This is a genomic window from Brevundimonas sp. EU05-FHT14B07 (genome assembly GCF_058790795.1).
In genome coordinates this window covers 1-54,935 of sequence record NZ_JBYTCZ010000001.1, presented here as the reverse complement: position 1 = coordinate 54,935, position 54,935 = coordinate 1, and the positions used below count along the sequence as shown (strand labels likewise).

General features: G+C 67.1%; 55 protein-coding genes and 1 tRNA gene. 21 read left to right on the top strand and 35 right to left on the bottom strand.

Features of this window, described 5'->3' with window-relative positions; all coding sequences use genetic code 11:
- Window positions 1-172: 172 nt before the first annotated feature.
- Window positions 173-835: a DNA polymerase III subunit epsilon gene (locus tag AC3WRC_RS00280; protein ID WP_492302372.1), complete on the top strand. Its 663-nt coding sequence runs from the start codon at window positions 173-175 to the stop codon at window positions 833-835.
- 52 nt (window positions 836-887) lie between these two features.
- Here the strand turns inward: AC3WRC_RS00280 and AC3WRC_RS00275 are convergent.
- Window positions 888-962 (bottom strand) — tRNA-Val (locus AC3WRC_RS00275).
- A 134-nt stretch (window positions 963-1,096) separates the two neighbouring features.
- Window positions 1,097-1,453 carry a cell cycle two-component system response regulator CpdR gene (cpdR, locus tag AC3WRC_RS00270; protein WP_017506825.1) on the bottom strand — a complete coding sequence of 119 codons (357 nt, stop codon included), beginning with the start codon at window positions 1,451-1,453 and terminating at the stop codon, window positions 1,097-1,099.
- Window positions 1,454-1,565: 112 nt separating this feature from the next.
- Between cpdR and AC3WRC_RS00265 the strand changes: the two genes are divergently transcribed.
- A complete protein-coding gene (locus tag AC3WRC_RS00265; protein WP_492302371.1) occupies window positions 1,566-2,390 on the top strand; it encodes an N-formylglutamate amidohydrolase in 825 nt (274 codons plus the stop codon).
- A gap of 367 nt (window positions 2,391-2,757) precedes the next feature.
- Window positions 2,758-3,363 carry a hypothetical protein gene (locus AC3WRC_RS00260; RefSeq protein WP_492302370.1) on the top strand — a complete coding sequence of 202 codons (606 nt, stop codon included), beginning with the start codon at window positions 2,758-2,760 and terminating at the stop codon, window positions 3,361-3,363.
- A gap of 4 nt (window positions 3,364-3,367) precedes the next feature.
- On the opposite strand, the gene AC3WRC_RS00255 is transcribed toward AC3WRC_RS00260, so the two are convergent.
- Window positions 3,368-5,836, bottom strand: coding sequence for a S9 family peptidase (locus AC3WRC_RS00255; protein ID WP_492302368.1), 2,469 nt, complete (start codon window positions 5,834-5,836; stop codon window positions 3,368-3,370).
- 202 nt (window positions 5,837-6,038) lie between these two features.
- Here AC3WRC_RS00255 and AC3WRC_RS00250 point away from each other — a divergent pair, with 202 nt between their 5' ends.
- Entirely contained in the window at window positions 6,039-6,809 is a 771-nt protein-coding gene (locus AC3WRC_RS00250) for a hypothetical protein (RefSeq protein ID WP_492302366.1), read from the top strand.
- A gap of 28 nt (window positions 6,810-6,837) precedes the next feature.
- On the opposite strand, the gene AC3WRC_RS00245 is transcribed toward AC3WRC_RS00250, so the two are convergent.
- Both AC3WRC_RS00245 and AC3WRC_RS00240 read right to left on the bottom strand, forming a co-directional pair.
- The gene (locus AC3WRC_RS00245; protein ID WP_492302365.1) at window positions 6,838-7,683 is read right to left on the bottom strand and encodes a ribokinase; all 846 of its coding nucleotides are present in this window, start codon (window positions 7,681-7,683) and stop codon (window positions 6,838-6,840) included.
- Window positions 7,680-8,633, bottom strand: coding sequence for a nucleoside hydrolase (locus AC3WRC_RS00240; RefSeq protein WP_492302364.1), 954 nt, complete (start codon window positions 8,631-8,633; stop codon window positions 7,680-7,682). Before AC3WRC_RS00240 ends, AC3WRC_RS00245 begins: the two co-directional genes overlap by 4 nt.
- A gap of 127 nt (window positions 8,634-8,760) precedes the next feature.
- Here AC3WRC_RS00240 and AC3WRC_RS00235 point away from each other — a divergent pair, with 127 nt between their 5' ends.
- Together AC3WRC_RS00235 and AC3WRC_RS00230 are read left to right on the top strand one after the other, a co-directional pair.
- Window positions 8,761-9,792 (top strand): UbiA family prenyltransferase, encoded by a 1,032-nt coding sequence (locus tag AC3WRC_RS00235; RefSeq protein WP_492302362.1) that lies wholly within the window; start codon window positions 8,761-8,763, stop codon window positions 9,790-9,792.
- Between the two features lie 23 nt (window positions 9,793-9,815).
- A complete protein-coding gene (locus tag AC3WRC_RS00230) occupies window positions 9,816-10,652 on the top strand; it encodes a DUF3298 and DUF4163 domain-containing protein (RefSeq protein ID WP_492302360.1) in 837 nt (278 codons plus the stop codon).
- A gap of 39 nt (window positions 10,653-10,691) precedes the next feature.
- Here the strand turns inward: AC3WRC_RS00230 and AC3WRC_RS00225 are convergent, their stop codons facing one another.
- The 3 genes from AC3WRC_RS00225 to AC3WRC_RS00215 are packed head-to-tail and all read right to left on the bottom strand — an operon-like array spanning window position 10,692 to window position 12,281.
- Window positions 10,692-11,639: an alpha/beta fold hydrolase gene (locus AC3WRC_RS00225; RefSeq protein WP_492302358.1), complete on the bottom strand. Its 948-nt coding sequence runs from the start codon at window positions 11,637-11,639 to the stop codon at window positions 10,692-10,694.
- A 37-nt stretch (window positions 11,640-11,676) separates the two neighbouring features.
- A complete protein-coding gene (locus tag AC3WRC_RS00220; protein WP_174087098.1) occupies window positions 11,677-11,877 on the bottom strand; it encodes a helix-turn-helix transcriptional regulator in 201 nt (66 codons plus the stop codon).
- Entirely contained in the window at window positions 11,874-12,281 is a 408-nt protein-coding gene (locus AC3WRC_RS00215) for a hypothetical protein (protein ID WP_492302356.1), read from the bottom strand. Before AC3WRC_RS00215 ends, AC3WRC_RS00220 begins: the two co-directional genes overlap by 4 nt.
- 127 nt (window positions 12,282-12,408) lie before the next feature.
- On the opposite strand from AC3WRC_RS00215, the gene AC3WRC_RS00210 reads away from it, so the two are divergent.
- Together AC3WRC_RS00210 and AC3WRC_RS00205 are read left to right on the top strand one after the other, a co-directional pair.
- A complete protein-coding gene (locus tag AC3WRC_RS00210; protein WP_492302354.1) occupies window positions 12,409-13,383 on the top strand; it encodes a fatty acid desaturase family protein in 975 nt (324 codons plus the stop codon).
- A complete protein-coding gene (locus AC3WRC_RS00205; protein WP_492302353.1) occupies window positions 13,380-14,030 on the top strand; it encodes a class I SAM-dependent methyltransferase in 651 nt (216 codons plus the stop codon). Before AC3WRC_RS00210 ends, AC3WRC_RS00205 begins: the two co-directional genes overlap by 4 nt.
- Here AC3WRC_RS00205 and AC3WRC_RS00200 read toward each other — a convergent pair.
- Window positions 14,027-14,593: a type 1 glutamine amidotransferase domain-containing protein gene (locus AC3WRC_RS00200; RefSeq protein WP_066626874.1), complete on the bottom strand. Its 567-nt coding sequence runs from the start codon at window positions 14,591-14,593 to the stop codon at window positions 14,027-14,029. The genes AC3WRC_RS00205 and AC3WRC_RS00200 overlap by 4 nt on opposite strands.
- Before the next feature lie 106 nt (window positions 14,594-14,699).
- On the opposite strand from AC3WRC_RS00200, the gene AC3WRC_RS00195 reads away from it, so the two are divergent.
- The 3 genes from AC3WRC_RS00195 (at window position 14,700) to pgm (ending at window position 17,682) form a co-directional block, all read left to right on the top strand.
- Entirely contained in the window at window positions 14,700-15,089 is a 390-nt protein-coding gene (locus AC3WRC_RS00195) for a hypothetical protein (protein WP_313445743.1), read from the top strand.
- A gap of 64 nt (window positions 15,090-15,153) precedes the next feature.
- Window positions 15,154-16,008, top strand: a complete 855-nt coding sequence (gene ypfJ, locus AC3WRC_RS00190; protein WP_313445745.1) for a KPN_02809 family neutral zinc metallopeptidase — start codon at window positions 15,154-15,156, stop codon at window positions 16,006-16,008.
- Between the two features lie 36 nt (window positions 16,009-16,044).
- On the top strand, window positions 16,045-17,682 hold the full coding sequence (pgm, locus tag AC3WRC_RS00185; protein ID WP_055752774.1) for a phosphoglucomutase (alpha-D-glucose-1,6-bisphosphate-dependent): 1,638 nt from the start codon (window positions 16,045-16,047) through the stop codon (window positions 17,680-17,682).
- 13 nt (window positions 17,683-17,695) lie between these two features.
- Here pgm and AC3WRC_RS00180 read toward each other — a convergent pair whose 3' ends face one another.
- Window positions 17,696-18,361, bottom strand: a complete 666-nt coding sequence (locus AC3WRC_RS00180) for a DsbA family oxidoreductase (protein ID WP_492302352.1) — start codon at window positions 18,359-18,361, stop codon at window positions 17,696-17,698.
- A gap of 66 nt (window positions 18,362-18,427) precedes the next feature.
- Window positions 18,428-19,285 (bottom strand): DUF1206 domain-containing protein, encoded by an 858-nt coding sequence (locus AC3WRC_RS00175; RefSeq protein ID WP_492302350.1) that lies wholly within the window; start codon window positions 19,283-19,285, stop codon window positions 18,428-18,430.
- A gap of 129 nt (window positions 19,286-19,414) precedes the next feature.
- On the opposite strand from AC3WRC_RS00175, the gene AC3WRC_RS00170 reads away from it, so the two are divergent.
- Window positions 19,415-19,597, top strand: coding sequence for a hypothetical protein (locus tag AC3WRC_RS00170; RefSeq protein ID WP_066554350.1), 183 nt, complete (start codon window positions 19,415-19,417; stop codon window positions 19,595-19,597).
- A 125-nt stretch (window positions 19,598-19,722) separates the two neighbouring features.
- Window positions 19,723-20,421 carry a Crp/Fnr family transcriptional regulator gene (locus AC3WRC_RS00165; RefSeq protein WP_153923351.1) on the top strand — a complete coding sequence of 233 codons (699 nt, stop codon included), beginning with the start codon at window positions 19,723-19,725 and terminating at the stop codon, window positions 20,419-20,421.
- On the opposite strand, the gene AC3WRC_RS00160 is transcribed toward AC3WRC_RS00165, so the two are convergent.
- From AC3WRC_RS00160 to AC3WRC_RS00150, 3 genes are read right to left on the bottom strand one after another with little or no spacing between them, the layout of a single operon-like run.
- Window positions 20,418-21,875, bottom strand: coding sequence for a sensor histidine kinase (locus AC3WRC_RS00160; RefSeq protein WP_082854200.1), 1,458 nt, complete (start codon window positions 21,873-21,875; stop codon window positions 20,418-20,420). The two genes, AC3WRC_RS00165 and AC3WRC_RS00160, sit on opposite strands and share 4 nt — an antisense overlap.
- Window positions 21,872-22,552 (bottom strand): response regulator transcription factor, encoded by a 681-nt coding sequence (locus tag AC3WRC_RS00155; protein ID WP_017505887.1) that lies wholly within the window; start codon window positions 22,550-22,552, stop codon window positions 21,872-21,874. Before AC3WRC_RS00155 ends, AC3WRC_RS00160 begins: the two co-directional genes overlap by 4 nt.
- A complete protein-coding gene (locus AC3WRC_RS00150) occupies window positions 22,552-22,887 on the bottom strand; it encodes a hypothetical protein (protein ID WP_066554343.1) in 336 nt (111 codons plus the stop codon). Before AC3WRC_RS00150 ends, AC3WRC_RS00155 begins: the two co-directional genes overlap by 1 nt.
- A gap of 228 nt (window positions 22,888-23,115) precedes the next feature.
- Between AC3WRC_RS00150 and AC3WRC_RS00145 the strand changes: the two genes are divergently transcribed.
- The 3 genes from AC3WRC_RS00145 (at window position 23,116) to AC3WRC_RS00135 (ending at window position 25,822) form a co-directional block, all read left to right on the top strand.
- Complete coding sequence (locus tag AC3WRC_RS00145; RefSeq protein WP_055752768.1) at window positions 23,116-23,478, top strand: hypothetical protein; 363 nt, start codon at window positions 23,116-23,118, stop codon at window positions 23,476-23,478.
- 137 nt (window positions 23,479-23,615) lie between these two features.
- A complete protein-coding gene (locus AC3WRC_RS00140; protein ID WP_492302347.1) occupies window positions 23,616-25,256 on the top strand; it encodes a serine hydrolase in 1,641 nt (546 codons plus the stop codon).
- Window positions 25,257-25,345: 89 nt separating this feature from the next.
- Window positions 25,346-25,822, top strand: coding sequence for a hypothetical protein (locus AC3WRC_RS00135; protein WP_492302346.1), 477 nt, complete (start codon window positions 25,346-25,348; stop codon window positions 25,820-25,822).
- Here the strand turns inward: AC3WRC_RS00135 and AC3WRC_RS00130 are convergent.
- The 4 genes from AC3WRC_RS00130 to AC3WRC_RS00115 all read right to left on the bottom strand — a co-directional run bounded on the left by AC3WRC_RS00130 (window position 25,819) and on the right by AC3WRC_RS00115 (window position 29,727).
- On the bottom strand, window positions 25,819-26,562 hold the full coding sequence (locus tag AC3WRC_RS00130; RefSeq protein ID WP_492302344.1) for a DUF4893 domain-containing protein: 744 nt from the start codon (window positions 26,560-26,562) through the stop codon (window positions 25,819-25,821). The two genes, AC3WRC_RS00135 and AC3WRC_RS00130, sit on opposite strands and share 4 nt — an antisense overlap.
- 60 nt (window positions 26,563-26,622) lie before the next feature.
- Window positions 26,623-27,297, bottom strand: a complete 675-nt coding sequence (locus AC3WRC_RS00125) for a DUF4893 domain-containing protein (protein WP_492302343.1) — start codon at window positions 27,295-27,297, stop codon at window positions 26,623-26,625.
- Between the two features lie 40 nt (window positions 27,298-27,337).
- A complete protein-coding gene (locus AC3WRC_RS00120; RefSeq protein WP_492302342.1) occupies window positions 27,338-28,624 on the bottom strand; it encodes a hybrid sensor histidine kinase/response regulator in 1,287 nt (428 codons plus the stop codon).
- A gap of 83 nt (window positions 28,625-28,707) precedes the next feature.
- On the bottom strand, window positions 28,708-29,727 hold the full coding sequence (locus AC3WRC_RS00115; protein ID WP_492302340.1) for a DUF4167 domain-containing protein: 1,020 nt from the start codon (window positions 29,725-29,727) through the stop codon (window positions 28,708-28,710).
- Between the two features lie 353 nt (window positions 29,728-30,080).
- Between AC3WRC_RS00115 and AC3WRC_RS00110 the strand changes: the two genes are divergently transcribed.
- Both AC3WRC_RS00110 and AC3WRC_RS00105 read left to right on the top strand, forming a co-directional pair.
- Entirely contained in the window at window positions 30,081-31,313 is a 1,233-nt protein-coding gene (locus AC3WRC_RS00110) for an NAD-dependent epimerase/dehydratase family protein (protein ID WP_492302339.1), read from the top strand.
- Window positions 31,314-31,321: 8 nt separating this feature from the next.
- Window positions 31,322-32,215, top strand: coding sequence for a Rossmann-fold NAD(P)-binding domain-containing protein (locus tag AC3WRC_RS00105; RefSeq protein ID WP_492302337.1), 894 nt, complete (start codon window positions 31,322-31,324; stop codon window positions 32,213-32,215).
- Between the two features lie 52 nt (window positions 32,216-32,267).
- On the opposite strand, the gene AC3WRC_RS00100 is transcribed toward AC3WRC_RS00105, so the two are convergent.
- From AC3WRC_RS00100 to AC3WRC_RS00070, 7 genes are all read right to left on the bottom strand, one after another.
- Window positions 32,268-32,879, bottom strand: a complete 612-nt coding sequence (locus AC3WRC_RS00100; RefSeq protein ID WP_492302336.1) for a DUF1134 domain-containing protein — start codon at window positions 32,877-32,879, stop codon at window positions 32,268-32,270.
- Window positions 32,880-33,004: 125 nt separating this feature from the next.
- Window positions 33,005-34,345 (bottom strand): APC family permease, encoded by a 1,341-nt coding sequence (locus tag AC3WRC_RS00095; RefSeq protein ID WP_492302334.1) that lies wholly within the window; start codon window positions 34,343-34,345, stop codon window positions 33,005-33,007.
- Window positions 34,346-34,389: 44 nt separating this feature from the next.
- Complete coding sequence (pheT, locus tag AC3WRC_RS00090) at window positions 34,390-36,870, bottom strand: phenylalanine--tRNA ligase subunit beta (RefSeq protein WP_492302333.1); 2,481 nt, start codon at window positions 36,868-36,870, stop codon at window positions 34,390-34,392.
- Window positions 36,867-37,262 (bottom strand): hypothetical protein, encoded by a 396-nt coding sequence (locus tag AC3WRC_RS00085; protein WP_492302332.1) that lies wholly within the window; start codon window positions 37,260-37,262, stop codon window positions 36,867-36,869. The genes pheT and AC3WRC_RS00085 overlap by 4 nt, the downstream gene beginning before the upstream one ends.
- Window positions 37,259-37,672, bottom strand: coding sequence for a hypothetical protein (locus tag AC3WRC_RS00080; protein WP_492302331.1), 414 nt, complete (start codon window positions 37,670-37,672; stop codon window positions 37,259-37,261). Before AC3WRC_RS00080 ends, AC3WRC_RS00085 begins: the two co-directional genes overlap by 4 nt.
- 12 nt (window positions 37,673-37,684) lie before the next feature.
- On the bottom strand, window positions 37,685-38,761 hold the full coding sequence (gene pheS, locus AC3WRC_RS00075; RefSeq protein ID WP_492302330.1) for a phenylalanine--tRNA ligase subunit alpha: 1,077 nt from the start codon (window positions 38,759-38,761) through the stop codon (window positions 37,685-37,687).
- Window positions 38,762-38,802: 41 nt separating this feature from the next.
- Window positions 38,803-39,777 carry a polysaccharide deacetylase family protein gene (locus AC3WRC_RS00070; RefSeq protein ID WP_165115328.1) on the bottom strand — a complete coding sequence of 325 codons (975 nt, stop codon included), beginning with the start codon at window positions 39,775-39,777 and terminating at the stop codon, window positions 38,803-38,805.
- A 168-nt stretch (window positions 39,778-39,945) separates the two neighbouring features.
- On the opposite strand from AC3WRC_RS00070, the gene AC3WRC_RS00065 reads away from it, so the two are divergent.
- The gene (locus AC3WRC_RS00065) at window positions 39,946-41,541 is read left to right on the top strand and encodes an ATP-binding protein (protein WP_492302329.1); all 1,596 of its coding nucleotides are present in this window, start codon (window positions 39,946-39,948) and stop codon (window positions 41,539-41,541) included.
- Between the two features lie 91 nt (window positions 41,542-41,632).
- On the opposite strand, the gene rplT is transcribed toward AC3WRC_RS00065, so the two are convergent.
- The 6 genes from rplT to AC3WRC_RS00035 form a co-directional block, all read right to left on the bottom strand.
- The gene (gene rplT, locus AC3WRC_RS00060) at window positions 41,633-41,986 is read right to left on the bottom strand and encodes a 50S ribosomal protein L20 (RefSeq protein ID WP_017506327.1); all 354 of its coding nucleotides are present in this window, start codon (window positions 41,984-41,986) and stop codon (window positions 41,633-41,635) included.
- A 55-nt stretch (window positions 41,987-42,041) separates the two neighbouring features.
- The gene (rpmI, locus tag AC3WRC_RS00055) at window positions 42,042-42,239 is read right to left on the bottom strand and encodes a 50S ribosomal protein L35 (protein WP_003166435.1); all 198 of its coding nucleotides are present in this window, start codon (window positions 42,237-42,239) and stop codon (window positions 42,042-42,044) included.
- Between the two features lie 162 nt (window positions 42,240-42,401).
- Window positions 42,402-43,688: an MFS transporter gene (locus AC3WRC_RS00050; protein WP_492302328.1), complete on the bottom strand. Its 1,287-nt coding sequence runs from the start codon at window positions 43,686-43,688 to the stop codon at window positions 42,402-42,404.
- Between the two features lie 27 nt (window positions 43,689-43,715).
- The gene (locus tag AC3WRC_RS00045) at window positions 43,716-45,698 is read right to left on the bottom strand and encodes an alpha/beta hydrolase family protein (protein ID WP_492302327.1); all 1,983 of its coding nucleotides are present in this window, start codon (window positions 45,696-45,698) and stop codon (window positions 43,716-43,718) included.
- A gap of 123 nt (window positions 45,699-45,821) precedes the next feature.
- Entirely contained in the window at window positions 45,822-46,343 is a 522-nt protein-coding gene (infC, locus tag AC3WRC_RS00040; protein WP_055752751.1) for a translation initiation factor IF-3, read from the bottom strand.
- Between the two features lie 125 nt (window positions 46,344-46,468).
- Window positions 46,469-47,446 (bottom strand): glycosyltransferase family 9 protein, encoded by a 978-nt coding sequence (locus AC3WRC_RS00035; protein WP_492302325.1) that lies wholly within the window; start codon window positions 47,444-47,446, stop codon window positions 46,469-46,471.
- 71 nt (window positions 47,447-47,517) lie between these two features.
- Between AC3WRC_RS00035 and AC3WRC_RS00030 the strand changes: the two genes are divergently transcribed.
- Window positions 47,518-48,258: an alpha/beta fold hydrolase gene (locus AC3WRC_RS00030; RefSeq protein ID WP_492302323.1), complete on the top strand. Its 741-nt coding sequence runs from the start codon at window positions 47,518-47,520 to the stop codon at window positions 48,256-48,258.
- Between the two features lie 184 nt (window positions 48,259-48,442).
- Here the strand turns inward: AC3WRC_RS00030 and aguB are convergent, their stop codons facing one another.
- From aguB to AC3WRC_RS00010, 4 genes are all read right to left on the bottom strand, one after another.
- On the bottom strand, window positions 48,443-49,306 hold the full coding sequence (gene aguB / locus AC3WRC_RS00025) for an N-carbamoylputrescine amidase (protein ID WP_492302322.1): 864 nt from the start codon (window positions 49,304-49,306) through the stop codon (window positions 48,443-48,445).
- Window positions 49,303-50,322, bottom strand: a complete 1,020-nt coding sequence (locus tag AC3WRC_RS00020; RefSeq protein WP_492302320.1) for an agmatine deiminase family protein — start codon at window positions 50,320-50,322, stop codon at window positions 49,303-49,305. The genes aguB and AC3WRC_RS00020 overlap by 4 nt, the downstream gene beginning before the upstream one ends.
- A gap of 132 nt (window positions 50,323-50,454) precedes the next feature.
- Window positions 50,455-53,046, bottom strand: a complete 2,592-nt coding sequence (locus AC3WRC_RS00015) for a TonB-dependent receptor (RefSeq protein WP_055752747.1) — start codon at window positions 53,044-53,046, stop codon at window positions 50,455-50,457.
- 170 nt (window positions 53,047-53,216) lie between these two features.
- On the bottom strand, window positions 53,217-54,305 hold the full coding sequence (locus AC3WRC_RS00010) for a capsular polysaccharide export protein, LipB/KpsS family (RefSeq protein WP_492302318.1): 1,089 nt from the start codon (window positions 54,303-54,305) through the stop codon (window positions 53,217-53,219).
- 158 nt (window positions 54,306-54,463) lie between these two features.
- Here AC3WRC_RS00010 and AC3WRC_RS00005 point away from each other — a divergent pair, with 158 nt between their 5' ends.
- On the top strand, window positions 54,464-54,724 hold the full coding sequence (locus AC3WRC_RS00005) for a hypothetical protein (protein WP_492302317.1): 261 nt from the start codon (window positions 54,464-54,466) through the stop codon (window positions 54,722-54,724).
- Window positions 54,725-54,935: the final 211 nt, after the last annotated feature.

The following is a 54,935-nucleotide window of genomic DNA, read 5'->3' as shown; positions in this document are numbered from 1 at the left end:
TCTTTCCAGGCGCCGGACCGAATCTGGCGTCCCAGGCGTTGTCAAGTGTGAAAGCCACGCCGAGGACGCCCTGACCGACTTCACGCCATCACCCCAACGCATCCGCGTCATCGACCTGGAGACGGCCGGATCCGGCCTTCAGGACGTCTGCGAGATCGGCTGGCAGGACGTGGTGCGTGACGGGGCCAGCCCATGGCGTCTGGATGCGACGCGCGGCGCCCGTTTCGTAAATCCCGGTCGGCCGATTTCGCCCGACACCATGGCGATCCACCACATTCTGGACGAGTGGGTTCAAGACGCCGGCTATTGGAAGGCCGTCGCCCCGCTCATCCTTCGCCCGGAGGCGGGCGTGATCGCCCTGGCGGCTCACCGCGCCAGCTTCGAGCAGCGGTATTGCACCCCTGCCCTGTCAGGCGGCGCAAAGTGGATCTGCACCTGGAAATGCGCCCTGCGGCTTTGGCCCGACCTGCCGCGCTTCTCCAACCAGATGCTGCGCTATCTGCGCCGGCCCGAGGGATTGGTGCACGAGTTGGGCCTGCCTGCGCATCGCGCCCTGCCTGACGCCTATGTCACCGCCCATCATCTTCGCGACATGCTGAACCAGACGACCGTCGAGCAGCTACTGGCCTGGAGCCGCGAACCGGGACTGCTGCCCCGCGTGCCCGCCGGCCTTGAACGCGGCAAGGCGTGGAGCACGGTGGATGCTGACCGGCTTCATATCCTAGCGTCGGGACGCGACATCGACATCGCCTTCACCGCCGCGACCGAGCTTCGCCGCCGCGGCCTGATGACGGACACGGCCGTCCGGAGGGCGGATCAGGGACGGCTGCTCTAGCGCGCAAACGCCAGCCCGCGCGAGTGACGACTGATCTGAAAAGAGAGGAAAATGGTGGACGCGACAGGGATTGAACCTGTGACCCCCTCGATGTCAACGAGGTGCTCTCCCGCTGAGCTACGCATCCGCCGTAGGGCTCCGAAAAACGTCTTCGGAGCGGGAAGAGCGGTCGTATAGCGGCGAGGCCGGTCGGCATCAAGCCGATTTAACGGCAAGAATGCGATTTCTCGCCAAACGCCGCTCGACCCACGCAGCGAAGGTTCAGGCGGCGACCATCCGCTCGACCTCATTGACCAGATCGCGCAGGTGGACGGGCTTTGACAACACCTTGGCGTCCGGCGTGGCCTGGGCGGCCGTCAGGGCCACGGCGGCGAAGCCGGTAATGAACATGATGCGCAGGCCGGGCTGGCGGGCGGCGGCGACGCGGGCGACTTCTATCCCGTCCGCGCCCGGCATGACGATGTCGGTCAGCAGGAGGTCGTAGGGACCATGTTCCAGGGCGTCGATGGCGTCATCGCCGTTCTCGCAGTCGATGACCTGATGGCCTGCCCGCTCCAGCGCGCGCGTCAGAAATCCGCGCAACGAACCGTCGTCTTCGGCCAGGAGAATACGCGCCATTCGAGAAACACCCTTGAAACAGACCGCAAACCTAGAGCCGGAACGGTAAACCGCCGATGAAATTCGCCGATCAGCCGACTTCCTTCCACAGCGAAACGCGCTAAGCGGGAGCATGACCGACGGCGGCGACAGCTTTTCGATCACCGCCCCGGCGGCGGACGCGCCCGCGACGGCGCTGGTGTTCGCCTCGCCCCACTCCGGCGACCTGTATCCCGACGACATGGGCGCCGCGCCGGGCCTGTCGCGCGCCAGCCTGAAGAGCGCCGAGGACGCCTTGGTCGGGAGTTTGGTCGCAGAGGGACCGCGCAGGGGGGCCGCGCTGATCGAAGGCCGGATCGGCCGGGCCTATGTCGATCTGAACCGTGATCCCTCTGAGCTTGACCCGGCCCTGATCGCGGATCTGGACGGGCCGGTCGGAGCCAAGACGGCGGCGGGGTACGGCGTTATCCCCCGGTTGGCCGGCGACGGGACGCCGCTCTACGCGCGCCGGCTGACTCTGGCGGAGGCCACGCACCGCATCGCCAGGGTCCACGCCCCCTATCACCAGGCCTTGGGCGAACGGATGCAGACGACGCGCGCGACGCACGGACGCGCCGTGCTGATCGACTGGCATTCGATGCCGGCGCGCGCCGTCGGGGCCGAGGTCGTGTTGGGCGATCGTTACGGCTCGGCCTGCAGCGCGCGGCTCAGCCGGCGTCTGCGCGAACTGTTCGACGGCCTGGGATGGCGCGTGGCGCAGAACCATCCCTACGCCGGCGGCTGGTCGACCCAGCGCTGGGGACGGCCGGACGAGGGCTACGAGGCCATCCAGATCGAGCTGAGCCGCAAACTGTATCTAGACGAGACGACGCTGGCCCCTAACTCAACCTACGCCAAGACGCAAAAGGCGCTGTCCCGCGTGATCGCCACCTTGTGCGCAGATGCGTGGTCGGCCTGACTGATCGCTGATCAGATCAAAAAAAAGCCGCACCCGAGGGTGCGGCATTAAAAGTCTATAGGGAGGAAACGCCCAGGAAGGGCAAGACGCCCGGAGGCGTCAGAGGTCAACTTAGGTTGCGATGCACAATGGGTCAAGACCCATGCGCGCCTGCACGGTCACGCCTTGTTACGCAAATATGGCCATCCATGCGTGAAAGTGAGGTGGATTCGCCTCGATACGGCGATGCGGCATCTCGCAAGTGCGAGATTTTCGGGAGTGCGCAGGCTGGATAACGCCCTAAGCTGACGACGCCGTAATCTGCATGCCCGCAATTGGCCGCAAAGCGGATCGCCAATATCCGCTCAAGCTTCAGCGGAGATCTCCCATGCGCCCGTCTCGCCTGTCCTGCGCCGCCGCGACTTCGGCCGTCGCCCTTGCCTTCGCCGTTCCGGCCTTTGCTCAAGAGACTCTGCTTCAGAACAACGCGGAAATGGCCGCCATCTTCGCCGCCGACCAGGCCGTACGGCAGAATTTGACGCCGGACTTTTTCAAGGACCGCGCCCGCGTCACGGAAATGCTCGCCGAAGACGCCGCGCGCCGGGTCCAGACCCGCGCCCTACTGGACGCCGGCGCGCTTAGCACCGGCGAGGACTACCGCGCCGCCGCCTTCGTCTTCCAGCACGGCTCCACGCCCGAGGATTATCTGCTGGCCCATAGCCTGGCCGTCGCCGCCGTCGCCAAGGGCTCGCCCGAAGGCGCCTGGATCGCCGCCGCGACGCTGGATCGCTATCTGCAGATGATCGAAAAGCCGCAGATCTACGGCACCCAGACCCGCAAGACCCGCGACGCCCCGGCCACCCTCGAACCCTACGACCGCGCCCTGATCCCCGACAGCCTGCGCGCCGTCTTCGGCGTCCCGCCCCAGTCGGAACAGGATGCCCGTCTGGTGGCCGTCAACGCCGCGGCGGAGGCCGCGGCGTCCAAGCCCTGATCGCTCAGTTCGCCGCCGGCTTCGGCGGGGCGTTCTTCACATACTGGTCCAGCCAGCGGGTCATCTCCCACAGAGTGTGGCCCACCGATTCCCGCGCGCGGTATCCATGCGCCTCCAATGGCAGGGTGACGTAACGCGCCGTCGCCCCCAGCCCCTTCAGCGCCGCATAGAAGCGCTCGGACTGGACCGGGAAGGTGCCCGAGTTGTCGTCCGCCTCGCCGTGGATCAGCAGAATCGGCTCGTTCAGCTTGTTCGCATAGGTGAAGGGCGACATCTCGGTATAGACCTCGGTCGCCTCCCAGTAGTTGCGCTGCTCGGACTGGAAGCCGAACGGCGTCAGGGTGCGGTTATAGGCCCCCGACCGCGCGATCCCGGTCCGGAAAAGATCGCTGTGCGCCAGCAGGTTCGCGGTCATGAAGGCGCCGTAGCTGTGGCCCCCGACCGCGATCCGGTCGCGGTCCGCCACCCCCATGCCGACCACGGCGTCGACCGCGGCCTTTGCGTCGGCGACCAGCTGCTCGACATAGGTGTCGTTCGGCTCGGCCCCATCCTTGCCGATGATGGGCATGGAGGGGTTGTCGAAGATCGCATAGCCCTGGGTCAGCAGGAACAGATGGCTGGACCCGCCGGGCCGTACGAACCGGTTCTGTACGTCCACCGTCTGGCCCGCCACCGCCGCATCGGTGAATTCGGCCGGATAGGCCCACATCAGCATCGGCAGCGGCCCGTCGCGGTCCTTGTCGTAACCGGCCGGCAGATACAGCGTCCCCGACAGCTTGACCCCGTCGGCCCGCTCATAGGTCACAAGTTGCCGCGTCGCCTCCGCCAGCTGCGGCGCCGGATCGGGGAAGTTGGTCAGCCGCGTCGTCTGGCCCGTCGTCAGATCGCGGATCTGCAGGTTGGGCGGATCCAGCCGCGTCTCGCGCTGGGTCACCACCCGCTTGCCTTCCGCATCCAGGAAGCCGACCACGGCCTCGTAATCCGTATTGGCCGAGGTCCACAGCCGTTCGCTGCGTCCCGTCGCCGGGTCCATTGCGGCCAGGAACGGGAACTCGCCCTGCGGCGTCGCCCCGGCGCCTGACATCAGGATGCGCCCCTGCGGATCGAAGCGGATCACCGAGCGCCCTTGAGCATTCGGCTGGGTCACCGGCTGGCCCGGATTGTCGTAGCGCGCCTGATAGTTCCGCTCCAGCAGCACCCGACCCTCGCCGGGGTTGGACGGATCCACCACGAAGCGCGTCTCATGCCGGGTGTTGAACCAGCGGCTGTTGACGATGGCCAGGTCGTCCCGGCCCCAGACGACGCCGCCGTACCGTTCCTTCAGGTCGATCAGCTTGACGGGCTCGCTCGTGAACGGCGCGGCCTGCATGAAGACCCGGTCCCGGAACTCGGCCGCCTTGCGGATGTCCCCGCCGTCCAGCGCCTCGACCCAGGTCAGGGTCGCCGGCGCATCGGCCCGCCACTCGACCGAGCGCGGCCCTGGCGCCACGGCGTCGAAGGCGGTCGGCACATCGTCCCTCAGCGGCAGGTCGGCGACCGTGCGCACCACGCGACCGTTCAGATCCGTCACCACGATCTCGGTCGGGAACAGGTCGTCCGGCACCGCATAGGAATAGGGCCGCTTGGCGATCTCATGCAGGATGTATTTGCCGTCCGGCGACACCGACGCGTCCAGATAGACCGCCGGCGCCCCGATCGTCCGTGCACGGCCGTTCAGCGGAACAAGCGTCAATTGGCTGGTGAAATAATGGTCGAACAGCGCCTCGTCGCCGGGGTTCGACAACAGGTCCTGATAGGTCCGCACCGGCGCGACCCGCCCGGCCGTCTCCTCGATATTGGGCCCCGTGGGCGCCGCCGTCACGTCCGGCGCCGGACCGCGTCCCGCCGGCACAGCCTCGACCAGCAGGCCCGAACTGTCGGGCAGCCACTCATAACCCGTCCCGCCCGTCATATTGACCACCGGATCGGTCAGCTTGCGCGCCCGCGCCGAGGCCACGTCCACCACCCACAGCTCCAGCCCCGTCGGCCGGTCCAGCACGAAGGCCAGCGACTTGGCGTCCGGCGAGAAACGCGGCGCCGTGAACCGCGCGCCATCGGGCAGGGCCACGACGCGAGGTTGCCCGCCATCCACCGCCTGCAGGCTCAGACCCGTCAGCCACGCCACCCGGCTTTCGGCCGCGCCGTTGTTCCTCGGATTGATCCGCGTCCCCGCCAGCCGCAGCATCGGCTCGGCCAGGGCCTTGATGCCGGGCAGGTTGGACCGATCCATCAGCACCAGCGTCCGCCGATCCGGGCTCAGCATCGAGGACGGCGTCGGCTTGGCGTCCAGGATGTCCGCGATCGGCGCCGGCGGCTGCTGATAGACCATCGGCCCCGCAGCCGGCGCCGCGTTCTGGGCTAACGCCGCACCCGCCACGCCGCTCAGCAGCACCGCCGCCAGAACCAGCCCAACCCTACGTCCACGCATCATCATCGTCTGAAGTCCCCACAAATCCCGAGCCCCAGACCTAACCCCGCCTTTCCACCGCCGACAACCCGTTTCGGCGTTACAGTGTCACATTGGCGCGGCGACGCCTGCGCCTGGCCCAGTCGATCCTCGACATATCGTTGATATTCCAGATTGCCGCTTTCGGGCTTCGGCGTTAAGTTTCGCCGGAAACATCGGGGGGTGTGTCATGGTGAGTGCGAACACGACGGGCGGGGCCGACCGCGTCTTTCCGGGGCTGGCCGTCGTCATGGCGCTTGTCGTCGTGGCGGGCTTTTCGCTTCAGCTGGCGATGGGCCGCTCCAGCTTCGAGGCTCCGCTTCTGGTGCACGCCCACGCCGTGGTCTTCATGGGCTGGGTCGTCATCTTCCTGGTTCAGAACCTGTTGATCGCCACGGGCCAGCTGCGTTGGCACCGACCGCTGGGCTGGCTGGCGGCCGCATGGCTGGCGCCAATGCTGATCCTGGGCTGGCTGGTCACCGAGGCCATGGTGCGTCGGGGCGACGTGCCCTTCTTCTTCCGGCCCTTGCAGTTTCTGGTCTTCGATCCCCTGTCGCTCGCGACCTTCGTCGGCCTCACCGTCGCGGCGGTCTGGCTTCGTCGGTCGACGGACTGGCACCGCCGCCTGCACTATTCCGCCATGGCGATCCTGCTGGGGCCGGCCGTCGGTCGGCTTTTGCCCATGCCCTTGCTGATCCCCTGGGCCTGGGAGGCGACCACGCTCGTCACCCTGGCGTTTCCAGTCATCGGCATGATCATCGATCTGGCGAAGACCCGCCGGATCCACCCTGCCTGGTTCTGGGGTCTGGGGGTTCAGATCGCCATGATCGCGGCGATCGAGGCCCTCACCTGGTCGCCGCTCGGCCTTCAGCTTTACCAGACCGTCACGGCCGGTTCTCCCGGCGCCGCCGTCGCGCCGCTCGCCTTCCCCACGCCCCCTGGTCCGCCGCCAGGGGTCTGACCACGATGAAGAGGCGCAGACCGCGTCCCTACCCCGCCAGCAGCGCCTCGACCTGATCGCGCTCCGGCGCTGAGGGCTGCGCGCCCGGGCGGGTCGCGGCGAAGGCTCCGGCGGCGCAGGCGAAGCGCAGCGCCTCGGCCGGGTCCATGCCTTCCAGCAAAGCCACCGTGATGGCGGCGACGAAGGCGTCGCCCGCGCCCGTCGCATCGACCGCCTCGACGGCCGGCGGGGACGCCCAGGCCATTTCGACGCCGCGCTGATACATGGCCGCGCCTCGGGCGCCCTTGGTGACGACGACCCGTCCCCCGCCCCGGTGCAGGCCGTCGCCATAGAAGGCCGCCTCGGTCTCGTTGACGACGATCAGGTCGGCGCGGCGCAGCAGCAGTTCCGACACCGGCGCGGCGGGCGCCAGATTGGCGCAGACGAAGCCCGTCGCCCGGCCCACCGCCGCCTCGACCGTCTCGATCGGCAGCTCCAGCTGTACGATCAGCGCGCCCTCGATCCGCTGCGGCAGCTGTTCAGGCGTGACCATATGGTTGGCGCCGGCCGCGACCACGATCTGGTTCTCGCCGGTTGGATCGACGGCGATCAGGGCGACGCCCGTCGGGGCCGCCACATCCACCTCCACCCCCGCCAGATCGACGCCCAGATCCTCCATCAGGGCCAGGGCCTCGCCAGCCATGGCGTCGTTGCCGACCCGCCCGATCAGGCTGGCCTCGGCCCCCAGTTTCTCGGCCGCCAGCGCCTGATTGGCGCCCTTGCCGCCGGGATGCCGCGCCAGGGTCGCCCCGGTCACCGTCTCGCCCGGCGCCGGCAGTTGGGGCGCAGTGGCGACCAGATCCAGATTGATCGAGCCGACGACGGTGATCCTCATGCGGCGGCCTCCAGCGCCTGAGCCTTCAGCTTGGCGACGATCAGATCGAACACCCCTTGCGCGTCCGCCGAGACCGCCCAGCGATGCCGCGCCGTCGCCGGATCGATCCGGAACTCGACCGCCGTATGCCCGCGCGTCAGGTCCGAACCCGTCTCCACCTCGATCCGGCAGGGCTTCGTCTCGAACAGGTCGGGCTTGATCAGCCAGGCGATAGGACACGGGTCATGCAACGGGGCTGCGTCCCACCCCACGATCTCGCGCTCCACCCGCTGCGAGAACCGCAGCGTTGACGCCGCCGCCCGCGCGGCCTCGCTGTCGATGGCCTCTATCGCCACGATCCGGTCCTCGGTCGCGCGCACCTGATGGGTCGCATCCAGGCCGAAGGCGACGACCTGACACCCCGATCCGAACACCACCGCCGCCGCATCCGGATCGGCCCAGATGTTGAACTCAGCCGATGCGGTGACATTGCCGCCTTCCGACCGCGCCCCGCCCATGACGACCACCGGCCCCAGCCGTTCGGCCAGCCGCCGCTCACGCCGCATCGCCAGCGCCAGATTGGTCATCGGCCCCAGGACGGCGATGGCGACCGAGCCTTCAGGCCGGCTCATCACCAGATCGACGATGGCGTTGGCGGCCGGCCCGTCGCCGATGATCCCCGTCGGTTCGAACGGCTCCAGATCGCCCAGACCCTCGACGCCGTGAAACTCGCCCGCGCCCGCAGGCGGACGTTTCAGCGGCCGCTCCGCCCCGTCGAAAACCGGCACGTCCTCGCGTCCGGCGATCTGGCGGATGATGCGCGCATTGCGCTGGGTCTTGGCGCCGGGGACATTGCCACCGACCGTGGTGACGGCCAGCAACTCCAGCTCGGGCGCGGCGAAGGCCAGAAACAGCGCCACGGCGTCGTCCACGCCGGGGTCGCAATCGATGATCAGGGACTGAATAGACACCCTCGTCGTTTGAAGGTCCGAACGCCAGTGAGCAAGCCCGTTTCGGTGGTGCATACTGAGCAGATTGAGGGAAACGCGGTTGAAACCACGCCTTCACCCCTTGTCCCCTTCGCGCTAAGTCAGCCGCATGACTTTCGCTCCCCTCCCCGACGCCGGCGCCAACTGGGTCGATCGGCATGCGCCGGAGGGGCTGAAGCCGTGGTTGAAGCTGGGGCGGTTCGATCGGCCCATCGGCATCTGGCTGCTGCTGCTGCCTGGGTGGCAGGGGATCACGCTGGCCTTGGCGCAGTATCGGCAAAGCCCCGGCTTTTATGATCTGTGGCTGTTCGTCGGTTTTGCCATCGGCGCCTGTCTGATGCGGGCGGCGGGGTGCGCCTTCAACGACATCGTCGATCGGGATTTCGACGCCCAGGTCGCCCGCACCGCCCAGAGACCCATTCCGTCCGGCCGCATCTCGGTCAAACAGGCCTGGGCGTTCGTCGTCGCGTGCAGCCTGATCAGCCTTTTGGTCCTGCTCACCTTGCCGACCGTCGCCATCGGGCTGGGCGTTGGGTCGCTGGGCCTGGTCGCGGCCTATCCGTTTATGAAGCGGATCACCTGGTGGCCCCAGGCCTGGCTGGGCCTGACCTTCAACTGGGGCGCCCTGATGGGGTTCGCCGCCGCCCTGCCCTTGGCGGCGGCCGCCTTGCTGCTGCCCGCCGATCTCGCCGGAGAGTTCCGGCCCTTTCTGTGGTCCCCGGCCAGCGACAGCGGCCATGCGATCGCCTTGGCCTGGCAGGCCTATCTTCCCGCCATCCTGCTGTGGATTGGCGGCGTCTTCTGGACCCTGGGCTACGACACTATCTACGCCCTGCAAGACATCGAGGACGACGCCATGATCGGGGTGAAATCCTCGGCCCGTCGCCTGGCCTCGGCCGTGCGGCCGGGCGTGGCGGTCTTCTATGGTCTGACCGTGATCCTGGCCGCCCTGACCGGCCTCACCGCCGGGCTTGGTCCGCTGTTCTGGCTCTGTCTGGTGATCTACGCCGTCCATCTGGCGTGTCAGGTCATCCGCCTTGACCGCAGCGACGGCGCCCTGGCGCTGAAACTGTTCAAGTCCAATCGCGAGGCCGGTCTGATCCTGCTGGCCGCTATCGCTCTTGGCTCAATCTCCCTGTGATCCCCCCGATGATGGAGTTTCCCATGTCGCGCACCGCCCGCATCCTGCTGTTGTCCGCCGCTGTCGCCGCCACGCTTTCCGCGTCTCTGGCCGCCTGCCAGCGCAAGGAAGAAAAGGCCCAGGCGCCGGCCGCGCCGGCCCCGGCCGCTGCGCCGGCCATGTCGAACACCCCCGTCGGCTATGACAGCAAGACCCCCTATGCCGCCGTCAAACTGACCCTGCCCCAGGCGATCAAGACCACGCCCGCCCTGCACGCCGCCCTCTATGCCGACACGGTGCGCGACCTGAAGCAGTTCGAAGAAGGCGCCCAGGCCGACCTCAGCGAGGCCGGCGGCGGCCCGAACCCTTATGAAAAGACCATCGCCTTCGCGCCGGGCGCCGAGACCGGCAAACTGGTCAGCCTGGCCCGCACCGATTTCGAGTTCACCGGCGGCGCCCATCCCAACACCAGTTTCGACGCCGTGATCTGGGACAAGACGACCAACAAGCGGCTGGGCTTCGCCGACCTCTTCCGGCCGGGCGCCGACCTGTCGGTTCTGGACAAGGCCCTGTGCGCCGCCGCCAACGCCGCCAAACAGGCCCGCTCGCCGGGCTCTGAAACCGCGACCCTGGACGGCAAGATGTGGACCTGCCCCAAGGCCGTCTCGACTCCGTTCATCCTGACGCCGGGCACGACGCCGGGCAAGGCGGGCGGCGCGACCTTCCTGATGGGACCGTACCAGATCGGCCCCTATTCCGACGGCCCCTACTGGATCGCCCTGCCGCAGAGCGCGTTGCGCGCCCTGCTCAATCCGGCCTACGCCGACCAGTTCGACGGCGCCCCGGTCAAGGCCGGCGACGTGACGCCGAAGAACGGCTGAACCAATCCTCCCCCGTTTGCGGGGGAGGATCTCCAAGGCTCACTTCGCCAGAAACGCGTCGACCAGCTCGGCGAACCGCTCGGGCTGGTCCGCCATGATGAAATGCCGCGATCCATCGACGCGGATCAGGGTCACGCCGGGCAAGGCCGCATACTCTCGCGTCCACATCGCATCGGCCACCGCCGCGGGCGCCCCACCGTCCGCATCGGCGGCGTAAAGCGCCGTCACCGGCGTCGTCATGGTCGCCAGCCCCGGCCGCGCATCGGTAGTCATCACATCCTTCATCGCAGAGGCCATCGCGTGACGGTCGGTCGCCAACGACCAAGCCACGATCCGCGCCTGTTCCGTTGCCGTCCGCGACAGCGCCTGCGCTGTCGCCTCCTGCTGGGTGCGGAAGCTCGCTGTGTCCGCAGACAGGATCATATTGGCCGCCTGATCCGCGAAAGGCTTTGCGCTCTCTGCCGTCGCGGTTGGCCCGAACATGGCGCTGTAGAAGGGCAGCGAGTCGATCGTCATCACCCGCCCGACCAGATCCGGCTGCTGTTGCGCCAGCAAAAGTCCGCTCAGACCGCCCATCGAATGGCCGATCACCGCCGGCCGATCCAGCCGCGCCTGACGGATATAGCGCGCCAGTTCGTCCACCTCGGGCTGGACGAAGGCGCCGTCGCCGTGCGTCCAGGGTTCGCCGGCGAACCCGGCCAACTGCACCAGATGCACCCGGTGCGTCGCCTTCAACCGATCCGCTGTCGCTCGCCACACTTCACGCGAAGACGCCAGTCCGGGGATCAGGATCACGTCGGGACCCTGGCCCACCACCTCGACCGACAGTCGGTCGGAGGCGAAGGGCGCGGCGGCCGACGCCGTTTGCGGCGCGGCTTGGGCGCGGGCCTGATCGCCGGCCACGGCGCAGGCGATCACAACGCCCAGGATGACGGCAAGGCGCGACGGGGCGAAGACGCCCCAGCAAGGGCGAATGAGGTTCGACATCACAGTCTCCAATTGTAAGGTTATTCTGACTTTTCGGTCAGTCCGCGTGAGGGTTCTCGAAAATCTCTTCGACCGGCCGCTCGAATACGGCCGCGATCCGGTAGGCGAGGTCCAGCGAGGGATCGTGCCGCTCGGTCTCGAGGGCGATCACCGCCTGACGCGAGACCCCCAGCGCCTGCCCCATCTGCTCCTGGGTCCAGCCGCGCTCGACGCGTAGAAGCTTGAGGCGGTTCTTCATCGGCTGCTCCGGATGAAGGGTGAAACGACACCGTAGAGGCCCCAGAAGACCGGCACGATCAACCAGGTCTGCATATGCGGCGCGCCGGCGAAACTCTCGCCAAAGCCCCAAAAGGTGGCGACGGCCATGGCCAGCCCTGCGGCGACGATGAACTGTTTGGCCGTCACGCCGCGCACGAACTCGTCGCTCTCGCGCATCAGCGCCAGGGTCGCCCAGATTTGCCCGATTACCGGCGCCGACACCGCCGCCGCCAGGACCCAGGCCGCCGGCTTGCCCATCACTTCATCGAAGGCGTCGGTCGTCATCATCGCGACGCAGATCGCGACGTAAGGCACGGAGAACGCCATCGTGCGGATGATGTAGCGTCGATGCGCAGGCGTTCCGGTCTTCCAGGCGGTGAACATATCGGCTCTCCTTGTGTAAGGACAACCTGACACCGAGAGAATGTCATGTCAACCTGACTTTTTGTCAGGCGCGCCCAACATTTCTCCGTTGCTTTTCCAGACGCGCGTCAAGGGCTAGACTCCCCCCATGTCCGCCGCCCCGCGCATCGCCCCGTCGGCCTTGTTCACACCCCAGGAGTGGACGCCGTTTCAAATGCGCTCGGCCTGGGCCGGCCCGCTGCTGGTGGTCCACTGCTGGGCGGTGATCGCCCTGGCTGTTCTCGCCGGCGTCCTGATCCCCTGGCTGATCCCGCTGTGCATAATGATCGTCGGCACGCGTCAGCTGGGTCTGGCCATTCTGATGCACGAAGCGGCGCATGGCGGCCTGTCGAAGTCGAACCGCCTGAACGATTGTCTCGGCCATTGGCTATGCGCCGTGCCGATCGGCGCCAGCCTGAAGGCCTATCGCCCCTATCATCTGACGCATCATCGCTTCGCCCAGCAGGCGGAGGATCCCGATCTGATGCTGTCGGCACCGTTTCCCGTCAGTCCGGCCTCGCTGCGCCGCAAGCTGGTCCGCGACCTGACGGGCCAGACCTTCTTCAAGCAGCGGGTGCTGCTGCCGCTAGCCCAAGCGCACGCGCGCTCAAGCAGCCCGAGGGGCGATAGCGCAAAAGGAATGAGCGACAGCGCCCATGATTACGAGTCGATCGTGACGGGCCGATCCGTCCTGCCCTTCCTCGCCTTCAACGCGGTCCTGCTGGCGGGCTTCATCGCCGCTGGCGTCTGGTGGGCCTTTTTCGTGTTGTGGCTGCTGCCGATGGCGACGTGGTTTCCGATGGTTACGCGCCTGCGAAACATCGCCGAACATGCCTGCGTCGAGGGTTCGTCGGCCGACCCCTTTCGCGCCGCTCGCACCACCAAGGCCAGCCTGTGGGAACGCGCCTTCATCGCCCCCTACTGGGTCAACTTCCACGCCGAGCACCACCTGTTCATGCATGTGCCCTGCTGGAAGCTGCCGCGCCTGCACCGCGCCATTCGTGCGAAGCCGCAAGCCGAGGCGATGGAGGTCGCACCCGGCTATGCCAGCGTGCTGAAGGCTGTTACGCGCCAGCGGGAATGACCGTTCTCGATCCCGCCGCCTTCATCCGTGACAACACGCGGCTTCAGCCCGTGCCGCACGCCCCCGAGATTTCCTTGTGGTTGGCCGACGAGATCACGCCCATCTGGCGGCTGACGGAAGAAGAGCTGGGCGAACTGGGGGTACCGCCGCCCTTCTGGGCCTTCGCCTGGGCCGGCGGTCAGGCATTGAGCCGATATCTGATGGATCATCCGCAGGAGGTCGCCGGCAAGCGCGCATTGGACTTCGCCGCCGGTTCGGGCCTGGTCGGCGTGGCGGCGATGCTGGCTAGGGCGGCCCATGTCCTGTGCGCCGACATCGATCCCTTCTGCCAGGCCGCCGTCGCCGCCAATGCGACGGCGAACGGCGTGACGCTGGACTTCACCCAAACCAATCTGCTGGACGCCGCCCCGCCGGATGTGGATGTTATCTGCGCAGGCGACATCTGCTACGAGCGCCCGATGACCGACGCCGTTCTGGCCTGGCTGGCCCAGGCCCGCGCCAGAGGCACGCGTGTCCTGATCGGCGATCCGGGACGCACATATTTCCCGCGCACGGGCCTGGATTTTCTGGCCGAATACCGCGTCCCGACCTCGCGCGAACTGGAGGACCAGGAAATCAAGCGGTCCTCCGTCTGGGCGATGCCTTAAGCTGCAGCCTGACCTTCGTGGCGGCCTTCGGCGAACTCCTCGATCATCTTGGCGTTGAAGGCGGGAATGTCGTCGGGGCAGCGGCTGGTCACCAAGCCCTGATCCACCACCACCGCCTCATTCACCACATTGGCCCCGGCGTTCTTCAGGTCGGTGCGGATGCTTTCGAACGACGTCATCGTGCGCCCCTCGACCACGCCTGCCTCGATCAGCAGCCACGGCGCGTGACAGATGGCGGCGACCGGCTTGCCGGCGTCGAAGAAGGCCCGAACGAACTTCACCGCGTCCTCGTCCGCCCGCAGCAGGTCCGGGTTCGCCACCCCGCCCGGCAACAGCAGGGCGGAATAGGCCGAGGCGTCCACCGCCGCCACCGCCTTGTCGGCCGTGACCTTATCGCCGGGCGTCAGATGGTCGAAGCCCTGGAACTCGCCGGCCTTCAGCGACACGATCTCGACCACCGCGCCCGCATCCTTCAACGCCTTCATCGGTTCATTCAGTTCGATCAACTCGACGCCGTCGGTCGCGAGGATGGCGACGGTCTTGCCGGAAAGGGATTGGGCCATGAGGAATGCTCCGTTTGTAAAGGGGGTTCGGCGCGATGAACCCACGGCGTCTCAAAGGGTTGCGGCTCCGCTTGGCGGCGATGGCGCGCGTCCCCACATCGTGTCCATGCGATCGCTCCTGACCCTGACCGCCCTGTTGGCCGCTGCCGCCACGCCTGCTTTGGCTCAGACCTATCCGCAGGCCGGCCGCCCCTACGGCGCCTATCCGGGGGGCATCCCCGCCGCGATCGCCGACCAGCATCGCTACGAGAACGACCGTCTGCGTTCTCAAGCGCAGTCGAACGCGGACCAAGCGCGTCAACAGCAGATCGAAACCCAGCTTCGCCTGCGCGCCATCGAAGGCGCTCGCGAACCGACCGCTGCCCAGCCCTTGCCGCCCCGTCCGCTCTACAGCCCCGAGCAGGAGCGGACCTTGCGCCAGTCCGCCGCGGAACGCCGCCAACAGACAGCCCAGGGCATGAGCCAGATCGACAACTGGCTTGATCGTCCAAACTGACGCATCCCTTCCCTTGCACCCGCGTTCCTGCCTAGCTTAACCAGGATCGGGCGGAGGATAGGGCATGCGCTGGCAGGGTGGACGGACAGGCGGCGGCGGCATCGAGGATCGGCGCGGGCTGGGCGGCGGCGCCATCGCTGGCGGCGGCCTGGGCGTCGGGGTGCTGGCCCTTATCGGCTATCTGGTCTTCGGCATCGACCCTTCGACCACGACCCAGCTTGCCAGCCAGTTCGGCGGCGTCGGCGCGGAGCAGCAGCAGGGTCAGACCGGCACGCCCAAGGATCAGGCGGGCCAGTTCGTCGATGTCATCGGCGGCAACATCAACGATGTCTGGGCGCAGAAGCTGAACGGCTATCAGCCGCCGAAGGTCGTGATCTACGAACAGGGTACGGGGACCGGCTGCGGCTATGGCCAGTCGGCCATGGGCCCCTTCTACTGCCCCAACGATAAGACCGTCTATCTGGACCTGGGCTTCTGGCAGGAGATGGAGACCAAGCTCGGGGCCTCAGGAGCCGACTTCGCCCGCGCCTATGTCATCGCCCACGAGTTCGGCCACCACGTCCAGACCCTGACCGGCACCTCCGATCAGGTTCGCCAGGCCCAGCAGCGCGCCTCCGGTCAGGCCGAAGCCAACCAGTATTCCGTCGCGCTGGAGCTTCAAGCCGACTGCTACGCCGGCGTCTGGGCCCGGAACGCCTCGGCCGTTTCGAACGGTCAGGTCGCCCTGGATGCTGGCGAGTTCGAGGAAGGCATGAAGACCGCCCAGGCCATCGGCGACGACACCCTGCAACGGCGCAGCGGCGGCCGCGTCTCTCCCGAAAGCTTCACCCATGGCTCTTCTGCGCAGCGGGTGGAATGGCTGCAACGCGGCTATCAGTCGGGCGATCCGGCCTCCTGCGACACCTTCAGCGGCGCCTGATCGCCGCTCCCCCTCAGAACGATTGATTGACTGACGATGCACGACCGCGCCGGCACGACCGCACGCCCCGAAGACCTGATCGATCTCGACGCCCTGCTCGGCGCCTATGAGACGACCCGGCCCGACATGGGCGATCCGCAGCAGCGGGTTGTGTTCGGCACCTCGGGCCACCGCGGCTCCAGCTTGGACGGTGCCTTCAACCAGGCCCACATCCTCGCCATCGCCCAGGCGATCGCCGAATACCGCGCAGCCCAGGGCGTCGACGGCCCGCTGTTTCTTGGTCGCGACACACACGGCCTGTCTGAGCCCGCCTTCCGCACGACGCTCGAGGTGCTGATCGCCAACGGGGTCGAGGTGCTGATCGACGCCCGCGACGGCTTCACCCCTACGCCAGCCGTTTCGCACGCCATCCTGACCCACAACCGCACGAATAGCCGGCAGGCGGACGGCGTCCTGATCACGCCTTCGCACAATCCGCCCCGCGACGGCGGCATCAAATACAATCCCCCCTCCGGCGGCCCGGCCGGGGGCGAGGCCACGTCCGCCATCGCCGCCCGCGCCAACCAGCTGATCGAAGGCGGCCTGACCGAGGTCCGTCGCGTCCCCTTCGCCCAAGCGCATGCGGCGGCGGGCCGGTTCGACTACGTGTCCGCATATATCGACGACCTGCCCAACGTGCTGGACCTGGACGCCATCCGCAACGCCGGCGTCCGTATCGGCGCCGATCCGCTAGGCGGCGCGGCCGTTGCCTATTGGGGTGAGATCGCTGAGCGCCACCGACTGAACCTGACAGTCGTCAATGACGCCGTCGATCCGCGTTGGGCCTTCATGCCGCTGGACGCCGACGGCAAGATCCGCATGGACTGCTCCTCGCCCAGCGCGATGGCCGGTCTGATCGGCATGATGAAGGGCGGCTCGGCCTATGACGTCGCCTTCGGCAACGACGCCGACGCGGATCGCCACGGCATTGTCACGCCCGACGCGGGCCTGATGAACCCCAACCATTTCCTGGCCGCCGCCATCGCCTATCTGTTCGCCAACCGAGCCGGCTGGGGCGCGGACGTCGCGGTGGGCAAGACCCTGGTCTCGTCGTCGATGATCGACCGCGTCGTCGCCGGCCTGGGCCGCCGCCTGCTGGAAGTCCCCGTCGGCTTCAAGCATTTCGTGCCCGGCCTGCTGGACGGAACCGTCGGCTTCGGCGGCGAGGAATCGGCCGGCGCCTCCTTCCTGCGCCACGACGGCACGGTCTGGACCACCGACAAGGACGGTCTGCTGCTGTGCCTGCTGGCCGCCGAGATCAAGGCCCGCACCGGCCAGAGCGCCAGCCAGCTCTACGCCGGCCTGACCGACCAGTACGGCGCCCCCGCCTACGCGCGCGTCGACGCCCCGGCCAATCGGTCGGAAAAGGCCCGTCTTTCCGCGCTCAGCCCTCCGGACGTGTCCGCGACCACCCTGGCTGGTCAGCCGATCACCGACATCCTGACGAAAGCCCCCGGCAACGGCGAGGCCATCGGCGGGCTGAAGGTCGTCACCGCCGACGCCTGGTTCGCCGCCCGCCCCTCGGGCACCGAGGACGTCTACAAGATCTACGCCGAATCCTTCCTCGGCCCCGACCATCTGGCGACCGTTCAGGCCGAGGCCAGGGCCGTTGTATCGACGGCTCTGGCGGGCTGATCGCCGACGACGCCTAAACCTCCGACGCGATCTTGCGCAGGGCCTCTTCGAACACCGAGGCCGGCTGGCCGCCCGAGATCAGATATTTGCCCTCGACCACCACGGCCGGGACCGAGGTGATGCCGCGTGCGCGCCACAGGTCTTCGGCCTGTCGCACGGCCTGGGCGTAGCGGCCCGAGGCCAGAACCTCGCCCGCCTCGGCCCGGTCCAGCCCGGCCTTTTCTGCGGCGACGGTCAAAACCCCGGCGTCGGTCAGGTTGCGGTTCTCGGTGAAGTGGGCGGTGAACAGCGCCTGCTTCAGAGCCTTCTGCCTGTCCGGCGCCGTCTCGTGCGCCCAGTGCAGCAGCCGGTGGGCGTCGAAGGTGTTCCAGATGCGGCTGTCGTCGGTCATGCGCATGTCGAAGCCCACCTCGCCTGCCCGCTCGCGGATCGTGGCGCGATTGGCGGCGGACTGCTCAGGGCTCGCGCCGTATTTGCGGCCGATGTGTTCGACGATGTTCTCGCCCTCGGGCGCGATCTGAGGGTTCAGCTCGAACGGCTGAAAGGCGATGTCGGCGGCGATCCCCTCGTCTTTCAGAGCGTCGAGAGCCGTGTCCAGCCCGCCCAGCCCTACCACGCACCAGGGGCAGACGACGTCGGAGACGAAGTCGATCTTCAGGGTCTTGAGCGGAGCGTTCATGGCGCGGCCTTCTGGAACAGCGTGTGTTGCATAAAGATATGGCGACGCCGCGCCGCGCGACAAGTCTCAGCCCAGGCTCAAATCCCGGGGCGGACGTATCCGGCGCCAGCGCGCCTCCACGAAGGCGAAGGCGCCAAAGGCCATCAGCCCCGCCGCCGTCAGCCCCAGGATCCACGATCCGCCCGGCTGGGCCTCTAGCGCATCCAGCGCCGCCGCCGTCGTCGTCACCTCGCCCGAGCGCGCATGCAGCCCCGCCAGAACCACGAACACACCCAAGGGCAGATAGGCGAACCCCCGCGCCGCATAGCCCGCCCGCGCCAACGCCGTCGCCGTGCCGCAGAAGGCCTTGGGGCAGGCCAGGGCGTCGTCGAAGTCGTCGCGGATCGCCCTGACGATATTGCCGACGCCGACGCCCAGCACCACCAGCCCCGCCCCGATCAGCAGCAGCTCGCCAAACGGCATCCCCAGCAGCATGGCCGCCTTCTCCTGGTTCTCGGCGACGCTCTCGGCCTGGGCCGCCGAGGCGTTCGTCGCCTCGCCGAACTCGTCCAGATATTCGAAAACCCCCGACGCCAGCACGCCGTAGAACAGGCCGCTGACCGCCTGGCCCGCCCGGGTCGTCCAGCCCTTCAGGTCCGTCCCTTCATGGTCCGCGTCGAACACCGCCTGCAACACCCGCCAGCCGACGAAGGCCCACAGGCCCAGGCCCAGCAACACCAGCCAGACCTTGCCGAACGGCTGCTCGGCCAGCCAACCCGCCGCCCCGCTGGTCCCCACCGCATCGCCGATCCGGTCCGTCGCCGCCAGCAGGGTCAGCGCTCCAGCCGACAGGTAAACGAAGCCTCGCGCCCCATAGCCGACCCGCGCCGCCCATTCGATCAGGGTCGCCAGCGGCGGCAGGCGAAAGGTCTTGGCGGCGTTCATGATGTCTCCCACGTCAGGACGCCCTCAACGCGCCGGCTAAGGCAAAGGCTCCGCTTGTCGCTGTGTCGACATCCGACAGACGCCGGCGGGCGTGTGCCGCTAGGGTTCGCCTCCTTGGGAGCCGTTCGCTTGAACATCTACGAGTTTCACTTCTTCGACGAGGCGGATCGCCGTCCGCTGCTCGACTTCTTCGACGGCGCCGACGACGCCGCGGCGCTGGAAGCCGCGCGGTCGCAGCTGGCGCGCCATGCCTCCTGCGCAGGTGTCGAAGTGCTGGAAGCCGGGCGCCTGGTCGGCCGCGTGACCCGCTGAGCCTCGCCCACCCTCTGCCCGATCGCGTACACAACGCGGTAAAGACACGACTTTTCCCCAGAAAGCCGCGTGACATATAGCAACGCTGTGTCGAGTTTCGACAGACGCCGCGCTCAGATCGCCTTATGCGCGAACTCATGAACCGCCTTTCGCCTGGCAACCGATTGATCCAAGGGCTGAACCCCGACGATCGCGACGCTCTCCTCGCCATCGCCACGCCGGTGGAATTCGCGCCCGGCCATGTGTTCAGCGAGCCTGACGACGCCATCGAACACCTGCATTTCATCGACAGCGGCTTCTGCTCCTCGGTCGCAGTGCTGGAGGACGGCCGCACCGTGGAGACTGTCATGATCGGGCGCGAGGGCGTGCTCGGCGTCGTCGCCTCGGTCGTGCCGCACCATGCCCATACCCGCAGCGTGGCCCAGGTCGCCGGGACGGCGCGCCGGGTGGACGCCGCCAAGTTCCGCGCCCTGTCGGCGCAACGGCCGGGGGTTCGCGACGCGGTCGCCGAATACATGGCGCGGCTTCAGGGCGAGTTGGAGCAATCAGCCGCTTGCAACGCCCTGCACCACGCCGGGCAGCGGTTCGCCAAATGGCTGCTGCGCTGCCACGACCGGGTCGAGGGCGACACACTGAACCTGACGCAGGAGTATCTGGCCTCCATGCTGGGCTCGCAGCGGACCACGGTGAACGAGGCGGCGCAGGGGCTTCAGAAGGCGGGGGCCATCGCCTATTCGCGCGGCCGGATCACGGTGCTGGATCGCGCCGCCTTGGAGCGGGCGGCCTGCGAATGCTACCGCCGGGGCGGAGACCGGCAGCCCTAGTCGACCTGGGCGGCCGGCAGTTCGAGGACCGCCTTCAGCCCGCCCATGTCGCTGTCCGCCAGCATCAGCCGCCCGCCGTAGGCGCGCGTCAGGTCGTCCACGATCGACAGGCCCAGGCCCGACCCCGGCGCGCTTTCGTCCAGCCGCGCGCCGCGCTGCATGACCGTGTCGCGCTGATCGGCCGGCAGGCCCGCCCCATCGTCCTCGACCACCAGGATCATCTGGCCCAGGCCGCTGCCGCCCGCGGAGACGCGCACCCGACGCCTGGAGAACTTGGCGGCGTTTTCGATCAGATTGCCCAGGATTTCCTGCAAATCCTGACGCTCGCCCAGGAAGGACAGGCTGTCGGGCGCGCGCCAGTCGATCTCGACGTTCTTGTCTCGGAACACCTGTTCGATCATCACCGCCAGCTCGTCCAGCACCTCGGCGACGGGCGTCGTCTCGCCCAGACCGTGGGCGGCGCGGGCGGCGGCGCGGGCGCGACGCAGGTGGTGATCGACCTGGCCCTGCATGATCTTGGTCTGGCGCCGCACCAGTTCGGGCAGATCGCCCTCGCTCGTCCCCGCCTCGGCCAGCATGACGGAGATCGGCGTCTTCAGCGCATGGGCCAAATTGCCGACGTGGGTGCGCTGGCGATCCACGACCTCCTGATTGTGATCCAGCAGGCGGTTCACCTGCTCGGCCAGCGGCTGGATTTCCTGAGGGTACGAGCGGCCGATCCGCGCCGACCTGCCCTTGCGCACATCCGCGATCTCATCGCGCAGGTCGAACAGGGGGCGTAGGCCGATCCGCACCTGGATGAAAACCGCCGATACGAGGCCGAGCCCCAAGATCAGGAAAGCGATCCAGGTTACGCGCGCGAACTGGCGCGTGTCCGCGTCGACGTCGGAGCGATCCAGCGCGGCGATGAAGATGACCGGATGTTCGTGCCGTGGGATCGACTTCATGCTGGCGGCGACGCGCAGCGGCTCGCGCGTCTCGGCGTCGTCCTTGGGCCCGGTGGTGTTGAAGGTGATGACGTCGCCGAAAGCCGCATCCAGGCGCGCGGGCAGGTCGGCGGGCAGGGCCAGGTCATAGCGCCACAGCGAGGTCGAACGCGCCAGGCTGACCAGCCGTCCGTCGGGGCGAACCTCCATGATCTGCCAGTATTTGCCCGACAGCAGCCGCAGAGTTCTGGCGTCCTGGATCTGCGGAATGGCTTCGCCCTGCGGCGTGCGGCTGGCGCCGACCACGATCTCGTCGATCGTTTCGTTGAGCATCGCGCCCAGACGCCGCAGGGCGGATTCCTGAAAGGCCTGGGTCAGCACCAGCGCTGAAATGACCAGAGCGACCACGATCCAGGCCGAGGCCAGCCAGATCAGCCGGCGCGTCAGGGAGCGACCTGGGCGACCGAACCAGCGGCCCCAATCGTGAAGCCCACCAGCGTTGGGTTTCGAAGCCGTCGCCTCGGTCACGCCGGGTCGGATTCGCCCGCCAGCGGCGTCAGCCGATAGCCGAGGCCGCGCACGGTCTCGATCCGGTCCGATCCGACCTTCTTGCGCACCCGGCCGATGAAGACCTCGATGGTGTTTGAATCACGGTCGAAGTCCTGATCGTAGAGGTGTTCGACCAGTTCGGTGCGGCTGATGACGCGCCCCTGATGCATCATCATGTAGTGCAACAGCCGGTATTCCAGCGAGGTCAGGCGCAGGGGCTCGCCATTGACGCTGGCCCGCGCTGCGCGGGGATCCAGCCGCAAGCCACCGCACGACAGGGTCGCCGAGGCGATGCCCGCCGAGCGGCGCAGCAGCGCCCGCAGACGCGCCAGCAGTTCTTCGGTATGGAAGGGTTTGGTCAGATAGTCGTCGGCGCCGGCGTCGAAACCCGCCACCTTGTCCGACCAGGCGCCGCGCGCCGTCAGGATCAAAACCGGCGTCGTCTTGCCCTCTCGCCGCCAACGCTCCAGCACCGACACGCCATCGATCTTGGGCAGGCCCAGGTCCAGGACGATGACGTCATAAGGCTCGTTCTCGCCCAGATAGTGGGCTTCCTCGCCGTCCGGCGCATGGTCCACGGCATAGCCCGCGTCGCCCAGCGCCGCCTTAAGCTGACGCGACAGATCTGCGTCGTCCTCGACCAGAAGCACGCGCATCAGTTCGGCCTGCGACGTTGATTGTTGTTGTCGGGACGCGCCTGTCCGGTTTGGCCATCGACCACGACCTCACGCACGCGTCCGTCGCGTTCGACCAGGACGGAATAGTTGCCGTCGCGGCGCGGTTGAGTGTCGATGGGGCGACCGCCGCCGGCCTCGCCGCCACGACGACGGGCCTCGTCGGGACTGACGCGCGGACCACGGTCCTGCGAGCGCTGGTCCTGATCGCGCGACTGGGCCTGCGCCGACGTCGTCACGACGGGCGCGAAGGCCAGACCGAGAGCCAGGGCCAGGGCCGGAGGGGCGATCAGGAGGGGGGCGGGTTTACGAAACATGGCGACCGATCTAGTCCCGATCATCTGAACGGGCGCTGAATACGTCGTATAGTTTAAAGCGAACGCTGCTCCAAACCGTAGACCAAATCAGAAGACGGCGGTGTGACGTCTTTTTCATCCAGATGAACCGAACCTGATCGATCCTGTTCAGAACCGGCTCAGTCGCCGGGTGCTCAAATCGCCTCATCGCTGGTCACCCCGACCGGCAGAACATTTGAGGAGATCGCCATGCGCAAGCTCATCGTCCCCGCCATCGCCCTGGCCGCCGCCTCGGTCGCCGCGCCGTCCTTCGCCCAATCCTACCACCGCCCGGCCCCGCCCCATCACGCCAGCTATGGCTCGTGGCAGTCGATCAACGCCCGCCAGGCCAACCTGGATCGCCGCATCGATCAGGGCGTCCGCAACGGCCAACTGAGCCGCCGCGAAGCCACCCGTTTGCGCGGAGAATTCAACGGCCTGCTGCGTCTGGAGGCCAACTACCGCCGCGGCGGCCTGACCGCCTGGGAACGCCAGGACCTGGACCGTCGCTTCGACCGCCTTTCGGCCCAGATCCGCTATGAACGCCGCGATTACGACAACCGTCGCGGCTAAGCCTTAAAGCTACTTGAGGACGGGGCGCAGCCGACAGGCTGCGCCCTTTTTCACGTCCGGACTGACAGTCCGTCGGACGGCCTTGGCCCCGGGCGATCGGGGCGTTAGCGTGTCTGATCGTTTGCCGGAGCCTGCCCATGTCTCTTCGTCTGTCGCGCCGCACCCTGTTCGCTTCCGGAGGCGCGGCGGCGCTGGCGGCGGGGCCAGTGTTCGCCCAGAACACGCCGGCGAACGATGATGCGTCGCTGGCGGCGGCGGTGGACGCCTATGTGGCCAAGTGCATGGCGGCCTGGCCGGATCAGCCGGCGCTGGGCGTCGCCGTGGTCAAGGACGGGGCGACCGTTCTGGCGCGCGGTTATGGCGTCAAGGTTCAGGGCAAGCCGGCGCGGGCCGATGAGCACACCCTGTTCGCCATCGCCTCCAACACCAAGAACGTCACCGCCGCCGCCCTGGCCATCCTGGTCGACGAGGGCAAGGTGAAGTGGGACGCGCCGGTTCGGACCTATCTGCCCGGCTTCACCCTGTCCGATCCCTATATCGGCGAACACATCACGGTGCGCGATACGCTGAGCCATCGGGCCGGGTTCGGCCTGGGCGCCGGCGACCTGCTGTTCTGGCCCAACTCGGACCGCACCCGCGCCGAGGTGCTGGCCCAGGCCGCCTTCGTGCCGATCGAGGACGGGTTCCGCGCGCGCTATCACTACTGCAACCTGATGTTCGTGGTCGCGGGCGCAGTGCTGGAGGCCGTGTCTGGGATGAGCTGGGAGGCCTTCATCCAGACGCGCATTCTGGACAAGGTGGGGATGAGCGAAACCGTGCCCCTGGCGCGTCTGGCCGATGCGTCCAAGTCCGCCCTGCCCCACGGCCGGGTCGGGCCGCCGCTGCGCTATCAGGGGGCGATGACGCCCATCGCCACGTCCATCGTCGAGGTGTGGAACTGGGACTCCGCTGCAGCGGCGGGGGGCATCTGCACCACCCCGACCGATTGGGCCAAATGGATCGCCGTGCGGCTGAACGACGGCAAGCTGGCGGACGGGACGCGGCTGTATTCCGAAGATGCGGCGCGCGAGATGTATCGCCCCAACATCATCGTCGGCTCGTCGGCCGGACCGACGGCGGAACTGCCCAACCGCTCCATCGCCTCGACCTACGCCATGGGGCTGCAGGTTCAGGACTATCGCGGCGAGCGGATCGCCAGCCACGGCGGCGGCTCGCCCGGCGGCATTTCCGCCACGGTGCTGATCCCGGGCCGCAAGACCGGCTTCAGCGTCTTCTCCAACGCCGAAGAAAGCTTCCTGCTGCGCGCCTTGCGGTCCGGCATCACGGACATCTGCATGGGCAAGGTCGATGTGGACTGGATCGCGGACTCCAAGAAGCTGGAGGCCGAGGGCAATGCGAAATCCATCGCCGCCGCCGCCGAAATCGACGCCAAACAGGCGGCCGGCGCGCCCCCGTCCATGCCGCTGGAATCCTACGCCGGGACTTGGCGCGATCCGTGGTACGGCGACATCGTCATTGCGCCCAAGACCGAAGGACGCGGCCGTAACCGCAAGAGCGGCCTGTGGCTGAGCTTCACCCACACGCCCGCCCTGCAAGGCTGGCTGGAGCCGTATGACGGCGAGACCTTCCGCACCCGTTTCCCGGACAAGCGCGAGGAGGACGCCTTCGTCACCTTCTCGATTCTGACGGCCAAACCGGCGACGGCGACGGTGAAGGGGGTCAGCCCCGACATCGACTTCAGCTACGACTATCAGGACCTGAGACTGACGCGCGTGTGACCTCGGACGACCCTGTGACCCAGGGTCGCAAACCGGAACGGCCCTGGCGTCTTGACGCTGTCTTCCCATCAATCGAAAGGGAGACCGTCATGTCCAAGACCCCAAACCCGCGCGCGCTGGATCGCGACGAGGCGGATATGGTCGAACAGACGAAGGCGCTGGCCGAGCGTTCGCCGGCGGAGCTGCGCGACCTGATCGGGCGGCTGCGCGGGCGGCGTGACCGGGTGCAGCGTCAGATCCGAGGCCGTGTTCGTGGGGGAGAGAGCGGCCCGGATGCGGGCGCCCGCGAGAAGAAGACGCTGCTGACCGGGGCCATCGCCCGCGTCGCCGATGAGATGGACCGGCGTAAATCCGGCCCTAAATCCGGCGGGGCGTCGGCGACGGCGACCGACAATCTGCGCGAGGCCGTCCGTCGCAAGGCCGAAAGCCCGAGCTGGACCGGGCCGGACGATCGCACCGCCGATCTGGGGCCCAGCGAAACGCCGAACACCAAGATCGCCCCGTCAGGCGCACTTCACGCCGAGGGCATGCGCGCCGCGATCGCGCGCTCGACCGGCGCGCGCTAGCCGGTGATCTCCAGCAGCTCCAGCTTGGCTTCCTGCTTGGGCCATGGCAGGACCAGGCGCCAGCGGTTCTGGCCTATGCGTTCGATAACGCCGACCTGATCCCGTTCGGCCTCGTCGCCATAGGCGGGGAAGGACTTCTCGTCGGCGCCCCAGGCCTGGGCGCCGACATAGACGGCGCGGCGGTCGGTGTCGGGATAGATCAGGCCGCGCGTGCGCTGCGATCCCGTCGTCTTGGTCAGGACCAGATCGCCGCCGGGCGTCAGCTCGACCGAACAGGCGAACCAGGGATATTCGACATAGGCCAGTCCCTGACCCTCGACACGGCGGCCCATCTTGATGGTGCGACAGCGATAGGTTCCGGGCCCCGGTTGGATGCGTCCCGTCTGAGCGGCGTTGGGATCGGCGAGCGGCCCGAGAGCCTCGACCTGACGCGAGAAGCCGCCGTCCTCGGCCTCGGCGCGGGCCATGCGCCAGGCCTGATCGAGCCTGCCAAGCAGGCTGGCGTCGGCGGCCTTGGCGACCTGACGCCAGGATTCGGTTCCGCCCTGCATGCCCTCGGCAGGCGCGGCTTGGGTGTCCGGCGTCGCCGCCGCTTCCGGCGCGGCCTGGGCCGGCACGCCGGGTGCGGGCGTGGTCACGGCGGGCGATGTCTCGGCCGGGCTGGCTGGACTGTTGTCGCCACAGGCCGCCAGGGCCGTGGTGGTCATCAGGGCCAGAACGGCCAGAGGGGTGCGGCGCATCAGCGTCTCCATCGGTTGCCCTGACCGAACGTGACAGGGCGCCCGAGGTTCAGCCGAACCTTAGCCGCGCGGCGCCGGGACCAGCTCGATCAGGTCCAGATTGGATTCGGTATTGGGCCACGGCAGGACCAGCCGCCAGCGCGCCTCGCCGATGCGTTGCAAAATGGCGACCAGATCACGGTCGGGGTTGCGGCCATAGGTGTTGGCGGCGGGCTCCTGTGCCAGGGCCAGCGAGCCGAGCATCACCATATGGCGGTCGTCTTCGGGAAAGAGCAGGCCGGAGGGGCGCTGCGAGCCGGTAAGCTTGGAGAACTTCAGGCCTTTCGGCGTCTGTTCGATGCGGCAGGCGAACCAGCCGTAGACGACATAGCCCAGACCGTCCTCACCGCCCTGGGTGCCCAGTTTGACGGTGCGGCAGCGATAGTCGCCGGGCGGCGGCGAGACGCCGGGCCGGTCGGCCTTGGGGTCGATCAGATCGCCCAGGCTGTTCAAGTCGCCGGAGCCGCGCTGACGCTTGGCCTGTTGCAGGGCCAGGGTCCAGGCGGCGTCGACGCGGCGGTAACGGTCCCGGTCGCCGGCCGTGATGACGCCGCGCCAGTCCATCAGCGCGCCCGATGCGCCGGACGGCGGCGGGGGCGGCGGCGGCGGGGTCGAGGCGCAGGCGGCGACGGCGCACAGGACGGCCAGCGGCGCCAGACGACGCGCGAGCGAGCGGAACGGTACGAAACGGGACATCGACGCTTCCCTTGGGGCGATCAGGCGAACTTTAAGCCTCTTAGGCCCTCTCGCGACCGTCGGCGTCAACCTCCGGGCAGCCCAGCGCCGTATTCAGCGCCGCCGCCAGGGCCGCCAGATCCAGCGGCTTGGCCAGCCAGGCGTCGAAGCCGGCGGCGCGGCCGCGCGCCCGGTCCGGCGCCGATACGGCCGCCGTCAGCGCCAGGACCGGCACATGGCGGGTCAGGGGATCGACGTCCAGCCGCGCCTTGACCTCATAGCCGTCCATGTCCGGCAGGCCGATGTCGAGCAGGATGACGTCGGGTCTGAGCGCACGCGCCAGATCCAGCCCCTCCGGTCCCGTCGTCGCGGCGTGCAGGGTCAGGCCCAGGCCGCTCGCCGCCTGGCGCATCAGGGCGATGTTGGCGGGATTGTCCTCGATGTAGAGCACCACCGCCTGACGCGATGACGCCAGACCCGGCGCGGGGGCTGCCGGCAGGCTGAGTGAAAAGATGGCGCCCGCGCCGGGGTTGCGCGCCATGGTCAGGGCGCCGCCCATCCGCTCGGTCAACCGCTGGACCGAGGCGACGCCGAGGGCGGTGCCGCCTCTGGCGTCGTGACCATCCAACGGGCGGAAAGGTCGGTCGTCGCCCGCACCGACGGGGATCATGCCGGCGTCATGGATGGCGATGACGATCCGGTCCTCAGCGCGCGACATCTCCATGCGCACTTTGCCTCCGCCGGGCGAATGGCGCAGGGCGTTCTCGACCAAGCGGCGCAGGATGCGGCGGATCTGGCCCGGATCGGCCATGACGCACAGGCCGTGGGCGGGCGGCGGACAGGCCAGCGTCACCCCCGCCTCGCGCGCCTGCGCCTCCAGCCCATCGCAGACCTGGCGCAGCGCCAGACGCAGATCGACGCGGTGCAGCGAAGGCGAACCGCCGCCGTCACCGCCGGTCATGAAGGCTTCGGTTTCCTCGATCAGGGCCAGCAAGACACCGGCCGCGGCCTCGATCTGACGTAAGGACTGAGCCTGGCGCGCGGTCAGGGGATTGGCCGGGTCGGCGGCACGCAGCAACTGGGCGAAGCCCATGATCGTGGTCAGGGGACTACGCAGTTCGCGCCCGAGGGCCTGCATGATCTCGCCCCGCGTCCGAAGCTCGGCGGTCAGACGGTCGACCTCGCCCTCGGTCGTCGTCAGGGCGCGGCGCAGGCCTTGGGTCTGCTGGGCGATGCGGGCTTCGAGCCGGGCGTTCTCACGACGCAGGCGCTCGGCGACCGCGTGCGCCTGAAGCCAGAGCCAGATCCCCGCGCAGGTTCCCGCCAGCGCCAGGGACAAGACAAGCAAGACGAAATCCATGACGCCCCTCCGACGCGCCATATTGACGCGTTAAAGTTGCATTCAGGTAAACGTGCCCGCTTGGGTTGTTATCAGTCTTCGCTGGCTGCGGCGGCTTCGGGTTTGCGACGCGGCGCACGGCGACGCGGGGCCGCCTCGCCTTCGGCTTGCTCCGCCGGGGCCGACGAAACCGGCGCGCGGGTCAGAAAGCCCGGCAGGGCGGTCGGGGCGTCGCCCTCGTCCGCCGCAACAGCGGCGGCGGTGCGGCGCGGTCGGCGTGCTGGCCGTTCGTCGGCGGCCGGCGCTTCGACGCTCGGCGCTCCAGCGACAGGCGTATTGACGGGCGTCTCGACGACGGGCGCTTCGCTGACGGCTTCGGCGCGGTCGGCCTCGGCGTAGGCTGGGGCGGCGCCCTCAGCGTCGTCTTGGGCGCCGTCCTGATTGTCGAAGCGGCGATTGCGTTCCTCGCGGCGACGCTCCCAGCGTTCGCGGCGGCTTTCGCGACGACCGCCGCCCTCGCCCTCGGCGCGGACCTCGTCGCCTTCGCGCGGCTCGCGGGGTTCGCGCGGCTGCTGGCTGTCGCGGTTCTGGTCACGGTCACGATCACGGTTCTGATCGCGATCGCGGTCGCGGTTGTCACGGTCCCGGTCGCGATTGTAGTCGCGGTCGCGGTTCTGATCACGGTTCTGGTTCTGCTCGGCGCGCTCTGCAGCCTCCGCGGCCTGACGGTCGGCGGCCTGCTGGGCGGCGACGAAGGCGGCGGCCTGAGCGCCAGATTCGTCCTCGAAGTCGATGTCGAAGCCCTGGTTGGACTGTTCGCGCGCGGCGATGTCCGAGAAGGACCGCTGCGGCTGGAGCGCGCGCAGGACGCGGTAATAGTGTTCGGCGTGCTGCTGATAGTTTTCGGCCAGCACCCGGTCGCCGCTGGAGGCCGCATCGCGGGCCAACTGCTGGTAGCGCTCATACACCGTCTGGGCGTTGCCCCGGACCTTGATGTTCTCGGGGCCTTGCGAATCCCACGAACGATTCGGATTGGCGTTGTTGGCGTTATTGGCGCCCGCCTTGTTCCGATTGCGTCCGCGCTGACGCTTCATGCCCTTGAAATCTCTCATTCGCGCTACCGTGTGCAGGGGCGGACCAAAGCCTGAAGGCCGGTTCCGTCCGTTTCGTGGTTCCGTCTCGCTCGGGGCCGATCCCCGATTGTCGAACTGTCGGAATGCCTTGTCGCCCGCATGGTGCGCCGGTCCTTTCGGGACCGACCGTCATGGCCGGCTCAAGCCGCGAACAGCCGGGTATGCGCCCGTAAAGCTGCGATTGAGTGGGAGACGGCAGAGACTTAACCCGAGTGCGCGGCCTTTCCAAGCGATATTCGTCAATGCGTCGCACCGAACCCTGCACAGCGCCGCTTTGCCAAGCCCGCCGGCTGGGCTAGGCATGACCTTTGAGACGACGACGAGGCGATCCCATGCGCGTGCTGGTTCTGGGCGGCGACGGTTTTTGCGGCTGGCCCACGGCCCTGCATCTGTCGGCCGAAGGGTGGGACGTGACCATCGTCGACAACCTGAGCCGTCGCAACATCGACAACGAGCTGGAGGTCCAGTCCCTGACGCCGATCCGCACCATGGGCGAGCGGATCAAGGCGTGGAAAGACGTGTCCGGCCGCGACATCGGCTTCGTCAACATGACGGTTGGCAAGGAATTCGACCGTCTGGTCGCCCTGATCCACGACTTCGCCCCCGACAGCGTGGTGCATTTCGCCGAGCAGCGGGCGGCCCCCTATTCGATGAAGTCGGCGCGGCACAAGCTGTACACCGTCGACAACAACATCAACGCCACCAACCATCTGCTGGCCGCCATCGTCGAAAGCGGCCTGGACGTCCACCTGGCGCACCTGGGGACGATGGGGGTCTATGGCTACGGCACCGCGGGCCTGCGCATTCCCGAGGGCTATCTGAAGGTGACGGTGGATACCGACAACGGCCCCGCCGAGCAGGAAATCCTGTTCCCGCCCAATCCGGGCAGCATCTATCACATGACCAAGACGCAGGACGCCCTGCTGTTCCAGTTCTATGCCCGCAACGACAACCTGCGCATCACCGACCTGCACCAGGGCATCGTCTGGGGCACCCAGACCGAGCAAACCAAACAGGACGAACGACTGATCAACCGCTTCGATTATGATGGCGATTACGGCACGGTGCTGAACCGCTTTTTGATGCAGGCGGCGGTCGGTTATCCGCTGACGGTGCATGGATCGGGCGGCCAGACGCGGGCCTTCATCCATATTCAGGACACGGTGCGCTGCGTCGAACTGGCGCTGAAGAACCCGCCCAAACGCGGCGAGCGGGTCAAGATCCTGAACCAGATGACCGAGAGCCGCCGCGTGCGCGATCTGGCGGCCATGATCGCCGACAAGACCGGCGCCGAAATCCACAATGTCGCCAATCCGCGTCAGGAAGCCGACGAGAACGATCTGGTCGTCGCCAACGACCAGTTCCGGGATCTAGGGCTGAAGCCGATCACCCTGGCGCAGGGTCTGATGGACGAGGTCACGGACATCGCCCGCCGCTATGCCGACCGGGCCGATCTGGGTCGGGTGCCGTGCGTATCCGCCTGGAACCAACGCCGGGCGGAGGCGCTGGAAAATGAGGCGCGACCGACAGTTGACGCGCCACCTTCCCAAGTTCTGACGGCCTGAGCTTCGTAATGCCTATCGCCTCCCCTCCCCTCGATCTGTTGGTCTTCGGCGGCGGCTATCTGGGACGGGCGGCGGCGGTGGAGGCCATACGGCGCGGCGGGCACGCGACCGCCACTTCTCGAGATCCCGAGCGGCGCCGCGCCCTGGCGGCCGACGGGATCATGGCCATCGATCCCAGCGATGCGGCTGCCCTGAAGACGGCGCTGGAGGCGGCGACGGCCGTGCTGATCACAGCCGCGCCGGACGCCCAAGGCTGTCCCGGTCTGCGGGCCCTGGGGCCTCTTGCGGGCGACGCTTGGCCCGACTGGATCGGCTATGTCTCCTCCACCTCCGTCTATGGCGACCGGGCCGGCGGATGGGTGTTCGAGGACGGGCCGTTGAACGCCGCCAATCTGGAGGGCGCACGCCGCGTCCGCGCCGAGCGCGATTGGCTGGACGGGGCGCAAGGGATGGGGCTGACGGTCCAGATCTTCCGCCTGCCCGGTTTCTACGGGCCGGGGCGCAGCGTGGTCGAGCGGCTGAAGGAAGGCACGGCGAAGCTGGTCAGGAAGCCCGGCCAGGTCTTCAATCGCATCCATGTGGACGACATCGTCTTGGGCCTGTTCGCCTCGATGGCGCAGCCGCGACCGGGCGCCGCCTACAATCTGACTGACGACGAACCGTCGCCCGCCGATGTGGTGATGGAATGGGCGGCGGATCGGATGGGCCTGCCCCGCCCGCCAGAGGTGGACTGGACCGACGACAGCGTCAGCGAGGCGATGCGCCGCTTCTATCTGGATTCCAAGCGCGTCTCGAACGCCCTCGCCAAGGCCGAGCTGGGCTGGCGGCCCGCCTATGCCAGCTGGCGCGAGGGGCTGGCGACGCTGATGGACGCGCCGCCGCCGCCGCGATTGGTGAGCTAGGGCGCAGTCACGCGCCCTAGCCGCGAGCGACCGCGTCGCGAGCCCAGCGCGCTTAGAAGGGCAGCAGATTGCGCTGGCGGCTATAGCTCATGGTGCCGACGTTGGCGCCCAGGCGCAGGCCGACGCCGGTGCGGATGGGGGCCAGGACGATGCCGTCTGCGCGCTGATAGTTCACGCCCAGGCCCGCGACCAGATAGGCCGAGCCCTCGATGCCGGGATAGCGGCGATAGATCATGTCGGGGTGGTACAGGCCATAGACCAGGGTGAAGACGCGGCTGGCGTTGCCACCCCAGTCCCAACCCACCGACGCGCCCTGCCAGAATACTTCCTGAGACGCCGACAGGTCCTTCATGTGCAGGGCGCCGCGGCCGTAGCGGGCGCCGACAACGACGGCGCCGGAGCCTTCCTCGCCCGCGATATAGGCGGTCGGGCGGTCGCCCTGGTCGGCGAAGATGCGCTCGATCGCGCCGCCCACGACCTCAGCCGCGATGCCCAGCTCGCGCGAGCCGGCCGAAACCAGTTCATCGAAGCTGTAGGCCTGGGCCGTCTGGTCCGAGCGGATCGGATAGTTGGGATCGCGCGGCGGCGCCGAGGCGCAGGCGCCCAGCGACGAGGCGCCGGCGGCGGTGGCGAGGCCCGAAAGGATCAGTTGGCGGCGATGCATGGAGGGCGCTCCGAAAGGCGACGAGAGGACGGCCGGCTGGCGCGCCGGTCTTGGCCTCACCGTCCCCGACCTTTGCGGCAGCCTTGCGGCTTCAAGGTTAACGGGGACTTACCAGGGCGCGCGGATCAGGCCGCTGCACGCTTTCGCCGGACCAGCACCCAGGCGAGCCCGATCAGGACGGCGAGGGTTCCGAACGCCTTGGCGGCCGTCAGCGGGTCCTCGACCACGAAGATCACGAACAGGGTCGTATTGATCGCCAGGGCGATGATCGCCGGCAGGGGATAGAGCGGCATCTTCCACGGCCGTTCCAGATCCGGTTCGCGCACCCGCAGAACGATGACGGCGGCATTCACCAGAACGCTCATCAGCGCCAGCAGCGACGTCGAGAAGGTCAGCAGGGTCTCATAGACACCGATGGTCGCCAGCAGCCCGCCGGCCAGCACGGTCACGATCAGGGCCAGACGCGGCGTGCCGTTGGCGGCGACCCGGGTCAGGGCCGAGATCTGATACTCGCGCGCCATGGCGAACAGGACGCGCGGGAACACCATGACCATCGCATTGATGATCGTCACCAGCGACACCAGCGAAATGGCCGTGACGATGGGGCCGGCGACATCGCCGAACACCCGACCGGCCGCATCCGCGGCGACGAGGTTCGAGCCCGCCATCTCGGCCGGCGTCAGGACGTTCAGATAGGCCAGGTTGGCCAGCACATAGATCACCGTCACCACGGCGATGCCCGAGAAGGTGGCCCGCGCGATCGTCCGGCCCGGATCCACCACCTCTTCGCAGAAGTAGGAGGCGCTGTTCCAACCGTAATAGGTGCCCGAGATCGCCCGCAGGGCCATGACGATGCCGCCGAAGGTCAGGGCCGCCGCCGTCGCCGGCGCGATCTCGGTCGCCACGGGCGCGCCGCGCGGCGCCAGGAAAAGGCCGATGATCAGCACGGTGAACAGGGCCGCCTTGACCGCGCTGCCGACTTCCTGCGACCGACCGCCGACCCTGGTGCCCAGCCATTGCACGCTGCCCACCACGACCACGATCAACAGGGCGAGGACGCCGATGGGCACGCTGGTCGCGACGCCCAACCGGTGCAGATATTCGCCGAAGACCACGGCGATGAAGGCGATGCCGCCCATATTGCCCAGCCAGTCGCAGACGCCGACGGCGAGGCCGGTCAACGACCCGAAGGCGCGCCGGGCGAAGATATAGGGGCCGCCCGTCTTGCGGATCGAGGCGGCCAGTTCGACCGTCGACATGGCGTCGATCCAGGCGACCAGACCGGCGACGCACCACAGGGCGATGATGATCGTGGGGTTCTGAACCCCCTCGGCGACCACGCCGGGGGTGCGCAATATACCCTGACCGATGACGCCGCCGACCACGACGGCGACGCCGAACGTCACGCCCAGGACGCGCAGCAGATGGCCGCGATCCGGTTGGGCCGCCTGAGGTTCCGTCGTCATCGCCTATGTCCCCCGCGCCGCCCGAAAGACGGCGCTGCGCTCCCTCAAGCCCGCAGCTTGCCGCCCTGCTTTTCGACCGCTCCAACGACCTTGGCGGTCAAGGCCTCGATCTCGGCTTCGGTCAGGGTGGCCTCGCGCGGCTGGATGACGACCTCGAGGGCGACGGACTTGAAGCCCTCGTCCACACCCTTGCCGCGATAGACGTCGAAGACGCGCACGTCGGCGATCAGGGCCTTGTCGGCGCCCGTTGCGGCCCGGACCAGATCACCGACCGGCTTGGCGTCTTCCATCACGAAGGCGAAGTCGCGCGTCAGCGGCATGAGGGCCGACAGATCGGCCGATCCGCGAGCCTTGCCCGACTTCCCACGCGGCTCGGGCACATTGTCCAGCACGACCTCGAAGGCCAGCATGGGGCCGTCGGCGTCCAGCGCCTTCAGAACGCGCGGGTGGAGTTCGCCGAACTCGACCATCACATTCTTGGGGCCGAGTTGCAGCCGGGCCGAACGGCCGGGGTGCCACCAGTCGCGGTTCTGGCCCTGGACCAGTTGCAGCGCGGCCACCGGGGCGCCGATCTCTTCCAGCAGGGTGGTCAGGTCGCCCTTGAGCGTGAACAGGGCGTCTTCGCCGCCGCCCGCCCAGTGACGGGCGGCGTGCGGGGCGACCAGACCGGCGATGACCGTGCGCTGATCCGCCGGACCGTCGCCCAGATAGATAGGGCCGATCTCGAACATGGCGGCGTCGGCGAAACCGCGCGCGGCGTTCCGCGCCGCCGCCTGGACCAGGTTCGGCAGGGCGGAGGGCCGCATGCAGTCCAGATCGGCCGCGATGGGATTCTCCAGCACCAGCCGGTCGTCGCCGCCGCCGAACAGGGCCGCCGTCGATTGCTTGGTGAAGGACCAGGTGACGGCCTCCGCGTATCCCAGGGCGGCCAGGGCCCGGCGCGCGGTGCGGACGCGGGCCTGGCGGGGGCTCAGCACCCCGCCGGCGGGACGGGTGGCCTCGGGCAGGGGCGTGTCAGGCAGGCTGTCGAAGCCCTCGATCCTCGCAACCTCTTCCACCAGATCGGCCGGACCTTCGACGTCGCGGCGCCACGAGGGCGGCGTGACGATCCAGGGCTCGGCCTGACCGGTCGTCGCGGCCTGAACCAGGAAGCCGAGCTGGCCCAGGATGGTCCCGATCCGGTCGTCGGCCAGGTCCATGCCGCTGAGCCGCTTCACATAGGCGGGGTCGAAGGCGAAGGGCGCGGGGCTGGCGGGCGGTTCGCCGACGAAGACGATCTCGGACGGTTCGCCGCCGCACAGGTCCAGGATCAGGCGTGTGGCCAGTTCCAGCCCCGGCGTGACCGAGACCGGATCGACGCCGCGCGCGAACCGGTACTGGGCGTCGGAATGGATGCCCAGCGCACGGCCGGTCTGGGCGATGACCAGCGGGTCGAACCAGGCGCTTTCCAGGAAGACGTCCGTGGTGGTCTCGTCGCAGCCGGTCGATTCCCCGCCCATGACGCCGCCCAGGCCGATGGGGCGCTCGCCCCCGGCGTCGGCGATGACGCAGTCGGCTGCGGATGCGGCGTAGGTCTTGCCGTCCAGGGCGATCAGATGTTCGCGGGTGTGATCAAACCCTTCGACGAACATGCTCTCGTAGGTCAGGCGACCGTCTAGCTGAGCGTCGCCCTGCTGCTTAGCTACTCCGCCCCGCACCACGATCTCGGTCCCGACCAGCTTGGCCACATCATAGACGTGCAGCGGGCGGGCGCGGTCGTAGGCGATCAGATTGGTCACATCCACGAGTCGATTGTGAGATTTTACGCCGATGGCGGTCAGCCGCTTCTGCAGCCAGGCCGGCGACGGGCCATTCTTGACGCCGCGAATGACGCGACCCGCGAAGACCGGGCACATTTCGGGCGCTTCCAGCCGGACGCTGATCGGCGAGGGGAAGGCCCCGCGCACCACGGCGATGTCGAAATGCTTCAGCTTGCCGACGCTGGCGGCGGCCAGATCGCGGGCGATGCCGGCGACGCCCAGCCAGTCAGGCCGGTTCGGCGTGACCTCGAAATCGATGACCGGCTCGGCGCCGAACAGGCCGGCCACCGGCGTGCCGACGGGGATTTCCGGCGGCAGTTCCTGAATGCCATCGCTCTCGTCCGACAGCTCGAGCTCGGAGGCCGAGCACAGCATGCCGTTCGACACCACGCCGCGCACCGGCTTCTCGACCAGGGTTACGCCCAGGCCCGGCACATAGGCGCCGATGGGGGCGTAGATCGTGGTCAGGCCCGCCCGCGCGTTCGGCGCGCCACAGACGATCTCCTTCATCCCATCGACCGTCTCGACCTGGCAGACCTGCAACCGGTCGGCGTTGGGATGCCGCTCGGCCGAAATAATCTTGGCCACGGTGAAGGGCGCCAGTTTGGCGGCGGGGTCGAGCACCTCCTCGACCTCCAGCCCGGCCATGGTCATGGCCTCGGCGATCTGCTGAACATCCGCCTCGGTTTCGAGGTGGTCCTTCAGCCAGGACAGGGTGAACTTCATGCCGCCGGTCCCGCCACCGTCGGAACGGCCGCCAGCTGTTCCAGAACCGCGGCCGAGCCAGTGTAGCCCACATTATAGAACTCACACCCCACGAAGGTGCAGTTGTGCATCGGCACGGTTCCCAGCGCCTTGTCGCCCATGGGCTGAAGCAGCAGGTTTTTCATCCCGCCGCGCGAGTCGCCGAAGTTGGTCTCGTCGAACGTCGTGCCCAGACCGATCAGGACGATTGCGGGTCCCTGAAGCCGGCATCCGGTGAAGGTTCGCCCGACGATGGCGCCCTGCTGCTGATGCGCGGTGTACAGGTCGTACAGGTTGATATCGACATCGACGAAATCCACCTGCGTCAGAGACTTGGCGACGCTCATGGGACGGTTGATCGGAAGCCGGCTCATGCTTGGTTCTCCCGTGCGCTGAGGAGGTCGGCCTCGATCTGCTCAAGCAGATCCGGGGCGCCGGTGAAGCCCACCTGAACGAAGCGGCAGCGGACAAAGCGGCAGTTGGACATGCCCACGACACCTGCGATCATATCGCCCATCGGCTGAAGCAGAAGCGTGCGCGGATTGGACGCCACGCCCATGTTGCAGCTGTCGAACGTCGTGCCGTTCATGACGGCCATGACCGCCGGTCCTTCGATCAGACAGTTCGTGAACGTCTTGTCCTCGATGAACGTCTTGCCGGCGTTCATGTGGTGAACAGCCAACGACGGCAGCCACACCGCCTCCTTTTCAAAGTTCGTGCGGGCCACCAGATCTCGGCCGAACTTTTCTTCGGCCGACATCGGCGTTTCAGTTTGATCGGTCATCTTGAAACTCGTTCAGCTCAGGCCCGAGGCCGGGTTGGGGGCGGCGAAGGCCGAGAAGCCGTAGTGCGACAGCCAGCGGGTGTCGGCGTCGAACATGGGGCGCAGGTCGGGCACGCCGTATTTCAGCATGGCCAGGCGATCCACGCCCATGCCGAAGGCGAAGCCCTGATATTCGTCCGGGTCGATGCCGCAGTTCCTGAGCACATTGGGATGCACCATCCCGCAGCCCAGGATTTCCAGCCAGTCGTCGCCGGTGTTGAACACCAGTTTCCCGCCCGAACGGTCGCAGCGGATGTCCATCTCGGCCGAAGGTTCGGTGAAGGGGAAGTGGTGCGGACGGAAGCGCGCCTGGACCGCGTCCAGCTCGAAGAAGCGGGCGATGAAGGTCTGAAGCGTCGTCTTCAGGTGACCCATGTGGATGTCGCGGTCGATCACCAGGCCTTCGATCTGGTGGAACATCGGCGTGTGGGTGGCGTCGGAATCCTTGCGGAAGGTGCGGCCCGGCGCGACGATGCGGATCGGCGGCTTTTGCGCCATCATGGTGCGAACCTGCACCGGCGATGTGTGCGTGCGCAGCACCTTGCGCTCGCCCGTCTCGGGGTCCGGCTTCAGGAAGAAGGTGTCATGCATTTCCCGCGCCGGGTGTTTGGGCGGGAAGTTCAGGGCGGTGAAGTTGTGGAAGTCGTCCTCGATGTCCGGACCTTCGGCCACGGCAAAGCCCATCTCGGCGAACAGGGCGATCATCTCGTCCATCACCTGCATGGTCGGGTGGACCCCGCCCTTCCTGCGCGGACGCGCCGGCAGGGTCAGGTCGATGCGTTCCGACAGCAGACGCGCGTCCAGTTCTGCGGCTTCCAACGCGGTCTTCTTCGCGGCGATGGCGGCGGCGACGCGGTCGCGCAGGCCGTTGATCATCGGCCCCTGTTCACGGCGTTCGTCGGGGCTCATGGCCCCCATGCCCTTTAGCAGGCCGGAGACGGAGCCGGACTTGCCCAGGGCGGCGACGCGCACCTCCTCCAGGGCGGCGACGGTTTCCGCGCCGCCGATGGCGTTGATCAGGTCGAGTTCGAGTGTGGCGAGATCGGTCATTTGCCCCGTGCCTTAACGGGTGGAAGCCGTTTCGTCACCCTTCAACGGGCCGATGCGATGGCCTGAAGTTCCGACGCCGGCGCCTTGTTGGCCGCAACGATCCAGGCAGGCGGTTCCGGCTCCCAGCGGATGGGCCGGCCGTCGGTCTGCATCCAACGGTGCAGCCACGAGATTCCGTTGGCGCGGACATAGGTGTCAGGGTGCTGATAGATCGGATCGGCCAGCGCCACTTCCAGCGGCACGAAGCGATAACCGCGCGCCAGATACAGGGCGTGGATCTGCGGATACCAGGCCTGGTTCAGGGTGTTTGCGTGCAGCAGCAGCACCTGCGCCGGTTCACGCCCGCCCGCCACCTCGGCGCTGTAGGGTTCGAAGAAGTCCAGCACCGTCGCCATATGCGCCACATAGGCCTGACCGATGCGCTGCATCAGCGCCTGATCGCCGATCTGCTCGGCCTTGCGATAGACGTCGGCGAACATCCAGTCGTTGTTGTCGAGGGTCACAGGCGCGATCGCATAGCCGCGCTGGGCCAGGCCGGCGGCGATGGCGTCGTGCTTTTCCTGCGTCTCGCCGGTGAACAGATAGGGGTGGCGGAACCAACGCAAGGTCTGGCCGCGCGCCTCAAGCGCCTGCCGAACGATCGGCGCCCCAGCGTCCACATCGGCCAGATAGGCCTCGACCGTCTTCGAGTGGATGTTCAGATGGATGTTGGTGTGGTTGCCCAGGTCCAGACCAGCGTCCAGCCAGACGTTCAGCACGCGCGGCAGGATCGTGGCGCGCTCGGCCTCGCACACCTTGCCAGCATTGACGAAGGCGACGCCATGCGTGTCCAGCGGCTTCAGCATGGCGACGAAGTCCTGGGTGATCGTCATCAGGCGCGCCGGATCGCACAGGGTCGCCGCATCCGTCTGGAACGGCAGATCGTCGAAGGTCACGGCGACGCGTCGGTCCTGCGCGGCGGCGGGAGTGATCAGGGCGAGGGCGGCAGCCAGGCCGCAGATCAGGGTGCGCATCATGCGGCGAGGCTATCGAAGTCGCGTGCGCGAGGGAATATCGCGCGCAATACGGACTTTCCATCCGCCCACGGATCGACTGTCGAAAACCCGCCGCGAAAGGTTCATGAACGGCAAAGCTGGCGTTAAATATCACCGTCTAATCAGGCCTCCGGACTCGCGAGGACCTTGATGCCGCTGATCGGTGATTTCGTCGACTTGATCGCGCCTGTGGCTCCGTCCACGCCGGGCGCCGATGTGTTCGAACGGTTCCAGACCGAGCCGAACACCCTGGCCCTGGCTGTCGTCGATGACGATGGCCGCCCCCTCGGCATCATCGAACGCAACGCCTTCACCCTGAGGATGGCGGCCGAGTTCGGACGCGCCCTGTATGCCCGAAAGCCCGCAGAAAGCCTGATGGATCGCAATGCGCCGGTGGCGGAGGCGGCGACCAGCGCCGAGGCCTTCTTCCACGCCTATGACGCGGCGGAACTGGGCGCCTTGCTGACGGGCTTCATCGTGGTGGCGGACGGCCACTACGTCGGCGTCGGCACGGCGCTACAGGTGGTTCAGGCGGGCGCGGCCCTGCACCGCCAGCGGGCCGAGGAAATGAGCGCCCTGGCCCGCGACCTGGCGCTGGCCGAGGCCGAGGCCGTCGCCTCCAGCCGGGCCAAGTCCGAGTTTCTGGCGGTGATGAGCCACGAGATCCGCACACCCCTGAACGGGGTGCTGGGCGTCGCAGCCCTGATGGACAAGAAGCTGGAGCAGGAAGAGCTGCGTCCCTACGTCCGCACCGTAATCGATTCGGGCCAGAGCCTGCTGCGGCTGCTGACCGACGCGCTGGACATGTCACGCGCCTCGGCCGGCATGCTGACGCTGGAGGAGGAGCCGCTGGACCTGTCGGCCGTCGCCTTCGACATCGACGCCCTGTGGCGCGCGCGGGCCGAGGAAAAGGCCCTGGCCCTGACCATCCGCACCGACCTGGCCGTTCCTTGCGTTCAGGCCGACGGGATGCGGTTGAAGCAGTTGCTCAACAATCTGATCGGCAATGCGCTGAAGTTCACCCTGACGGGCGAGGTCGTCGCCCTGATCGAAAGCCACGCCGACGGCGAGGTGATCTTCACCGTGGACGACAGCGGCCCCGGCGTGCCCGAGGCGGCGGCCGCGACCATCTTCGACCCGTTCAACACCGGAAAGGCCGGGCGCGAGGGGGCGGGCGCGGGCCTCGGTCTGGCCATCTGTCGTCAGATCGCCGAACGGATGGGCGGCGCGATCTCGCTGGGCGCCTCGCCCCAGGGCGGCGCGCGCTTTCAGGTGCGCCTGCCGCTGCGCGTCGCGACCGAGAACACGGCGCCCGCTCCGGCCATGGCTGAGCCGACCCCGCACGACACCCTGCATGTGCTGGTGGTGGACGACAACGCCACCAACCGCTTCGTCGCCGGCAAACTGCTGGAGATGTTCGGCTGCACCTGCGAGATGGCCGAGAATGGGCGCGAGGCGGTGGATGCCGTCAGCGAGCGTCCGTTCGACCTGGCCTTGATGGACATCAAGATGCCGGTGATGGACGGCGTCGCCGCGACGCGGGCCATCCGCGCCCTGCCCGGCCCGGCCGGCGCCCTTCCGATCCTGGCGCTGACGGCGAACGCCGATGAGCGCGACGAGCTGGACTATATCGCCGCAGGCATGAACGGGGTGGCGCAAAAGCCCATCCAGCCCGACGCCCTTCTGAACGCCATCCGCATGGTGCTGGCGCAGAGCCAAGCATCGCACGTCCCCAAGGCAGCCTGAAACGAAGAACGCCCGCCCCGGAAACCGGAGCGGGCGTCATTCTTGTTGCGCTACGCTCGCGACGCGATCGCTCGCGGCTTGAGCGCGGCCCTTAAGCCAGGGCGGCGCGGACCTTGTCGGCGACGGCCTTGAAGCCGGTCGCATCGGCGGCGATCGCGGCCAGAACCTTGCGGTCCAGTTCGATGCCGGCCTTGTTCAGGCCGTTGATGAACTGGCTGTAGGTGAAGCCTTCCAGACGGGCGGCGGCGTTGATGCGCTGGATCCACAGGGCGCGGAAGTTGCGCTTCTTGGCGCGACGGTCGCGATAGGCGTATTGCCCGGCGCGGTCGACGGCGGCCTTGGCCGTACGGATGGTATTCTTGCGGCGGCCGGAGAAGCCCTTGGCCTGCTCCAGAACCTTCTTGTGCTTGGCGTGCGAGGTTACGCCACGTTTAACGCGAGCCATGTCGCTATTCCTTCAAATTCTTTGGGATGGAGATCAGTCGTACAGCGCGCGCCGATCAGGCGTACGGCATGTAGGATTTGATCTTCTTGGCGTCGGCGTCGGCCATGACCGAGGTGCCGCGGTTCTGGCGGATGTATTTCGAGTTGTGGCTGATCAAGCGGTGACGCTTGCCCGCAACGCCGGCCTTAACCTTGCCAGTGGCCGTGAATTTGAAGCGCTTCTTGGCGCCCGACTTCGTCTTCAGTTTCGGCATTTCAGTCTCCTTTTTGAGGGGCTACCGGTCTTCGAGCTGCTTGAGCCCGTCGTGCGGTGTTTCCTCAGAGTTTAAGAACCGCCCAGGCATGCCTGTTCGCCTGGCGGTTCGGTACGCGAAGGCGCGGCTTCTACGTGAAGAGCGCCGCCATTGCAAGACGAGTCAGGCCGGGGCTTTGACGCCGCCCTCGCCGCTGCGAATGACGCGTCCGGCGTTGATCGCCATCAGGGCCGCCGGGATGGTCAGCAGCGCCCCGATCACGAAGGGCCAGTCATGCCCCAGCCCCGAGAACAGCGCGCCCGCGATCATCGGCCCGAAGATACGCGCCACCGAGCTTGAGGCCATGTTCAGGCCCAGCATGGCCCCCTGCCGATCTGGCGGCGAGGCGCGGCTGATCATGGCCGAGATGTTGGGCATGGCCAGCGACATGCCGCACGCGCCGATCGCCATCACGATCGGAATGATCCAGCCCTGGACGACCGGGATCGTCAGGGCGCCCAGCTCGAGCCGTGTCGCGGGAAACCACGCGACCGGCGCCAGCACCTGCAACACCAGCGAGGTTCCAAACAGCAGCATGCCGGTGGCCAGCACGCGCGATTCGCCGAACCGCCGCGCCAGCCGCCCGGCGAAGAACCCCTGGTTCAGCGTCGAGACGATGCCCACGATCATGAAACTGAGCCCCACCTCGCGCGCGCCCCATTGATAGCGGCTCTCGGACCACAGGCCGAACACGCTCTCCATCGCCGAGAAGCCGGCCATGTAGATCAGGGTCACGACCAGCACGCGCGACACCACCGCATTGTCGCGCGCATCCTTCAGCCCCGCCAGGAAAGCCGGACGCGGGTCGGCGGGATCGGCCTTGGCCCGGCTCTCTCGCAGAAAGACGACGACGCCGACCGCCGCGACCGCCGCCAGCGCCGCCGCCAGGAAGATCGGCAGCTGATAGCCCAGCCGTCCCAACTGCGGCTGCGTCAGCAATCCGCCCAGGCCCGGCCCGACGATGAAGCCCAGGCCGAACGCGGCCCCGATCAAACCCATCCGCCCGGCCCTCTGCTCGGGCGGAGTCACATCGGCGACATACCCCTGAACCGTCGAGATATTGCCCGCGCCCAGGCCGGTGAACAGCCTGACCGCGATAGCCAGCCAGATGTTAGGCACGAAGGCCAGCATCAGATAGCCCAACGCATTGGCGATCAGGGTCATCAACAGCACGGGCTTCCGACCGATCCGGTCCGACAGTCGCCCCCAGAAGGGCTCGGCGAAGAACTGACCCAGCGAATAGGCCGAGAACATCAGCGTGATCTGCCACGCCTCGGCCTTCAGGCTCTGGGCGAAGAACGGCAGCAACGGCACCACCAGCCCAAACCCGACCAGATTGATAAACACCGTCGCAAACAACACAGCCAGCGCCGATGTCTTAAGCTTGGGTGGGGTCGGGTTCACGGTCATGTCGCAGCCTTAGCGCGACACCTTGCCTCAATCGACCGGATTGTTCGCCTCAAGAAACCGCACCGTCTCACGCAGCATCTGCTGGCGCGTGTCGGCGCGCGACAACCAGTGATCCTCGCCGGCCAGTTCGATCAGTTCGACCGGCTTGCCCGCCCGCTTCATCGCCTCGGCCATGACGCGGCTCTGCTCGATCGCCACCACCGTGTCGTCGCGGCCATGGATAAGCAGCAACGGTTTGTCGACCGTATCGGCCAGATAGGCCGGCGATAGGGCGTCCAGCGCCCGGTCGTTCAGGCGCGCCGCGCCCATGAACCGGTTCCAGTAGCGAACAGTCTGGCTCTCGCGCCGCCCTTCCTGACGCGCCTCCCAGTTGACCATGCGGCGCAGGTCGGACACGCCGGCGACAGCGACGCCACAGCGATAGACTCCCTTGTCCAGCGTCAAACCAGCCATGGCTGCATAGCCGCCGTAGCTTGCGCCGACGATGCACACGCGTTCGGGATCGACGATGCCCTGCTCTGTCAGGAAACGCACGCCGTCTGACAGGTCGGTCTGCATCTTGCGACCCCATTCGCCATAGCCCGCCTCCATAAAGGCCCGCGTATAGCCGTCCGACCCACGGAAGTTCGCCTGCAGCACCGCATAACCGCGCGACGCCAGCGCCTGGGCCCACCAATCAAATCCCATCACGTCGCGCGACGCGGGGCCGCCATGTGCCAGCACGATCAGCGGCAGCTTCTCCGGCGTTGCGACGCCAGGCGGCAGGGTCAGATAGCCCGGAATGTCCAGCCCATCTGCGGCGGCATAGCGAATGTGCCGCACAGCGCCGACCTTCTCGGGCGGAATGTCTGGGTAGGCGAAGGCCAGGGCGTCAGCCGTGCGTCTGTCGAAATCAACGAGTTGATAGAGGCCGGATTCGCCTGAGTCGGTGAACACCAAAATCCGCTTCTGATCTGCGTTCCAGGACACCAACTGCGGCGCCTTCTCGCCAAAGGCCCGCGTGATGGAACGCCATCGGCTGGCGGAGGCGGGCTCGATGAACTCGTAACGCACGCCATCGTCTTCGGTGCGTGACCCGCCGATCAGGAGGCGGGTCTGAGGATGACGCAAAAGGTTGTCGGGATGATGCTCGAATGGCAGTTCGGTCCAGACACCCGTGTCCACATCGACCTCGAACAGATTGTTGGCCGTTTCGCTCTCCGGATCGGCGGCGGCGAGATCAGGCCGATCCGCAGCGACAAGAATCGTACGCGGCGTTCGCCCCATGCCGAGCAACGCCGGAGGATCGAGTGGAGCGTTCACTGACCAAGCATCGCGCAAGCGACGGCCGTTCGGCAGCATCAAGGTCCAGCGACCGCTACGCTCGACATAGGTCGACATGGCGATAACGGCGCCCTCGGCGTCCAACACATAGTCTTCGGTGTCCCAGTCCATAGGCGCGACGGACCGCCCCCGGCCCGAGGTCAGGTCGATCCGGAAGAGATCGACTTGGCCGCTATAAAGATTGACCGCACGCGCGAACAGCGCAGGCCCTTGGGCGGTGTCGCGGATCTGGGCGCCGCCATAGAGAACCGGAAGAACATCGTCCGTGCGGTCCAGAACACGCGCCAGCTTCTGAGTCTTAAGGTCCAGTATCACGCCGAAATAGAGCTCGGACCGCGGGATGCCTAAAAGATGCAGCGCACGCGTCTGGGAGCTGATGATCAGCACCTTGTCTTCGCCGATCCAGCGCAGATCGCGGACCTTCGCCTGACCGATGGTTGAGGCGAATAGATGCTCGCCCGTGTCGATATTTGTGACCGCGATGGCGCGCTCTTCACCGGTCACGACGATGCGGGCGATAAGCGTTCCGCTGGGCGAAAGCTCCATCAATTCCACGGCCGGAGAAGCGGCGTACACATCGATGGGGGGAGGTGCGTTCTGTGCGAGGGCCGCCGAAACCAAGCCGCCCATCAGGGCGGCGACACTCACCACGGCCAGGATCAACCCCGACAGACCAGACTTCAGCATGAACGCCCCCACTCAAGGCAAGGCTCAACCAGAAGACGCAGATTTACGCAAGCGGCAGATGCGCAAAAACAAAACGCCCCGGTCGCGGGACCGGGGCGTTTCGTATTCAGCGATGGATCGCGATCAGCGCGGGGCCAGGATCATGATCATCTGGCGGCCTTCCATCTTGGGCGAGAACTCGACCTTGGCGACTTCGTCGAAGTCGGCCTGAACCTTGTTCAGCAGCTTCATGCCCAGTTCGGGGTGGGCCATTTCGCGACCGCGGAAGCGCAGGGTGACCTTGACCTTGTCGCCTTCCTCGAAGAAGCGGTGCATGGCCTTGGCCTTCACCTCATAGTCGTGGGTGTCGATGTTGGGACGGAGCTTGATCTCCTTCAGCTCGACGACCTTCTGGCGCTTGCGCTGCTCGGCCTTCTTCTTCTGTTCCTGGAAACGGTGCTTGCCGTAATCGAGGATCTTGGCCACCGGCGGCTCGGAGGTGGAGACGATCTCGACCAGGTCCATCCCGGCTTCCTCGGCGGCTTCCAGAGCAGCAGAGGTGGGCATGACGCCCTGTTTTTCGCCGTTCTGGTCGATGAGCAGAACGCGAGGGGCGCGGATATCCTGGTTCATACGCGGCCCGTCTTTCACGGGTGGCGCTTGCATGGGACGGCGAATGGGCGTCGTTTCCTTATGTGGTCAGAGAAGGCGTATGTCGTGATGAGCGAATGCACGCGGCGATCGCCACGTTCCCCTCAAGGCCGGCAATATGCGCCGCGAGCCCCGATTTTTCAAGGGTTCGCAGGCGTTTCGACGATGTAGGCGTCATGCAGCGCCAGCACCGCGTCGAAGACGTGATCCACCGTCAGGTCCTCGATCGGCGCGAACTGGCCGCGCGTCTCGTTGGACGCCGCCGTGCGCGTCTTGGGCCCCCACGGCCCATAAAGCCACCACTCGGTCGGACCGAACAGACCCAGCGTCGGACGGCCCAGCGCCGCCGACACGTGCATCAGACCCGAATCGTTGCCGACGAACAGATCGGCCCGATCGATGGCGGCGGCCGAGGCCAGGATGTCGCCCTTGCCGACGAAATCGATGCCGCGCCCTCCTTGCTCGACATGGCCAGCAGCTTCCAGAGCCGGGGTCGCCGGGGGCCGGTCACCCGGCCCGCCCACCGGCATGAAGCGCCAGCCGTCAAAGCGCGGCTCGGCTTTCAGCTTCTCGACCAGTGCGCCCCAGCGATCGGCGGGCCAGCTCTTGCCCGGCTGGTGCGCGATGGGGGCCAGGGCGATTATCGGGCCGGGACCCGCGCCGCCCGCCAGCTGCGGATCGATCACGGCGGCGGCCTCGGCCCGCGCCTGATCGTCCAGGAAAATTTCGGGATCCAGCTGCGTCGGCGAACCCATCAGCCGCGACACCATCTCGACCTTGCGTAGGCCCGTCTCCCACGAGCGGTTATAGACGATGCGCCGCTTCGCCGGGATCAGATAGCTGAGCGCCGAACCCCGGATGTCGATCACCAGATCCCAGCGCGTGCCGACGACCTGTTTCCACAGATCGAGCCAGTGGCCAGACAGCTTCTTCTTGTCCAGCACGATGGTGCGCACCACGCCGGGCGCATTGCGGAAGAAGGGCGCGGGCGGCCGACCGCACGCGACGGTGATCTCGGCCCCCGGGACCTGACGCGCGATCTCGCGGATCACGCCCGACGAGATGACGCAGTCGCCGATGCGGTTGGAGGTGACGAACAGGACCTGGGGTGCGGACATGGGTCTGTGTTCCGCCATCGCGCGTCGCGGTCAAGGGTGACGACGGCGGAAAGTCCGGGCAGAACGGCGCCATGACCGACATCCAGCACCTGTCCCGCCCCGACGGCGAAACCCTGGCCTTCAAACGCGTCGACGGCGACGGCCCGACCGTGATCTGGGTCGGGGGCTTCCGCTCGGACATGGAGGGGACCAAGGCTCTGGCCCTGGACGTCGCCGCGCGCGAACGCGGCTGGAACTTCGTCCGCTATGACCATTTCGCCCACGGCCAGTCCTCCGGCGACTGGAGACAGGCCACTATCGGCCGGTGGCGCGAGGACGCCATCGCCCTGATCGATAGCCTGTCCGGCCCGGTCATTCCGGTGGGTTCCTCGATGGGCGGCTGGGTCTCGCTGCTGGCGACCCTGGCGCGGCCGGACCGGACCAAGGGGCTGGTCCTGGTCAATCCGGCCCAGGACTTCACCGAACGGCTGATGTGGCCCGGCCTGGCGGACCACGAGCGCCAGGCCATTCTGCGCGAGGGCGAGACCCTGATCGTCGAGGAAGGTCTGGGCGAATATGTCCTGACGCGGCGTATGTTCGAAGAGGCGCGCGACTGGCTGCTGCTGGACGGCGTGATCGACGTCGCCGCGCCGGTTCACATCCTGCAAGGCCGCGCCGACGACGTCGTGCCGTGGCGACATCAGGTCGAGTTGGTCGAACGGCTGACCGGCGGCGACGTGCGCCTGGACCTGATCGAGGGCGGCGATCACCGGCTTTCGACGCCGGCGGACCTCGATCGACTGGTCGCAGCGGTCGAGGCGATGCGGGGCTAACCCCAACTTGTCGTCATCCTCCGGCAAGCCGCATCTTCGCGGCGCAGACCGGGGGACCCAGCGGCGCCGAAGGCGATGCGGCCACGGCACCACTACAAAAACCTCGTCCGCGACAGGGTCGCGCTATCGCACGCCGCTGGGTCCCCCGGTTCCGCTGCGCGGCCCGGAGGATGACGAAAGAAGACTATTTCGCCCCCGTCAGCGCCCCATACAGGTCCGTCCGCCGATCGCGGAAAAAGCCCCAGGCCGCGCGGTACTTATCCAGTTCGTCCAGATCGAAGCGGTGCACCAACACCCCCTCCTCCTCGGCGCCCAGTTGCTCGACCAGTTCGCCCTGCTGGTCGGCGATGAAGGAATGGCCGTAGAAGGTCTGGCCGACCTCGGTCACGCGCTCATGACCGATCCGGTTGGCGCCGACGACCGGCACGGCGTTCGACACCGCGTGTCCCTGCATGGCCCGCCGCCACGGCTCGGCCGTGTGTAGGGTCGCATCATGCGGCTCAGTGCCGATGGCGGTCGGATACATCAGGACGTCGGCGCCCATCAGCATCATCGCCCGCGCCGCTTCCGGGAACCACTGGTCCCAGCAGATGCCGACACCGACCTTGCCGAAGCGCGTCTTCCAAACCTTGAAGCCCGTGTCGCCCGGCCGGAAATAGTATTTCTCCTGATAGCCGGGGCCGTCGGGGATATGGCTCTTGCGATAGACGCCCAGCGCTTCGCCGTCAGCGTCCAGCATGACCAGCGAGTTGTAATACTGCGGCCCGTCCTTCTCAAAGATCGAGACCGGAATGGCCACGCCCAGTTCCTTGGCCACCGGCGCCATGGCCACAACACATGGGTGTTCGCGCCATTCATAGGCTTTTGTGAACCAGTGCTCCTCCTGCGAAACGCAGAAATACGGTCCCTGGAACAGCTCCGACGGCAGGATTACCTGCGCGCCCCGCCCCGCCGCCTCGCGCACGAAGGCGATGGTCTTGTCGATGTTCGCCTGCATGTCCTCGCCGTACGAGGTCTGGATGCCGGCGACGGTGATGTTGCGGGTCATGCGGGCTCCTGCTGGGAGATGCAGTGGAACGAGCCGCCGCCGGTCAGGACGGCGTTGGATGGCAGCGGAATGATCTCGCGATCGGGGAAGGCGTCCTTCAACGCCTGACAGGCCATGTCGGCCGCACGCGCATCGCCATAGGTGGGAACGATCACCGCGCCATTGGCGATCAGGAAGTTCATGTGGCTGGCCGGGATCGGGCGTTCGTCCTCGTCCAGCACCAGGCCCGGCGACGGGATGCGCACGACCTTCAGCCGACGGCCCGCCGCATCGGTCACGGCGGCCAGATCGCGCGCCGTAGCGTCATAGACGTCGGCGTTGACGTCGTTCGTGCCCCAGGCGACCGGGCAGGCGACCACGCCCGGCGCGACGAACCGCGCCAGGTTATCGACGTGCCCGTCGGTGTGATCGTTCAGCAAACCGTCGCCCAACCACACCACCACCTTGGCGCCGACCGCCTTCTCCAGCGCCGCCGCCGCGGCGGCCTCATCCTGGTTCCAGGCCGGATTGCGGTTCGGGTTCAGCAGGCATTGACGCGTGGTCAGGACGGTGCCCTCCCCGTCATGATCCAGCGACCCGCCCTCCATGACAAAGTCGTTCCAGGTCAGGTCCACGCCCGCATGTCGGCCGATCTGTCCGGCGACCAGATCGTCGCCCGGCATGTCATATTTCCCGCCCCAGCCGTTGAACTTGAAGGCCGCGGCCGTTTTGGATCCCGCGCCGAAGATCGGCCCGGTGTCGCGCAGCCAGACGTCGCCAAACTGGCCGGCCACGACCTCGACATTCGCCACGCCCGTAAAGCGCGCCTGGGCGTCGGCCAGAGCCTCGGCCTTGCCGACCATCAGCTTGACCTGCTCGCGGCCCGGGCCAGCCAGAGCCCGCACCAGACCCTCGACCTCGTCCTGCGTCTGCTCCAGCGCCTCGAACCAATATTCCGCATGGCTGGGCCAACCCACCCACATGGCGCGGTGCGGCGCCCATTCTGCGGGGATGGCGGCAGTGATCGGATCGGTCATGCGGGCGTCCTCAAGAAGGGCCGAACTCGGAGCCGCGCCATATGGCCCCAAGCGCCCCCGACTTCAACGTCAGCCACGAAAAAGGGCGGCCCGCGAACGGACCGCCCTTCGTCGCTTCAGTCTGGCTGAGCCTTAGAACTTCAAGCCAACCGTCATTTGGACGGTGCGCGGCGCGCCCAGCGAGAAGGTGCGCGGCTGGCCGGCGCGCGTGACACCGCCGCCCACCGCCACCGGCAAGGCGTTGTTGCCGGTCGAGATGTTGCCCAGGTAGTCTTCGTCGAACAGGTTGGTCACGTTCAGCTGAACATAGGCGCCGCGGATCGAGATGTTCTGCAGGTCGTAGCGAACGTCCATGTCGGCGACGACGTAGGACGGCGAGGTTTCGTCGTTCACGTCCGTCGAGAAACGCTCGCCGACATATTTGGCCTGCAGACCGACGTGGAAGGCGTCGGTCGGATCCCAGTCGACGCGCGCCGAATAGGTCCATTCCGGCGTCTCGACCAGCTTCTTGCCCTTGGTCGGCAGGAATGTGGTCGCCGACAGGGCCAGATCGTCCTGCAGTTCGCTGTCGTTCCACGACGCCGAGGTGTTGAACGTCCATTGGTCGTTCAACACGTAACCCAGTTGGGCGTCGACACCCTGCTGCTTCACCTGACCGACGTTGCGGTCGATGCTGATGCCGAAGGTCGGCGAGTTGATGTCGTTGTCGAACGACGACACGATCCGGTCGTTGTACTCGATGTACCAGGCCGCGATCGAACCGATGATGCGTTCGTTGCGGAAGCGATAGCCCAGATCGTAGGACTTGGTGGTCTCCGGGACCACGGTGGTGAAGTCCAGGGCGTTCGTCGTGGTATTGCGAACCGGCTGATACAGGTTGTCGGTACGCGGCACCGAAATGCCTTCGGCATAGCTGGCATAGACGCTGTGGCCTTCGCCGAAGCGATAGACGATGCCGGCGTTGGGCAGAACGTCATCGTATTTGATCGTTTGCGAATACGGCGGGATGTAGGCCTGCGTGCCGGTCGAGGCGAAGTTGACATTGCCGTTGGCCAGGGTCGCCGAAGGCGTCTCGGTGGTGCAGCGCACGGTCGAGGTGCCGTTCAGCGAGTAGCAGTACTGGTTCAGCTGGCGCTCGAAGAAGGGCGCGCGAACGCCGATGTTCACGGTCACAGCCTTGTCCAGGAAGTCCCCGACGTATTCGACGGCGATCTGGTTCAGCTGGGCGATCGAGAAACGATCGCGGCCGCGCAGGAAGGAACCGTCGCGACCGACGATGCGCGCGTCCTTGTCGCCCCAGCGCTCTTGGCCGCCGAAGACATTGCCCGGCTCGCTGTCGATGCCCGTGCGGGTCCATTCGGCGGTCTGGCGGTGACGGCCGTAGTCCAGCGTGTAGGCGGCGCGCAGGCGCTGCGAATCCGTGATGTTCCAGATCAGCGAGCTGGTCAGGCCGTAGCGGTGGGTATTGGTGTTGTTCGGCGTGTACAGGCCGACGTTGTCGCAGCTGTCGCCGTCGCCGTTCAGATCGACGCCGGTGCCGTTGAAGGCCGCAGTGGCGCACTGAGCGTTGGTGATGGCCGACAGGCCCGTCGCGCTGTTGTTGTTGGTGCGGTTCTGATCCAGGCGGTCGTCGCGCTCGTTGACCAGGGTGTAACCGCCGCCATTGGCGATGGTGTACTGGAACGAGGGGTCGATGGTCAGGCGGATGCTATCCGTCAGGCCGTAGCTGAACTGGCCGCGGATATTGCCGGTGTTGGACGGGTTGATCCGGATGCCGTAATAGTTGGAGCAGCTTCCGGTCGCGGTCGTGCCGTCGCTCAGGAAGCGGGTCGAGGCGGAGTTTTCGTCCTGCACCGTGCCGGCGACAGCCGCAGGACGGACGCAGGCGAGGTCGTTTTCAAGGAACGAGTTGGCGTCGAACTGGGCGCGCGTGATCTGGTTGTTATACTGGCTGTTGCGGTTGATGTTCCAGTGCGCAGCCAGGCTGGCGAAGTTGCCTTCGCCCAGATCCTGATAAATCTTGCCGTTGAACTGGGCTTTCTCCAGTTCGCCGGGGCCCTTGAATTTGTCGTACTTCGTGTAGGAGGCGGTCGCGTAGGCGGTGGTGCCCCACGGTCCGAACTCGCCGGAGTCGACGCGAGCGAACATGCGCTTGTAGTTGAACTCCCCGATCGAGGTGTTGATCTGCAGACCGCGCACGTCCAGCGGCGTCGCCGAACGATAAGCGATGGTGCCGCCAGTCGCCGAAGCGGTGGGGCTGTCCACGTCGGTCGCGCCAAGGTTCACCGAGGCACGCTCGATGATTTCGGGATCGAGCTGCTGGTTGGTGTAGGCGGCGTAGTTGCCGGTGTCGTTCAGCGGCATGCCGTCGAAGGTGATCGAGACGCGGTTGCCGTCGAAGCCGCGCAGACGAATGTTGCCACCCGAGTTGCCGTAGGGATCGGAGTTCACGAAGTTCAGGCCGGGAACCAGGTTCAGGCTCTGTAGGATGGTCTGGCCCGAGGCCTGGGTGCCAATGAACTCCTGGTTGATGCTGGAGCGGCTCTTGGACGAGGTTTCGGCCGTGACGCCCGCGATAGCGCGCGGAGCCCGCGTGCCGGTGACGACCACTTCCTGCACTTCGGTCGCTTCCGTGCCGGTCGATTGGGCGGAGGCGGCGCCGGCGAAGGCCAGCGAGCCGGCAAGAGCGGTGGTCGCCCAGATCAGGCTTTTGCGAGTAATCATTACATCTATCCCCAGATGGACGGCGCGAATGGCTCTGGCGTCAGGCGTCCATCGCCTGTCGCAATCCAGCCCCCTCTAGGGCGCATGTTGAAACCTTGGGCGACAGTTATGTAACAGCAATATGACAGCGCAGGAGGGTGGTCTGGGCGCCACACCCTGCAGTGACTGGCTTAGGCTGATGCGCGCTCGAAAATGTCCGCGATCCCGTTTGCCGTCGGAACGATGGCGTGCGGTTCATGATAGTTGCCGTTCACCTGGCTTTGCGCAATCACATGGGCGCGGAAGCGTGTGAACAGCGCGCCGTCCGGCGCTTCCGGTGCGCTCCAGAATTCATCCAGCGGCTTTTGGTCGGTCAAACCCTCGAAATCGAAGAAGGCGTCGCCCAGAACCTTGACAGGCGTGTGGAACCCGAGCGCCGACAAGGCGGCGCTGGAGTTGTTGACGACCATGCCCATTGATGCTCGGCAAAGCGAGGCCAGATTGCCGCCGTCGATGAAATCGACACGCCCCGCCACACCATGCTCTCGGGCAAGCCGCATTGTGACGACGCGAAGATTGACGAGGCCTGGATCCAGCGGATGGTTCTTGACCACCAGCCGCGTCTTCGGCGGCGCCTTGGCGGCGAAACTGGCTATGACGGCGGTCAGGAAAGCACGATTGTCGCCATAGCGAGAGTAACGCAGCAATTGGGCGTCACCTTCGCGTTGCAGGCAGGCGATGAAGAAATCGCCCTTGGCCCTGATGATGTCAGCATCGCAATTCTCAGGCCGGCGGAACGCCAGACTGACGTAGCGTCGAATATGGCCCAGGCACTGTTTGAGCGGGGAGAACACGTAGGGCGCAGTGTAGTTTGGGAAGAATGCTTTTCCCGCGACCTGCACCGTATGATAGGCGCTGATGTTGGCGACGTGGTGCGGCAGGATTTTTCCGACTGCGACAGGTTCGAGCAGCTTCGGCGCCGGTTCGGGATATCCGTCGCGGAAGCGTGGCAGCGCGCTGGAGCCGTTTACGCCATTGCGCTCAACCGTGACCCAATCAGGACGAAAATAGCCGTTTTCCAGAACCCAGACACGAGCGTTCAGGGTGTCGGCTGCCGCCAGAACCGCGCGGTTGTAGGCGCCGGCCTCGCCAAAGACGATGACGTCGGTGAAATCGGCGACGATTCGCGCCAGACCATCGGTCCAGGATTTCGCCGTCCCCTTGAATACCAAGCCGCCCGGTCGGCGCCAGTTCATCGCATCCCCGGCATTGAAGATCATGCGATTGACGACTGCGCCGCGCGATTCGAGTACCGAGGCCAGTGCGGCTCCGAACGATCCAAAGGGGGCGGAAACGATAAGAAAACGCCGGCCCGACAGGCCATGTCGACCGCCTTGTCGTGTCGCGGGAAAGGCAGAGGTAACCGTTGGTCGGGGAAGTGCCGCTGCACGCAGCCGCCGAGGTACGCTGGGCCGAACGTCATCTGCCCTTAAACGATAACGACGACGACGCCGCGCCGACAGAGTTCGAGAAGACGACCGCACGTCCACCATCACGCGCACCGGTGCAATGGCGGAACAGAAACCGCTTCGGCGTGGCCGCTGCAACCGAAGAGTTTGTCGACAAAGGGCATCGTCGCCCTTTTGTCGCGACCACCTTTTTCGATCAATCGAAAATGCTCAAAGTTCAGGGATTTTGAAACGTGGCGCTTTGAACGTTGGTTTTTGGCACCAAAGCCGCCGCCGCCCCGAAGGCGACGACGGCTCAATGTCTTTGAAACGACGACTTCCATGCTTCGCAGGTCGCTGGTTGGGTGATCCCAACCAGCTCCTGGAAAGTCTTAGAAGTTGATGTCGATGGTCGCGCGGCGGTTGAGCGGTTCGCGCACACCGTCGGCGGTCGGCTTGGCC

Coding starts and splice junctions, on each gene's coding strand:
- rplT (WP_017506327.1), bottom strand. CDS start 41,986: ATGGCTCGCGTTAAACGTGGCGTAACCTCGCACGCCAAGCACAAGAAG.
- AC3WRC_RS00235 (WP_492302362.1), top strand. CDS start 8,761: ATGACTTTCGCTCCCCTCCCCGACGCCGGCGCCAACTGGGTCGATCGG.
- AC3WRC_RS00085 (WP_492302332.1), bottom strand. CDS start 37,262: ATGAGCCGGCTTCCGATCAACCGTCCCATGAGCGTCGCCAAGTCTCTG.
- AC3WRC_RS00260 (WP_492302370.1), top strand. CDS start 2,758: ATGCGCCCGTCTCGCCTGTCCTGCGCCGCCGCGACTTCGGCCGTCGCC.
- pgm (WP_055752774.1), top strand. CDS start 16,045: ATGCACGACCGCGCCGGCACGACCGCACGCCCCGAAGACCTGATCGAT.
- AC3WRC_RS00200 (WP_066626874.1), bottom strand. CDS start 14,593: ATGGCCCAATCCCTTTCCGGCAAGACCGTCGCCATCCTCGCGACCGAC.
- AC3WRC_RS00115 (WP_492302340.1), bottom strand. CDS start 29,727: ATGAGAGATTTCAAGGGCATGAAGCGTCAGCGCGGACGCAATCGGAAC.
- AC3WRC_RS00220 (WP_174087098.1), bottom strand. CDS start 11,877: ATGAAGAACCGCCTCAAGCTTCTACGCGTCGAGCGCGGCTGGACCCAG.
- AC3WRC_RS00130 (WP_492302344.1), bottom strand. CDS start 26,562: ATGCGCCGCACCCCTCTGGCCGTTCTGGCCCTGATGACCACCACGGCC.
- AC3WRC_RS00010 (WP_492302318.1), bottom strand. CDS start 54,305: ATGATCTTCAATGCCGGGGATGCGATGAACTGGCGCCGACCGGGCGGC.
- AC3WRC_RS00265 (WP_492302371.1), top strand. CDS start 1,566: ATGACCGACGGCGGCGACAGCTTTTCGATCACCGCCCCGGCGGCGGAC.
- AC3WRC_RS00105 (WP_492302337.1), top strand. CDS start 31,322: ATGCCTATCGCCTCCCCTCCCCTCGATCTGTTGGTCTTCGGCGGCGGC.
- AC3WRC_RS00065 (WP_492302329.1), top strand. CDS start 39,946: ATGCCGCTGATCGGTGATTTCGTCGACTTGATCGCGCCTGTGGCTCCG.
- AC3WRC_RS00250 (WP_492302366.1), top strand. CDS start 6,039: ATGGTGAGTGCGAACACGACGGGCGGGGCCGACCGCGTCTTTCCGGGG.
- AC3WRC_RS00070 (WP_165115328.1), bottom strand. CDS start 39,777: ATGATGCGCACCCTGATCTGCGGCCTGGCTGCCGCCCTCGCCCTGATC.
- AC3WRC_RS00035 (WP_492302325.1), bottom strand. CDS start 47,446: ATGTCCGCACCCCAGGTCCTGTTCGTCACCTCCAACCGCATCGGCGAC.
- AC3WRC_RS00195 (WP_313445743.1), top strand. CDS start 14,700: ATGCGATCGCTCCTGACCCTGACCGCCCTGTTGGCCGCTGCCGCCACG.
- AC3WRC_RS00205 (WP_492302353.1), top strand. CDS start 13,380: ATGACCGTTCTCGATCCCGCCGCCTTCATCCGTGACAACACGCGGCTT.
- AC3WRC_RS00155 (WP_017505887.1), bottom strand. CDS start 22,552: ATGCGCGTGCTTCTGGTCGAGGACGACGCAGATCTGTCGCGTCAGCTT.
- AC3WRC_RS00255 (WP_492302368.1), bottom strand. CDS start 5,836: ATGATGATGCGTGGACGTAGGGTTGGGCTGGTTCTGGCGGCGGTGCTG.
- infC (WP_055752751.1), bottom strand. CDS start 46,343: ATGCAAGCGCCACCCGTGAAAGACGGGCCGCGTATGAACCAGGATATC.
- AC3WRC_RS00135 (WP_492302346.1), top strand. CDS start 25,346: ATGTCCAAGACCCCAAACCCGCGCGCGCTGGATCGCGACGAGGCGGAT.
- aguB (WP_492302322.1), bottom strand. CDS start 49,306: ATGACCCGCAACATCACCGTCGCCGGCATCCAGACCTCGTACGGCGAG.
- AC3WRC_RS00050 (WP_492302328.1), bottom strand. CDS start 43,688: ATGACCGTGAACCCGACCCCACCCAAGCTTAAGACATCGGCGCTGGCT.
- AC3WRC_RS00225 (WP_492302358.1), bottom strand. CDS start 11,639: ATGTCGAACCTCATTCGCCCTTGCTGGGGCGTCTTCGCCCCGTCGCGC.
- cpdR (WP_017506825.1), bottom strand. CDS start 1,453: ATGGCGCGTATTCTCCTGGCCGAAGACGACGGTTCGTTGCGCGGATTT.
- AC3WRC_RS00110 (WP_492302339.1), top strand. CDS start 30,081: ATGCGCGTGCTGGTTCTGGGCGGCGACGGTTTTTGCGGCTGGCCCACG.
- AC3WRC_RS00175 (WP_492302350.1), bottom strand. CDS start 19,285: ATGAACGCCGCCAAGACCTTTCGCCTGCCGCCGCTGGCGACCCTGATC.
- AC3WRC_RS00100 (WP_492302336.1), bottom strand. CDS start 32,879: ATGCATCGCCGCCAACTGATCCTTTCGGGCCTCGCCACCGCCGCCGGC.
- AC3WRC_RS00140 (WP_492302347.1), top strand. CDS start 23,616: ATGTCTCTTCGTCTGTCGCGCCGCACCCTGTTCGCTTCCGGAGGCGCG.
- AC3WRC_RS00020 (WP_492302320.1), bottom strand. CDS start 50,322: ATGACCGATCCGATCACTGCCGCCATCCCCGCAGAATGGGCGCCGCAC.
- pheS (WP_492302330.1), bottom strand. CDS start 38,761: ATGACCGATCTCGCCACACTCGAACTCGACCTGATCAACGCCATCGGC.
- AC3WRC_RS00180 (WP_492302352.1), bottom strand. CDS start 18,361: ATGAACGCTCCGCTCAAGACCCTGAAGATCGACTTCGTCTCCGACGTC.
- AC3WRC_RS00165 (WP_153923351.1), top strand. CDS start 19,723: ATGCGCGAACTCATGAACCGCCTTTCGCCTGGCAACCGATTGATCCAA.
- AC3WRC_RS00215 (WP_492302356.1), bottom strand. CDS start 12,281: ATGTTCACCGCCTGGAAGACCGGAACGCCTGCGCATCGACGCTACATC.
- AC3WRC_RS00230 (WP_492302360.1), top strand. CDS start 9,816: ATGTCGCGCACCGCCCGCATCCTGCTGTTGTCCGCCGCTGTCGCCGCC.
- rpmI (WP_003166435.1), bottom strand. CDS start 42,239: ATGCCGAAACTGAAGACGAAGTCGGGCGCCAAGAAGCGCTTCAAATTC.
- AC3WRC_RS00145 (WP_055752768.1), top strand. CDS start 23,116: ATGCGCAAGCTCATCGTCCCCGCCATCGCCCTGGCCGCCGCCTCGGTC.
- AC3WRC_RS00095 (WP_492302334.1), bottom strand. CDS start 34,345: ATGACGACGGAACCTCAGGCGGCCCAACCGGATCGCGGCCATCTGCTG.
- AC3WRC_RS00150 (WP_066554343.1), bottom strand. CDS start 22,887: ATGTTTCGTAAACCCGCCCCCCTCCTGATCGCCCCTCCGGCCCTGGCC.
- AC3WRC_RS00015 (WP_055752747.1), bottom strand. CDS start 53,046: ATGATTACTCGCAAAAGCCTGATCTGGGCGACCACCGCTCTTGCCGGC.
- ypfJ (WP_313445745.1), top strand. CDS start 15,154: ATGCGCTGGCAGGGTGGACGGACAGGCGGCGGCGGCATCGAGGATCGG.
- AC3WRC_RS00045 (WP_492302327.1), bottom strand. CDS start 45,698: ATGCTGAAGTCTGGTCTGTCGGGGTTGATCCTGGCCGTGGTGAGTGTC.
- AC3WRC_RS00030 (WP_492302323.1), top strand. CDS start 47,518: ATGACCGACATCCAGCACCTGTCCCGCCCCGACGGCGAAACCCTGGCC.
- pheT (WP_492302333.1), bottom strand. CDS start 36,870: ATGAAGTTCACCCTGTCCTGGCTGAAGGACCACCTCGAAACCGAGGCG.
- AC3WRC_RS00080 (WP_492302331.1), bottom strand. CDS start 37,672: ATGACCGATCAAACTGAAACGCCGATGTCGGCCGAAGAAAAGTTCGGC.
- AC3WRC_RS00210 (WP_492302354.1), top strand. CDS start 12,409: ATGTCCGCCGCCCCGCGCATCGCCCCGTCGGCCTTGTTCACACCCCAG.
- AC3WRC_RS00245 (WP_492302365.1), bottom strand. CDS start 7,683: ATGAGGATCACCGTCGTCGGCTCGATCAATCTGGATCTGGTCGCCACT.
- AC3WRC_RS00125 (WP_492302343.1), bottom strand. CDS start 27,297: ATGTCCCGTTTCGTACCGTTCCGCTCGCTCGCGCGTCGTCTGGCGCCG.